The organism is Aliiroseovarius marinus, from assembly GCF_004360145.1.
Taxonomy (GTDB): Bacteria; Pseudomonadota; Alphaproteobacteria; order Rhodobacterales; family Rhodobacteraceae; genus Aliiroseovarius; species Aliiroseovarius marinus.
This window is the reverse complement of record NZ_SAIT01000003.1, coordinates 57672-115342: the sequence shown is the minus strand read 5'-3', so window position 1 is coordinate 115342 and position 57671 is coordinate 57672. Positions and strand designations below refer to the sequence as shown.

Below are 57671 nucleotides of genomic sequence, written 5' to 3'. Positions count from 1 at the left end.
CACGTGACCGTCGGACTGACCGATATCCAGAATATCTTCGCGCAAGCGCGACATGACCGGCGAGGCACCGATCAGCTTTTTCATGATGGTCGAACCATCCCCCAATTCGCGCCGCAGCGCGCGGGCGTCCATCGCCATACGCCGTTTGTGCGTCGCGCTTTTCACCAGCTTGGTCAGTTGATCCGGGTTGAAGGGTTTTTCAAGGAAATCATAGGCACCGACGCGCATCGCCTCGACCGCCATGGGCACGTCGCCGTGGCCGGTGATCATGATAACGGGAAGGCTGCTGTCCTGGCTCATCAGCTTCTTCAGAAAGCCCATCCCATCCAGACCCGGCATACGGATATCGGACACCACAATGCCCGGATAGTCCTGCCCGATGCTTTTCAAGGCCTCTTCGGCCGAGGGGAAGGTGTCGGTTTCAAACCCTGACAGGGACAGCCACTGAGAAATGGACTGTCGCATATCCTGTTCGTCATCGACGATTGCGACTTTAATTGCCTGTGCCATGGCGCCCTCCTGCGTGCGCTTCTTATCTGCTATTCCGCAGCTTCAATATCGGCGTCTTCCTCTTTCAAGATAGGAAGTTCGACCTCAAATACAGCCCCTCCGTCCTGACCATTGCGCGCAATCAACCGCCCGCCGAGGTCAGATACGATGCCTGACGAGATCGCCAGACCCAGCCCAACCCCGTCGCCCGGGGCCTTCGTGGTGTAGAAGGGTTCAAAAAGACTGTCCAAATCGTCCACGCCGTTTCCGTTGTCCCGCACCGTGATCAAGGCGTAGTCGCCAAGGCTGACAATGATGTCCACCTGCGGCAGCTCGACCGACTTGGTCGCGTCCAGTGCGTTGCGCAGCAAATTGATCAGGACTTGTTCCAAGCGCAAGCGATCGCCCATGACCATCACCGGATCGCGCGGAATATTGCGCGTGATGCGAACTTCGCGGCGTTTCAGCTGCGGTTCCATCATCGACAGGGCCGACGACACGCAGTCGCGCACGTCCATCGGTTCAAAGGAATCGCCGCCTTTGCGGGCATAGGATTTCAGCTGGCGGGTGATGGCGCCCATGCGACCGATCAGATCGTCGATCCGCTGGAAGCTCGACAGCGCCTCGTCAGGTCGTTTGCGCTGCAACAGCAGACGCGCCCCGGCCAGATAGGTCTTCATCGCGGCGAGCGGCTGGTTCAGCTCGTGACTCACCGCCGCCGACATCTCGCCCAACGCCGCCAGTTTCGAGCTTTGCGCCAGAGTTTGCTCGGCCACTTGCAGGTTTTCCTCGGCCCGTTTGCGTTCCGCAATCTCGCGCTGAAGGGCAAGGTTCAGCTGGCGCAGCTCGGCCGATTCTTGTGCGAATTCGGCGCTGCGCCATTGGGCGCGGCGACTGATCACGTAGAAAAGCAGCGACAGAAGCATGGCGAAGGTCATGATTTCCAAAGACAAAACCGTATTCACCTTCTCGCGCACAGACGCGTATGAGGTGAACGAGGTCATCCGCCAGCCTTGAAACGGTACGCGCGTTTCATGGCGCATCACCGCCTCGCCCAGATAGAGCACTTCGGCAGGCAGGCCGGACCAGTCAATCGCCTGACGGGCCGAGCGGCGGATCGCTTCGGGCGCGGACAAGGTTGCCAGCGCCTCGCCTTCAGGCTTGCCGCGCCAGCGCGATTCCGTTGCCAAAATCACGTTGCCTTCGCTGTCGGTCACCAAAACCGCGTCCGAGATCCCCGCCCAGCTGTCTTCAAACTTGCGTAGGTCGACGCCAACGACAATTACGCCCAGCAAATTGCCTGCCTGTTCGATCTTGCGCGAATAGGTGAAGGCGTATTGCCCCGCTTCGGTCTGGACCGTCGTAAATACGGTGTCATTGCTGCGCAGGGCGCTGACGAAATAGGGATCGGTGCGATGCTGGGACCCCAGCGTTTCGCGGTTGCTCGCCGCCACGGCGCGCCCGTCCCGGTCCAGCAGCAGAAGCGACGCGGCCTCGATCTCGTCCAGATACGAGATCAGGCGAGCAGTACTTTGCGAATAGTCCGACGTGTTCAGTGCAGAGATCAGCGCGGGATCGCGCGACAGCAGCAGCGGAACGACGGAATTTCGCTGTAACTCGCTGATCAGGTTACCAGAATACAGCGCGACCCGCAGTTCGGCCCGGTTGCGAGTCGTTTCCGTATAGCGTTCGGTCAGCAGTTGGTTCGAGATATAGACCACCGCCACGGCCAACGAGATCAGGGCGATCAGCACCAGCCGTGCGCGAATGCTGACCCCAGGGCGCGGTGGCCGCGGGTCAGGCAAGGTGTGTGTGGTCTCATCCCCCATAGGGGAAAGATAGGGCGCATCACGCCCCATCACAATCAGGCAGCCACCACGGTGTCTACGAGCGAGCGGAACATTGCCACTCCATCCGTGCCGCCATGCAGCGCGTCCACGCAGCGTTCCGGGTGCGGCATCATGCCAAGAACGCGACGGTTCTTGGAAATCACGCCTGCGATGTCACCGGTCGAGCCGTTGGGATTGTCGGTATAGGTAAAGGCAATCCGGCCCTCGTCGCGCAGTTGCGCCAGCTTTTCATCCGTGACGTTGTAGTTGCCGTCGTGGTGCGCCACCGGAACGGTGATTTCCTGACCTTGCGCGTAGCCCGATAGGAAGTCACATTCGGTGGTTTCCACTTTCAAACCAACGGGTTTGCAGATGAACTTGAGGTTCGCGTTGCGCATCAGGGCACCGGGCAGGATGCCGGTTTCGGTCAGCACTTGAAAGCCGTTGCAGATGCCGATGGCATAGCCGCCACGTTCCGTGTGCTTGATCAGCGAACGGGTGATCGGCGACTGGGCCGCGATCGCCCCGCAGCGCAGGTAATCCCCGAACGAGAACCCGCCGGGAACGCCGACGATGTCCAGATCGGTGGGCAGCTCGGTTTCCTTGTGCCAGATCATTTGGACCTGTGCACCCGCGCGCTCGAACGCGACCGCCAGATCGCGGTCACAGTTCGAACCCGGAAAGACAATGACACCGGCCTTCATCACAGCACCTGAATGGCGTAGTTTTCGATCACGGTGTTGGCCAGAAGCTTCTCGCACATATCCTTGATCTGCTCTTCCGACGTGCCTTCAGCCACGTCCAGCTCGATCACTTTGCCCTGACGGACTTTTTCGACGCCTTCGAAACCCAGGTTGCCAAGCGCGTGGCGCACGGCCTCGCCCTGAGGGTCCAGAACGCCGGTTTTCAGCATCACATCAACACGTACTTTCATCGGTACACTTCCTTAGTTGATCAGGGTCGGTTTGGTAGGGGCGTGGGTCACGTTCGAGGGCAGAACCCCCAGACGACGCGCGACCTCGGTATAAGCATCGTTCAGGTTGCCAAGGTCGTGACGGAACACGTCTTTGTCCAGCTTTTGGCCGGATTCGATGTCCCACAGGCGGCAGCTGTCGGGGCTGATTTCGTCGGCCACGATCAGACGCGGGAAATCGCCTTCGTAGACGCGGCCGAACTCGATCTTGAAATCGATCAGCTTGATGCCGACGCCGAACATGGTGCCGGACATGAAGTCGTTCACACGCAAGGCCATGGCAACGATATCATCCATATCCTGCTGCGAGGCCCAACCGAAAGCGATGATGTATTCTTCCGGCACCAGCGGATCGCCAAGTGCGTCGTCTTTGTACGAGAACTCGACAATCGGGCGCGGCAGGCGGGTGCCTTCCTCAAGACCCAGACGTTTCGCCATCGATCCGGCAGCGTAGTTGCGCACGATTACTTCCAGCGGCACGATCTCGGCCGCGCGGACCAGTTGCTCGCGCATGTTCAGGCGCTTGATGAAGTGGTTCGGAACGCCGATCTGCGTCAGGCCGGTCATAAAGAACTCGGACAGGCGGTTGTTCAGCACGCCTTTGCCGTCGATCACGTCCTTCTTTTCCGCGTTGAACGCGGTTGCGTCATCCTTGAAATACTGAACGATGGTTCCGGGCTCGGGGCCTTCATACAGAACCTTTGCCTTGCCTTCATAAAGCTTCTTGCGCCGTGCCATGGGTCCCTCGCATCAGGTGAGACGGGTCTGCGCGTCCCGGGCCCCCTGCCCGGTCGCGACTCCGTCGTTGCCCGCCCTATACGGTAAAGGCCCATGTGGGGCAAGAATATCACCCCCAAGAAACACCATGGAAACCATAAATACAGGAAATCACCCCTGTGAGAGCGCTAGCGGGGTTGCGATGCGCGCCCGTGATTGGCATATCAGACAGGAATGCGGACGCAGGCGCCTGACGCTTGCGCACGGTAAGACCAAGACCCCTCCAGGTGATAAGGGAACACAATGACCACATTTGACGATCGCGAAAACGCGTTTGAAAACAAGTTTGCGCATGACGAAGAAATGAAGTTCAAGGCTGAAGCCCGCGCGAATAAGAAACTTGGCCTGTGGGCAGCGGAAAAGCTGGGCAAGACCGGTGACGACGCCGAAGCCTATGCTCGCGAAGTGATCGTGTCGGACTTTGAAGAAGCTGGCCACGAAGACGTGGTGCGCAAAGTGACCGGCGACCTGAGCAGCGTCACCGCTGACGAGGTTCGCGCCAAACGCGCCGAACTGCTGATCGAAGCCAAAGAAGAGATCATGAACGAGGTCTAAACCTCTACTTCATGTCGAAATTTTGAAAGGCGCGTCCGCAAGACGCGCCTTTTTCTCAAGAGGCTCTTGCTCCGCTACCCAGAGTGGACGGATCGCAAAAGTGCTTAAAACTGGAGACATTAAGACTTCCTTCGTCGCAAATCTCCATGCTGCATCAAGGCATGTGGGATCAGATGGGGGCCTTGATTTATGAAACACGCCAAGGACACATCAGGTAGAACGGCCAATCGTGGGCTGTCAACTGCTCTATCCCGCAGCGCAGAGAACGGTCTGGACCTGCGCCGAGCCGTGCTGCGCCAGCTGTTGCCTGTTGGCCTGACCATCGGCCTTGTCGTTCTGTTGTGGCAGCGGGCGGGCGGATTGGATCTGCCCTATATTTATGCCTCGCTGAAAACGGTATCTCCCCTGCAATGGCTGGGTGCTGCACTATTTTCCGTGATCTCGTTCTGGGCTTTGGGCAAATATGATGGCGTCGTCCATCGTCTGATCGGCACTGATGTTTCATCCAAAGCGGCCGAACGGGCGGGGATCACCGCAATCGCCCTGTCGCAAACCGTCGGGCTGGGCGTGATCTCGTCGGCTTTCGTGCGCTGGCGCATGCTGCCGGACCTGTCCTTGATGCAATCAATGCGGATATCGGCCATCGTGGCCGCGTCGTTCCTGTCCGCTTGGGCCGTTGTTGCGTCTCTCATTGCCCTGACAGTCCCGATGACTTTGCCCTGGGCGGGCTGGATCGCCTGGGTTGTTCTGGCGGGCGCAGCGGTATTCGCAGCTTTGTCCGTACTGCGCCCTTCGATCATGGCAGCGCTGCACATCCCGCCCTTACGCGCTATGGGAGCCTTTCTGGCACTGGCTCTGATTGACACCGCGGCCGCAGGCGCCGCCCTCTGGATGGTCTTGCCCGAGGGGTGCGAGGTCGCCCTTCTGCCCTTGATCGCGGCCTATCTTCTGGCTTTGGGCGCAGGCCTGATCAGCAGCGCCCCCGGCGGCATGGGCGCGTTCGAAGTGACTTTGCTGGCCCTTCTGCCCGCGCTTGATGCCGAACCCCTTCTGGCCGCCATTCTGGCCTTCCGTGCCGTATATTATGCCCTGCCCGCGCTGATCGCCGCGGTCGTGACGATCCGGGGTCCCTTGACCAAATCGCAGGCCGAGGCAGACACCGCTGGCCCCGCCCTCGTTTCCCTGAAATCGGCTCCCAACCTGCCCGCGCATGTGGAACAGGTTATCGCCGAAGCCCCACGCGCTGAGGCCGGGCTGCTGCGCCAAGGCCGGCTGTCCTTGCTGACATCGGCGCACGGGGCACCTGCCGCGATGGCGGCAGCCTCGGGACAAAGCCTGCTTGTGTTGTCCGATCCCCTGTCAACGGCGACCGAACGACAAGCCCTGCTCGCCGATATCAGCAGTTTGGCAAAAAACAGCTTCCTGACACCGTTTCTCTACAAAGCCGGGGGCCGCTGGGCTGCCGCTGCGCGCCAAGCCGGATGGCAGGTCTTGCCGATCGCCCGCGAAGGCTGGATCAACCCGACGACGTTTTCGCTGAACGGATCGACCAAACGCCAATTGCGCCGAAAACTCCGACAAGCCGAGGCTGCAGGGCTCTCGTTAAACGAAGCCGGCGCGGACCTCCCGCTTGGCGAGATGCAGCAGATCGCTGACGATTGGCGCAAGGCGCGCGGCGGCGAGCGTGGCTTCTCGATGGGCAAATGGCATCCCGACCACCTGCCCCACGCGCGTGTCTATCTCGCGTGGCAGAACAATGCCCTTGTTGGCTTCCTGACCCTTCACGAGAACGCTGCCGAACAGGTACTGGACTTGATGCGCATGCGCCCCAATGCCCCTGACGGCACGATGCACGCGCTCTTGAATTACGCCATCGCACAGGCGGCATCCGAAGGCTGCACACGGCTGTCTTTGGCCGCCGTTCCGTTGGAGGAACAATCAGGCGAACCCTGGGCGTTTCACCATGCCCGACTAAAACTGGACAAGATCAGCGGTGCTGCAGGTCTGCGCCAGTTCAAGACGTCATTCGCGCCCAGTTGGGAAACACTTTATGCGGCAGCGCCGTCACGTCTGGCGCTGGCCTTCGGCGCCCTTGATGTCTCACGCGAAATCTGCCGAAAGTTTGAGATCGGACGCCTCAAGCGACGGCCATAGTCCAACTTACGCCTATGGTCGGCAGCCCGAACCTGCACCCACGCAACATGATGCGCATGTGAACGCCATTCAAATGCAACATGAGCGTATTGCATTTGCGCCGGGCGGCGTTACGTGGCAGGTAGCGCCAAGACCAGCGGTGAACGGAGACACCCATGACAGATGCCCTGACGAAACTGATGAACGAACGCGATTGGCTGATGGCGGATGGCGCCACCGGGACGACCCTGTTCAATATGGGCCTGACCTCGGGCGATGCGCCGGAACTGTGGAACGTCGACAAGCCGGACAACATCCGCGCGCTCTATCGTGGCCCGGTCGAGGCCGGGTCGGATATCTTCCTGACCAACACCTTCGGCGGCAATGCCTCGCGTCTGAAACTGCACGACGCACAGGACCGCGTGCGCGAGCTGAACCGCGTAGGCGCTGAGCTTGGCCGCGAAGTGGCTGATGCCTCGGGCCGGACCGTCATCGTGGCAGGCTCGGTCGGTCCAACCGGCGAAATCATGGAGCCGATGGGCTCGCTGACCTTCGACGGCGCGGTAGAGATGTTCCACGAGCAAGCCGAAGGCCTGAAAGAAGGCGGTGCAGATGTGCTCTGGGTCGAAACCATCTCGGCGCCTGAAGAATACAAAGCCGCTGCGCGTGCTGCCGAACTGGCCGGCATGCCGTGGTGTGGTACGATGAGCTTTGACACTGCCGGACGCACCATGATGGGCGTGACCTCGGCCGATCTGGCGAAGATGGTGGAAACCCTGCCGAACCCGCCGATCGCCTTCGGCGCCAACTGTGGCGTGGGCGCGGCTGACCTTCTGCGCACGGTGCTGGGCTTCGCCGCCCAAGGATCAGAGCGCCCGATTATTGCGAAAGGCAACGCAGGCATTCCTCAATATGTGGACGGCCATATCCACTATGATGGCACGCCCGAGCTGATGGCGGATTACGCCGTTCTGGCCCGCGACTGTGGCGCCAAAATTATCGGTGGTTGCTGTGGTACGACGCCCGAGCACCTGCGCGCCATGCGCGAAGCGCTCGAAACCCGCCCCGCAAGCGGCACGCGCCCCACATTGGACCAGATCTCGGACGCGATTGGCGGGTTCTCGTCTGCGTCGGACGGCACCGGTGACGATTCAAACCAGCCCGCGCGCCGGACCCGCCGCCGTCGCAGCTGATCGACACCAATTCCAAACAGACCGGGCGCGCGCGCAGCGCGCGCCCCCTGCCCGCCGCAGGCGCGGGTCCTTCTACGGACCCAAAGCGTTTCGGAATGAACTTGTGGCACAAGTCCATTTCGAAACGCCCGCAACGTCAGCTGCGTACACGCATATCGACTAATCTTCCCGCCTCAACCGTCTGTTGAAACCTTTTAAAACAGGCTTAGCTGATCCCCTTGCTGCAAGGGCGGTTCGAACAGATCACAGCGCATATCCGGCAGATCCTTGACCAGCTCAAGCCGCTGACAGGCTTTCTGAAATCGCTGCTTCAGAAGGTCCGCCACCACACCCCGCCCGACAAAACGCGCGCCAAACTCGGACGTGTAGTCCTTGCCATCACGCATCTCGCGGACGCGGTTCATGACGCGGGCGGCGCGGTCTGGATAGTGCTCGTCCAGCCAATCCTGAAACAAGGGTGCAACCTCACCGGGCAAACGCAGCAAGATATAGCTTGCGGCCACCGCACCCGCATCACGCCCAGCCTCGAGAATCGGTTCCAGCTCGTGATCCGTCAGTCCCGGCACGATGGGCGAGGCCATGACGCGCACCGGCACCCCGGCCTTGGACAGCGCCTCGATCATCCGCAACCTCCGCACCGGGCTTGGCACGCGGGGCTCCATCTTGCGGGACAGATCGGCTTGCAGCGACGTGACCGAGATCCCCACCTGCGCCAACCCCTTGGCCGCCATCCGCGACAGGATGTCCAGATCCCGCTCGATCAGCGTGCCTTTGGTGATGATCAGAACCGGATGCTGAAATGCCTCGAGCACCTCGAGCACCTGCCGCATGATCCGGTATTGCCCTTCGATCGGCTGATACGGATCTGTGTTCGTTCCTAGGGCCAGCGGGGCCACCTGATAGCTCTTCCGCCGCAATTCTTTTTCCAGCTGCGTGGCCGCATCGGGACGCGCAATCAGGCGGGTCTCAAAATCCAATCCAGCGGAATAGCCCAGCCACGCATGGGTCGGCCGCGCATAGCAATAGATACATCCATGCTCGCAGCCCCGATAGGGATTCAAGGAACGGTCAAAGGCCAGATCGGGCGAGCTGTTGCGGGTGATGACAGAGCGCGGACGCTCGATAGATACCTCGGTGCGGAACGGTGGCAAAGGTTCTTCGGTCCAGCCATCATCAACGCGTTCGCGCTGAAATTCCTCGAATCGACCCGTGGCATTAGTAGCCGCCCCTCTGCCGCGACGGCAATCTGCATCAATTCTGTCGGAACCCACCTTTTCCATGGGGTCAAAATAGGAACATTTGCAGAACAATCAAATGAAATTCACTATTATGGCGCAGAATATTCATTTGCCTTCAGGTCGGTGAAAGGGCACTCCATGTCGCAAATTGCCCAGACCCAAAGCGCCAAGATGTCGCATTAGGGGATATGAAATAGACCTCCAGCCAGGGAAAGACGCACATGTCTGATCAAGAAGAAGATATCATCCTGAGCGAACTCAACGATGAAGAGTTGGTGCAGCAGATGCATGACGACCTCTATGACGGTCTCGCTGAAGAGATCGAAGAAGGCGTCAACATTTTGCTGGAACGTGGCTGGCAGCCGTACAACGTTCTGACCGATGCGCTGGTCGGCGGCATGACCATCGTGGGCATCGACTTCCGTGACGGCATCCTGTTCGTTCCCGAAGTTCTGCTGGCCGCGAACGCGATGAAATCCGGCATGGCAATCCTGAAGCCGCTGCTGGCCGAAACCGGCGCGCCGCGCATGGGCAAGATGGTGATCGGCACCGTGAAGGGCGACATCCACGACATCGGCAAGAACCTTGTGTCGATGATGATGGAAGGCGCCGGGTTCGAGGTCGTGGACATCGGCATCAACAACGCGGTCGAAGCCTATCTGGAAGCTCTGGAAAAAGAAGAGCCCGATATCCTTGGCATGTCGGCCCTGCTGACCACCACCATGCCCTACATGAAAGTGGTGATCGACACGCTGGTCGAAAAAGGCATCCGCGACGATTACACTGTTCTGGTTGGCGGCGCACCGCTGAACGAAGAGTTCGGCAAGGCCATCGGCGCTGACAGCTATTGCCGTGATGCAGCTGTCGCCGTTGAAACCGCCAAGGAATACATGGCGAGCAAGCACAACCAGCTGGCCGCGCACTGATCCCGATGCGGGTTTAGTCCGAGATTTTGGGCCTCGCCATCTGGCGGGGCCTTTTCTTTTTCCCCGCCCACCCCCAGATTGATCCTATGAGCAAAACGCGTTTCATCTTTCTGATCTCGATGGTGATCACCGCTGGCGGCTTGACGGTTCTGGTTGCCGGGTGGGCAGCGGCTGCTGGGCAGTTAAATGGTCAAGTTGCGATGGCACTGCTGCCGCTTGTGATGCTGGCGTCGATCGCATGGCGGGCCTTGAATGCGGGACGGGACGACTGATGCTGAATGACGACGCACTGACCCATGACGGGCTTGATGTAACCCAAGGCTCGGGATCGGTTCTGATCTTGGCCTGTGGCGCGCTCGCCAATGAAATATTGGCTCTGATCCGCTTGAACAGCTGGGATCACATGAGCCTGACCTGCCTGCCCGCGATCCTGCACAATTCGCCGGAAAAGATCCCTGATGCAGTGCGCGCTGCCGTGGGCAAGCATCGCGACGACTATGACCACGTATTTCTAGCCTACGCCGATTGCGGCACTGGCGGGCAGCTTGACGCGCTGTGTGACGAACTGGGGATCCAGATGATCCGCGGCCCGCATTGCTATTCCTTTTTCGAGGGCAACGACGCGTTCTCCGCCCGCGCTGAAGGCGAGATTGACGTGTTCTATCTGACCGATTTCCTAGCGCGCGGCTTCGAAAGCTTCGTCATCAAGCCGCTGGGTTTGGACCGTCATCCCCAACTGCGCGACATGTATTTCGGCCATTACACCAAACTGATGTATCTGGCCCAGACCGACAATCCCGAGCTGGACAAAATGGCCGAGACCGCAGCTGAGCGTCTTGGGCTGGCGTATGAACGCCGCTTCACCGGGTATGGGGATCTGGCAACCGCACTGAGCGGGCTCACTGCGTGAGCCTGTGGGGGCTCTGCCCCCGCGCCTACGGCTTGGGCTCCGCCCGTTCTCAGGCGAAACTGTCCCCCGGACAGTTTCCAAGAAGCCTTCGAACCCCGGGATACTTGAGGCAAGAAAAAGAGGATCAGGCCGCTTCTGACGCGTATTGGCGAATCCGTTCGACCATGGCGCGCAGCCCGTTCGAGCGTTGCGAGGACAGGGCCTCGTTCAGGCCAAGGCGCGCGAGTTCGGCAGCAGCGTCGATCTTGGCGACCTCGGACACGGGCTGATCGGTATAGAGCGCGGACAGGACAGCGATCAGGCCCTTCACAATCATCGCATCACTGTCGCCCGAAAAGCTGAACTTTCCATCGGTGATTTCCGGGTGCAACCAGACTTGGCTGGCGCAGCCTTCGACCTTGGTGGCGGGCACTTTCAGGGCCGGATCCATATCGGGCAGCGATTTACCCATATCGATGACCGTCGCATAGCGATCTTCCCAGTCATCCAAGAAGGCGAAATCCTCGACAATCTCTTCAAATGCTGGGCTGGCCATGGGGGATCCTTTCGTGCTTTTGCCATCACCTAAGCCTTGCGCGGCCAAAGGTCCAGCCTTGGTGCGGATTGCTGTCTTTTCAAAGGCGCTGACATGGGCTAACCCTTTGGGCATAGATAAAGGAGCCGACATGAATTTCCGCCGATTTGCTGCCCCTACCTTGCTGACCGCATCATTGCTGGCACTGACGGCCTGCGGTGGAAGTGTGAACCTCAATCCGTTCAATTGGTTTAGTTCGGATGGCGTCGAGGAAGTCGCGCTGATCCCGGAAGGCGGCTTTTTGGATGATCAGGACACCCGCGGGCTTGTGGCCGAGGTTGTCGAGCTTGAGATTCTGCGCGCTCAGGGGGGCGCCATCATTCGCGCGAAAGGTTTGCCGCCGCGCCTTGGATATTGGGATGCCGAACTGGTGCCCGAGAACTTCGAGCGGGCTGAAAACGGTGTGCTGACCTATATGTTCCGGATCACCGAGCCCTATTATCGCACCCAGACCGGTCGACCGAAACAGCGCGAGGTCTATGTCGGGCACTTCGTGTCGGACATCAAGCTTCAGGGCGTTCGCACGATCCGCGTCGTGGGCGCCAATAGCAGCCGTTCGGCGCGCCGCTAAGGCTTACTTAGACTTCGAAAACCTCGACGCGTTGGCCCTTGGCGGCCAGCGCAAGCTTGCCTTCGCACAGGCGCAGGGCGTCGTCGCCGAAGACCTCGGCGCGCCACCCGGTCAAAGCCGCGACATCGCGTTTCCCGGCAGCCAAGGCGTCCAGATCCGCGGCTGAGGCGATCAGTTTCTGTGCGACTTTCTCTTGCTCGCAGCGCGCTTTCAGCAGCACGCGCAGCAGGTCGGCCAAGGCCGGGTTTACTTGCAGCTTTTCCTTCGAGCGATCGGGTGCCTTGGGCAGCTGATCTTGCGGCATCTCCAACCCTACTGCGATGGCGCGCAGGATTTCCTCGGCCACTTCCCCCTTGCGCGCCTCGCGCAGAAGCAGGCGCGAGCGGCCAAGCTCCTGCAGGGAACGCGGCTTGGTCGAGGCGAGTTCTAGCAGCGCATCGTCCTTCATCACCCGGTTGCGGGGAATGTTGCGCGACTGGGCATAGCCTTCGCGGAAGCGTGCAAGCTCTTTCGCGACGCCCAAGAAACGACCTGAATTCGTGCGTGTTTTCAAACGCTTCCACGCATCTTCCGGGTGAATGATATAGGTCTCGGGGCTGGTCAAACTGGTCAGTTCTTCTTGCACCCAATGGGCGCGGCCCGATTTGTCCAGCTCGTCCGACAGATATTCGTAGATACCACGCAGGTGGGTCACATCCCCCAGCGCGTATTTCTTCTGGGCGTCGGTCAGCGGGCGGCGCGACCAGTCGGTGAAGCGGCTGGATTTGTCCAGCTGGGCCCGTGCGATCTTGCGCACCAGCGTCTCATAGCCGACCTGATCGCCAAAGCCGCAGACCATCGCAGCGACCTGTGTGTCAAACAGCGGGCGTGGGAAGACGCCAGCCTCGACAAAGAAGATTTCCAGATCCTGACGGGCGGCGTGGAACACTTTGACGACGCGTTCATCGCGAAAGAGCTCATAGAGCGGTTCCAGCGACAGGCCATCGACCAGCGGATCGACCAGAACGGCGTCCTGTTCGTCATTGCCCGGCACAGCCAGCTGGATCAGGCACAGCTTGGAGTAGTAGGTCCGTTCGCGCAGGAACTCGGTATCAACGGTCACATAAGGGTGCGAGGTCGCGCGGATGCAAAATTCTTCCAGGGCCTCGGTGGTCGTGATCGTGATCATATAATTCTACCTGCTCTTTACCGTACCAGATACGGGTTTCGCCCGGGTTTAAGGGGAAACGCCTTGAAAGGGAAGCCTTGCGCCATGATGCCGAACGACTGCGACTTTAGGGCAGCAGGATCGGGGTTTTGTCCCCGTCCGCAAACCGGCGCAGCACGGCAGGGTACAGTTTGTGTTCCTGCACCAAAACCCGCGCGGCCAGCGTGTCTGCCGTGTCGCCCGGCGCGACCGGCACGCGGGCTTGTCCAAGGATCGGGCCACCATCCAGTTCGGCGGTAACCTCGTGGACGGAACACCCTGCTTCGGCATCGCCCGCATCCAGCGCACGCTGATGGGTGTGAAGACCCTTGTATTTCGGCAGAAGCGACGGGTGGATGTTCAGGCAGCGCCCAGCCCAGTGGCCGGTGAATCCTTCGGTCAGGATCCGCATGAAACCGGCCAGACAGATGATGTCGGGGTTAGCGTCTTCCAAAACGGCGTTCAAAGCGGCCTCGAACCCCTCGCGATCGCCTTTGAAGTCACGGTGATCGACGACAGCGGTGGGAATGCCCATCGCCTTTGCCTTGGCCAGCCCCCCGGCGTCGGGCACATTCGACAGCACAAGGCAAGGACGCCCGGGGTGATCCCCGGTCATCGACTCAGCCAGTGTCACCATGTTCGAGCCGCCGCCTGAGATCAGGATGGCGACCCGTTTCTTGGCGGTGTCGCTCACAGAAGCGATCCCAGATAGCTGACGCCTTCGCCCTTCTGAATGCGGCCCAGCTGGGTCACGGTCTCGCCCGCGTTGGTCAGCAGATCGGTCAGCGGTTGTGCGGCCTGCGCGTCAACCACCAGCACCATGCCTTGGCCGGCATTGAAGGTTTTCAGAATCTCGGCCTGATCCATGCCACCTGTTGCAGCCAGCCATTTGAAGACGGGCGGCAGCTCCCATTCGTCCAGATCGACCAAGGCACCCAGCCCTTCTGGCAGAACGCGTGGCAGGTTTTCGGTCAGGCCGCCGCCGGTGATATGGGCCAGCGCATGCACGCCCCCTGCCCGCACGGCTTCCAGCGCCTGACGCACGTACAAGCGTGTCGGGGCAAGCAGAGCCTCGCCCAGCGTGATGTTGGCGTCCCACGGGCAATCTGCGTCCCAGCCAAGGCCCGAGACCTCGACCAGTTTGCGCACCAGCGAATAGCCGTTCGAATGCACGCCGTCCGAGGCCAGACCCAGCAGCACATCGCCTTCTTTGACGCCTTTGGGCAGGTCGGTCCCACGCTCCATCGCGCCGACCGAGAAACCGGCGAGGTCAAAGTCACCATCTTCATACATGCCCGGCATTTCTGCGGTTTCGCCGCCGATCAGCGCGCAGGCCGACAGTTCACAGCCCTTGGCGATGCCTTCGATGATCCGCGCGGCTTTGTCGGTCTCAAGACGGCCCGTCGCAAAGTAGTCGAGGAAGAACAGAGGTTCCGCACCCTGACACACAAGGTCGTTCACGCACATGGCCACCAGATCAATGCCGATCGTGTCCACATTGCCGGTGTCAATCGCGATGCGCAGCTTGGTGCCCACGCCATCGGTGGCCGAGACCAGAACCGGATCCTTGAACCCCGCGCCCTTCAGATCAAACAGCGCGCCGAAGCCGCCAAGACCGGCCATCACGCCCGGACGGTTGGTGCGTTTTGCGGCTGGTTTGATGCGCTCAACCAGCGCGTTGCCCGCGTCGATATCCACGCCTGCGTCTGCGTATGTGATGCCCTTGGATGCGTCGCTCATGTCTGTCCCCCATGGTGGCTGTGGTCGCGCGGCAAAAATTCTGCGCCTGCGATAGCGTAAGGGGCAGAAAGAGTCTACGGCTTGCTTGACCCCACGGACCAGTTTGCTAGCAATAGCGCCACCAAGAGTAGCAGTGGGCCTGTAGCTCAACGGTTAGAGCAGAGCGCTCATAACGCTTTGGTTGCAGGTTCGAATCCTGCCGGGCCTACCATCATTCCCTTACTGGAACTGCGCAGAAAAAGCGGATTATCCGCTCGCACGGGCGTGCGTTCACGGCTAGCATCTTTGTCACAAAGACAGGAGCAACCCGTGCCACAAACCGCGACCAAAAACCGCCGCATCGTCCTGGCAGAACGCCCCGTGGGGCTTCCCGACGAAAATACTCTGCGCCTTGAAAGCGTCGACATTCCAACCCCGAAAGACGGCGAAATGCTGTTGCGGACCGAGTTCCTGTCGATCGACCCCTATATGCGTGGTCGCATGAATGACGCGAAATCCTATGCCGAGCCGGTGAAAATCGGCGGGGTGATGACCGGTCAGGTGGTTGCTGAGGTCATGGCCTCGAATCTTGACGGATTCGTCGTGGGGGACCGTGTGCTCGCGGGCAGCGGCTGGCAGGATTACGCAATCTCGGACGGGACCGAGGTCGTTAATTTGGGCGCAACCCCCAGCAATCCGTCGTGGGCATTGGGCATTCTGGGCATGCCGGGATACACCGCCTATGCCGGGCTTCTGAAGATCGGAGAGCCCAAGCCTGGTGAAACCGTCGTGGTCGCGGCAGCCTCAGGTCCGGTTGGGGCCACCGTAGGTCAGATCGCCAAGATCAAAGGGTGCCGAACCGTCGGCATCGCCGGAGGCGCCGAGAAATGCGCGCACGTTGTCGAGAACCTTGGGTTTGATGTCTGCATTGACCACAAAGCCGACGATTTTGCCGAACAGCTTAAGGCCGCCTGCCCCGACGGCATTGATGTCTATTTCGACAATGTGGGCGGAAAAGTCCTCTATGGCGTCCTGCCCTTGCTCAACCCGTTCGCACGTATGCCGGTTTGCGGCGTGGTGGCGTGGTACAACCTGACAGGTCTGCCGGACGGGCCGGATTTCGGCCCCATGATCATGAGCACGATCCTGCGGATGAAGGTCAAAGTGCAGGGTTTCATCATTTTCGACAGCTTCCCGATCAGCACGTATCAGGAGTTCGTGAAGGACATGACTGGCTGGCTGGCGGAAGGAAAAGTCCACTATAAAGAACAAGTTGTCGACGGCATCGAGAACGCGCCCCAAGCGCTGAACGATGTCTTGCTTGGCAACAGCTTCGGCAAAGTGGTCGTAAAGGTCGCCTGAGAAGGTCCTTCGTGATGCCGCATCCTGCGCATCACGAAGGCCATTTACCCTACGGTGCCTATGTGGCGTAGTTGCTGCCTTCTTCGTCCAAAATCGCCCGCAGCTCGGCCATGTGCCGATCCCCCTGCTCGGGGTACTCTTCCAGCTCCTGCGCGGTTTTCTCGGCGATCTCATCTGACAGCACACGCAAGGGCTGGCCGGTTTGCAGGGCACGGATATAGGTCTCGGCCGCGCGTTCGAAATAGTAGAGGCGGTTGAACGTGTCGGCGACGCTGTCTCCGATCACCAATACTCCGTGATTGCCCATGATCATGACCTTTACCTTGGGGTCGGTTAGCAAAGCGGCACAGCGTTCGCCCTCATCCTCGAACGCCAAGCCGCCATAGCCATCGTCGATCACATAGCGGTTGTAGAACGTCGCGCAGTTCTGGTCGATGGGCGGCAGATTGCTGTCCGCCAAGGACGCCAGAACCGTCGCGTGGATCGAGTGCACATGCATCACGCAGCGCGCGTGGGGACAGTGGCGGTGAACGCCCCCGTGCAGACCCCAGGCGGTCGGGTCCGGCGCGTCCGGGCGGTCCATCGTGCTGGGATCATCCGCGTCGATTTCCAGCAGATCCGAGGCCCGGATTCGCGCGAAATGCATCTGGTTGGGGTTCATCAGGAACTTGGTACCGCTGTCATTCACCGCGAGGCTGAAATGGTTCGCGACGCCCTCGTGCATGTTCAGACGCGCGGTCCAGCGAAAGGCCGCGGCCATATCAACACGTTCATTCCAGTGGGCAATATTGGGCATAGAGGCAGTGACGGCCATAGGCATTCCTTTCGATTTGGTCCAGAAGACAGGTCAAATTGCGCCGTGTCGAGCTTGTTTGCGACCACCTTACAGCGGCAGCACAAGTTCGACCTTCAAACCGCCCAGATCCGCGCTGTCCCCCAGCCGCAGATGCCCCCCGTGGCCGCGTGCAATGTCGCTGGCGATAGACAGACCCAGCCCAACGCCGGACCCCTTGTTCTGGTTGCGGGCTTTGTCCAGACGGGCGAAGGGTTTCAACGCCTCCTCGCGGTCTTCAACGGCAATGCCCGGTCCGTCGTCTTCGATCACGAACCGCAAATCGCCCCGCCCTTGGATCAAGGACAGGCGCGCGCGAGAGCCATAGCGTGTGGCATTGCCTAGCAGATTGTCCAACGCCCGTTCCAGAGAGGCGCGCCTTAGAGGACGTTCATCAAGATCCGCGACCTCGCCCAGCGTCACATTCATTCCGGCCCGCTGGGCGTTTTCAGCCAAGTGATGCACAAATTCGACCGGATCCACCTGCTCGGGCGCGTCTTCCAGCGCATCGGCCTGCGCGAATCCCAGAAATCCGTCGACCAGACGCTCCATTTCATCCACGTCGCGCTGAAGATCATCGCGCGCGTCATCCTCGAGCATCGACAACCCTAGACGCAACCGCGTCAAAGGCGTCCGTAAATCGTGGCTGACGCCCGACAGCATCAAGGTGCGCTGTTCAATCTGCCGATCAATGCGCGAGCGCATGTCCAAAAAGGCTTTGCCAGCCGCCCGGACCTCGGTCGCGCCCGCCAATCTGTACGGAAGCACCTGCCCCTTCCCGAAGGCCTCGGCCGCGCGGGCCAAACGGCGGATGGGACGCAGTTGGTTGCGTAAAAAAAGATAGGCAATCAAGGTCATCAGAAATCCCGTGACAACCATCAGGACCAGCAATTGATGCGGGTTGGTGGCCGAGACGCGGTCGCGATTCAGCACAACGCGCAGGATGCCATGGTCTGTAGAGATAGCCATGGTCACCAAAGCCCGATTGGTTTCCAGATCAACCCCGATCAGGTCAGAAAGCCCCTGCTCTAACGTGCTGACGACTCGAGTCCCGGTGAAATCAGAAAGTTGTCGTTGTGTGGTGACGGGATCGCTGGGCAAAGCGACCCGGGTGTCCAGCGGCGTGGCAATGCGTCGTGCAGCCTCAAGAGCTTGATCCACCGTCTTGGAGGCATTGGCCTGACTGACAATCAGCGACACTTCGGCGACCACAGCATCCGTCATCTGCACTGTAATCCGGTTGAAATGGCGTTGAATGAACACAACGGACACCACCAATTGCAGCGACACGATCGGCACAATCAGAATCAGCGCCGCTCGTCCGTACAGCCCGCGCGGCATGAACTGCTTTAGCCATGCGAAATCGCGCCAATTGGCGCCGTGGGGGCGGTTCGTCTGCGACATGGCCCGACCCTATGACGCGGCGACGCGCTTGCCAAGCGCAGGGTGCGGCGTCAGGAAGGTGGAAACACAGTGAAAGGACAGCTGATGGTATCCGAGCCGAAAGATCGCCCCGCCGCAGGTATCATGCAGCAGATGGAGCCCGGCATCCGCCGGATCATCGCCCACAACCCCTCGCCTATGACTTATTGGGGCACCAACACGTTTGTTATGGGCGAAGGCGATGTGGCGGTGATCGACCCCGGCCCTGCCGATCCCTCCCATATGCAGGCCATTCTGGATGGGCTGCAGCCCGGTGAACGGATCACCCAAATCCTTGTGACCCACGCGCATCTGGATCACTCGCCGCTGGCCCGCCCCTTGTCCGACGCCACAGGCGCCCCTGTTTTGGCCTTTGGCAATGCCATGGCTGGACGTAGCGCAGTCATGCACGATCTGGTCGCGCGTGGCCTGAAATCCGGCGGCGAAGGCGTGGATGCCAGTTTTACCTGTGACATCACCCTGTCTGATGGCGAGGTTTTCACGGCGGGCGGACTGAAGATCGAGACGATCTGGACCCCCGGCCACTTCGCCAACCACATCAGCTTTGCGACCCAAGGCGTTGTTTTTACGGGGGATCACATCATGGGCTGGGCCAGCTCTCTGGTTTCGCCGCCCGATGGTGACCTGACCGCATTCATGGCCTCATGTCGCAAGCTCCAAGCGCGTCAGGACCGCGTCTACTACCCTGCCCACGGCGACAGAATCGACACGCCCGCCGAGCGGCTAAGCTGGCTGATCAACCACCGCCTGACCCGCGAGGCCGAGATCCTGGCCACCCTATCCCGCCTGGAAGACGCCACTGTCCCCGCGCTGACCCGCGAAATCTATACCGAAACCCCCGACGCTCTGATCCCCGCTGCCGAGCGGAATGTCTTTGCCCACTTGATCGATCTGGCCACCCGGGAAATCGTCGCCGCCACGCCCCAATTAGAGGCCAACGCAATTTTTCGAATGAGGGGTGAAAAAAATTAATTTCGCCTCTTGCGGCCCGGAATCGCGCTGGCTATAAGCCCCCCATGTTCCGGCGTAGCTCAGCGGTAGAGCAGTTGACTGTTAATCAATTGGTCGTAGGTTCGATCCCTACCGCCGGAGCCAACCTTCCTCTAAGAGGTTGAAAAACAACAAAAGCGCTCCAGCTTGGGGCGCTTTTGTTGTTTTGGCCCAAGTTTCCACTTCCAGCGCACCGTGGTGCTGTTCGCGGCGCCCAAGGTCTTTTATATGGACACATCCTTCAGGGCTGTGCGACAAACGAGATCAGATCTTCTCCATTTTAGATAGATTTTAGATTTCGAGCGTTCGTGTTGGTCACCGTGCCCATCAATAAGCAACTGTTATCCCGTCGGTTTTTCGTCGTCGGCATCGGCGCACTGTGTCTTGTGCTGTTCTTTGCCGCCGGATTGTCCGATGGGGCGAGCGCAAGCTTCAACCACACTTGGGCCGCGGAGTTTGGCGCAACACTCACGCTTTCCAGCCCCTACCCAAAACACCTACCCGGTCTTTGGAGTTCTTTGGGTGGCCATGATTTCTTCTTCTATGGGCCATTGCCCTTCTGGACCGCCGGTGGATTGATCGCGCCGCTCTGCCCGGGATGCGCGACCAGTACCGAACTGCTTCTGACGGCAGCGTTCTTTTGGTTGTTCAGCGGCGCGACGTTCTTTCTGTTTGCTCGCCGCTATTTCAGCCCCAAAATGTCACTGCTGGGAAGCCTTGTGTATCTCGTCTTGCCGTATCACCTGTGGCTGGATTGGTTCATGCGTCAGGCCATTGGCGAATTTGCAGCATTTGCCTTCCTGCCCCTTATTGCGTTGGGCGTTGACTCGGTTCGGAGCGACGGCAGGCATGGCTGGATTGTCGCAATCGGGGTGGCAGGACTTGCGCTGTGCCATCTACCGACAACCCTGCTGGCCGCGCATGTTTTCTTGGCCGTTGCGCTGGTCAGCGCCGTTCGAAAATGGCGCACAAACGAGTCAATTAGGCCATTCTTGCTCTCGCTTTCGCTTTGGGGGCTTCTGGGCATGCTCATGTCCAGCTTCTATTGGGTTCCCGCACTTTCGTTACTAGACACAGTGTCCCCTCACATCCTGTTCTCGGGATTCTTCGAGGCAAATACGTGGCTATGGGGGGCCACTTCCAGCCCACAGCATTCCGAGACATCATGGATAATGCTTTGTGCGTTCCTGGCCACTGTTCCCGTGGTCGGGATCTCGTTGATCTATGCACGAGGCCCACTGCTGGTCTGGATTGTAGTCCCGGTGGCTCTGACAATGCTGATGAACTCGGTGGTCTCGGCACCCATTTGGGATGCCTGGATCATTCAGAAAGTACAGTTTCCGTGGCGTTTTCTGGTGTTCAATGACTTTGCAGCCAGCATTGCCGTGATGACCGTGTTGGCACGAACACCGGTTCACACCCGTTCGCGGCTGGTGATCATACTGACATTCATGGCTCTGGCCCCGTTCTACAAGATCCTTCAGCCATCGGCCGAGGCCATTATGACCGGGTATGACGAGGCAACGATGCCCAATGCCGCGATGGAGTATCTCAGCCCCGAAACAAGCAAAGCGATCGAACAGCGCTTTCATATCACGCTGTCCCACAAGAAATACGTATTGGTCGTCCCCGAGATCCTCGATCTTATGGCGAAAGACGTGAGCAAGCAGTTGCCCGATGGCGTTGTCATTGAAAGCGCGTCCCGGTCTTACATCATCAAGAATATGCCCGATCAGCAGAAGCTGGTGCTTCCGATCCAGTATTGGCAGTTCTGGACGGGGCAACTTGACGATGGAACCCCTCTTCACCTTTCTGCAAATCCCGATTTCGGCGTGATCGAAGTCCTTGCCCCGGAAGGTGGCTTCAACGGGCAGTCGATCCATCTGACCCTACCCTATCATATCAGCGAGAAGATCAGTTTGGTCCTGTCGTTTCTGTCCGTTGCCGCCTTTGCATATCTTATCGGCACGGCACGTAGACGGCGCAAACCGGATCAGCAGGACGCCTTACAACACGTCCAGTGAGCGCTTTACCCGATCCATGACGATTGACGTCTTGAACCGGCTGATGTTGGAGGCATCAAAGAAATGCTCCTGCGTAAAGGCCTCGTATTCCTTGATGTCGCGCACCGACAGGATCAGCAGGAAATCAGCCTCGCCGGTGGTGTAATAACACTGCTGCACTGATGGCGCGGTGCGCATCCTTTTCTTGAATTCTTCAAGTTGCTGGCGATTCTCCCGTTCGAGCAAAACCTCGACGATCACGGTCAGATCTCGGTCCAGCTTTTTTGGCGACAACACGGCGATCTCGCGCTCGATCACACCAGCTTCTCTTAGCTTTTTCAATCGCTTCTGAACGGCCGCGGGGGACAGCCCGACGCGCTCGCTGATCGTCTCTGCAGTCAGGCGGGCGTTTTCTTGCACCAGCCGTAGAATATGTAGGTCTTTGTCATCCATGTTCCGAAAATCATCGCAATCTGCACAATACGCAATCTATTTCGGAACGTTTTTGCAAAACTTAGACGTTCACAGTCCCACCTGACGCACTAGGATACACGTAAGAAGATCAGGAGGGTGGCGTGAATCATTTGACCGAGATGCGGCGACAATTTCACCGCCAGCCGGAATTGGGCTTTCAGGAAGAGCACACCAAAGCGCGGGTGGCAAAGCATCTGCGCAACCTCGGGATCGAGGTGCATGAGGGCGTGGGCGTCGTGGGTGTCTTGCGCAAGGGCACGGGCAACCGCGCGATCGGGCTGCGGGCGGACATGGATGCGCTCCCGATTTTGGAAAACACCACCCATGACTACGCGTCCGAGACACCTGGTGTGATGCATGCCTGCGGCCATGACGGGCACATGACCATGCTGCTGGGCGCGGCCGAAAAGCTGACGAAGGATGCCGATTTCGATGGAACCGTCGTCTTCCTGTTCCAACCGAACGAAGAACACGGCTTGGGCGCGCGGGCGATGATTGACGAAGGCGTGTTGGAGCGCTTCCCGGTCGACGAGGTCTATGCCATCCACAACCTGCCCGGTGCGCCGGTTGGTCAGGTCTCGACCCGTCCCGGGCTGATCTGCAGCAGCGAAAGCCTTTTTGAAATCACGGTGCACGGTCAGGGTGGACATGCCTCGATGCCGCAAGTCGGTGTGGATGCGATCACAGTCGGGGTAGAACTGGTCACGGCCCTTCAAACCATCGTAGCGCGCAAGCTGGCACCGGGAGCGGGCGTTGTGGTCTCGGTGACGGAATTCGTAACGGATGGGCAGCGCAATGTGTTGCCGGGTCAAGCGGTGCTAAAAGGCGATGTCCGCGCCCGCGCGCCCGAGGATCGTCTGGCTGTTGAACGCTTCATGCGTCAGATCACCGATGGCGTGGCGGCGGCGCACGGGGTGACTGCCACGGTGCAGTTCCAGACCGAGTTCATTGAAACCATCAATGCAGACGAACCGACACAGGCCGTCAGTCGCGCGGCCAAGGCCGCCGGGTGCGACGTGATCCCCGACCGCCAACCGATGAGCTTCTCGGAGGATTTCGCCCATTTTGCAGCGGCCGTCCCGGGCTGTTTCCTGCTTCTGGGCAACGGCACCGACGGCGCGCATGGCCAGCCCCTGCATGCCGCAGATTACGACTTCAACGACGCGCTTTTGCCCATCGGGGCCGCGTTCTGGACCCAGCTTGTGCAGGATCGCCTGCCCACCCGAAAGGACTGATCATGAAGGATATTTTCAGCACGGCGACCCTGCACCACACAGCAGGCTCCCCCGCCCCGGCGAAAGCCGCGTTCAGCGTTCTGTCCGAACAGGACTTCGCAAATGCCTGTAACGAGATCATGGCGTGGGAGGGCTACGCACCTACGCCTCTTGTGTCTTTGGCTGGGTTGGCCAAGCAGCTGGGCGTTGCGCGGATCGACTATAAACACGAAGGCCCGCGGTTCGGGCTGGGCAGCTTCAAGGCGCTTGGCGGCTCCTACGCGGCCCTGCGCGTGCTTCAACGCGAGCTAAGCGCGCTATTGGGCCGCGACGTGAGCCTAGAAGACATCCGCAATGGCAAACACCGCGATGCCTGCGCCAAAATCACACTGGTGTCGGCCACCGATGGCAACCACGGGCGGTCCTTGGCGTGGGGTTGTCAGCGGTTCGGCGCCCCCTGCCGCATCTATATCCACGCCGAGGTCAGCGAAGGCCGCGCCGAGGCGATGCGCGACTTGGGTGCCGATGTGATCCGCATTGAAGGTGACTATGACGAGTCCGTCGTTCTGGCGAAAACCGAGGCCGAGGAAAACGGCTGGTTCGTTGTGTCCGACACCTCGTGGGAAGGCTATACCGAGCCGCCCCGCGACGTGATGGCCGGTTATGGCGTGATGACGCGCGAGGTCTGTGAGACCCTTGCGGATGCCCCCACCCATGTCTTCCTGCAAGGCGGCGTGGGCGGTCTTGCGGCTTCGGTCGCGGCGGGACTGCGACAGTTCTACAAGGATAACGCCCCCCGCGTGGTCATCGTGGAACCAGACCTCGCGGCCTGCCTGTTTGACAGCGCGAAGGCAGGCAAGGCCACCACGTTCGCCATTGCTGAAGAAACCATCATGGCGGGGCTGTCCTGCGGTGAACCCTCTGAAATGGCGTGGGAAATCCTGTCCGAAGAGGCCTCAGACTTCCTGACCATTCCTGACAGCATCGTGGCCCCCACCGTGCGCCTTCTGGCCAACGCGGAAACCGGCGACGACGAGGTCGAAGCTGGCGAAAGCGCTGTCGCTGGGCTGGCCGCCGTGATCGCGGCCCGTCAGGATCCGGCGCTCTCCGACACACTGGGGCTGGACGAAACCTCGCGTGTGTTGCTGATCGGATCCGAAGGTGTGACCGACCCCGCGATCTACGAGGCGATTATGGCCGGAGCCGACCATGTCTAAGGCACCACTTGCCCCTGCGCGGGGCTTTCCCGTGGCCGAGTTCGCCACCCGTACCGCAAAGGCGCAAGGATTGATGGCGCAGCAAGGTCTGGACGGGATGCTGTTGTTGACTGAACCCGAAGTCCGCTATTTCAGCGGCTTTCATACGCTGTTCTGGCAAAGCCCGACGAGACCGTGGTTTCTGTTCGTTCCAGCCCAAGGCAAACCTATCGCGATCATCCCGGAGATCGGCGCGGAGCTGATGCGACAGACATGGATCGACGACATCCGCACCTGGAGCGCCCCTGCCCCGGCGGATGACGGGATCAGCCTGCTGACCGAGCTTCTGTCTCCGCTGGCCGCGACCGGGGCCCATCTGGGCGTGATGAAAGGCCATGAGACCAGCCTGCGTATGCCCTTGGGCGACTATGAACGTCTGATGGCCGCCCTTCCCGGCCTTCAGATCGCGGACGCAACCGGCCTGATCCGCGCCCTGCGCATGGTCAAATCCGAGGCCGAGATCGAGAAGCTGTCACATATCTGCGCCATCGGCTCACGCACTTTCGACGCGGTCCCGCAGATCGCGCGGGAAGGTATGGCGTTCGAAGACCTGTTTCGCCAGTTCCGCCGCGAGGCGCTGTCTCAAGGGGCAGACGACGTGCCCTACTTGGTCGGCGGTGCCGATCAAGGGGGCTATCATGACGTGATCTCACCGCCCTCGCCCCGGCCTCTTCAGCGCGGCGACATCTTCATGCTGGACACTGGTGCCACGTGGGATGGGTACTACTGTGACTTCGACCGGAACTGGGCCGTGGGTCAGGCCGACGATGCCTCGCGCCGTGCCTATGACGTACTATGGCGCGCGACCGAAGCCGGGATCGCCACTGCCCGCCCCGGCACCACCTGCCGCGAGCTGTTCAACGCCATGCAGTCCGTGATCGCCGAACTGGACGATCAGGGCGGAGATGTCGGGCGGCTGGGACACGGGCTGGGCATGCAACTGACCGAATGGCCATCGCATGCCGCGTTTGACGACACGGTGATCGAGGAAAACATGGTGCTGACGCTGGAGCCCTCGCTTTCCTACGGCGATGGGCGCATCATGGTGCACGAGGAAAACATCGTCGTGCGGGCAGATGGGGCGCAGCTTTTGACCATCCGCGCCGCACCCGAATTGCCGGTGATCTGAGGGCCACATGCTGAAGCTTGAGTTTGACACGGACGAAGGGATCGGAACGCGCGCCAATCTGGGCATGATCGTTCTGGAAACCGACGAAACGCTGGAAAGCGAATTCGCCCGCATGGCGGATTTGGATGGTGTTGCCCGCTATCACAGCCGCATCCCGATGGTCAGCGAGATACGTGCAGACACTCTGGCGCGGATGCTGGATGACATGCCGGCCTCGGCGAAATTGTTTCCGTCCTCGCTTTCGTTCGACGTGATCGGCTATGGTTGCACCTCGGCCTCGACCGTGATCGGATCCGACAATGTCGCGGCGGCGATCCAAAGCGTGCGCCCTGAGGCGAAAGTGACAGATCCGCTCGCTGCAATGATCGCGGCGGGTCGATCCTTGGGCGTGAATAATCTCGGTTTCATAACGCCTTATATCCCGGACGTGTCGCTTAAGATGCGCGAAAAGCTTGAACATGCAGGCTTCACCATCACCGCGGGCGGATCGTTCGAGGAAGGCGATGACCGCGTGGTCGCGCGGATCTCTGAGCGCGCCATTCACGACGCGGCCCTGCGGGTCGCCAAGACCGCCGAGACCCCATGCGATGCGCTTGTGATTGCCTGCACCAATCTGCGTTGCCTGAATGTCATTCCCCTGCTCGAGGCCGAGCTGGGCATCCCGGTTCTATCCAGCAACACCGCCCTTGTGTGGCACATACTGCGTCTGGCCGGGATCACCGACGAAAGGCCCGAGATCTGCCGCCTGTTCGGCACGCAACTGTCCACCTGACGCCCGCACAGCGGAAAGCTGCCGACCCGGTGTTTCCGGTGGTGCTTAGCCCAGCGACGGGCTAGGCTTTGGCCATTGGGGATGATTGTGCTGCTCACAAGGAATCTGGGTTTGAGAATGCTGAGTTTCGTGCCGCTGTGGCGACGGATGTGCGTGCCCGTTGCGCTGGCCTTTTTCGGGCAATCTGCGTGGGCGCTCGACACTGTCCAAATCACGGTTCTGGGGACTGACGGCGGCCTGGAAAACGCGATCAAAGCCGCATCGCTTGTGCAGACCGCCAAAGACGATGGCGAGACGGATCCCCGCGACGTGATGGCCGCCGCGCTGGCCGAATATGGCCGCCTGACGGAAGTGCTCTATGCCAACGGCTATTACGGCGGTGTGATCCGCATCCGTGTGGACGGGCGCGAGGCCGGACGCATCCCCGTGTTCAACCTGCCCGCCCAGATCAACACGATCGAGATCACTGTGGACCCCGGCGCGCCCTTCACCTTTGGCACCGCGCGCGTGGCCCCTTTAGCCCCGGGAACCAAACTGCCAGATGGGTTTCGCACCGGGGAACGCGCGGAAAGCACACAAATTCAGGCGGCTGCGGATGCCGCCCATCTGGCATGGCGGCAGGCGGGCCACCCCAAGGCCGATCTGACCCGTCAAAGCATCACGGCAGACCACAGGGACCACACCCTGTCGGCGGATCTGCAATTTTCGCCCGGTCCGAAGGCTCGGTTTGGCCAAATGACCCAGACGACAAACAGCGCCGTGCGGGCTGAACGGATCGCCCGGATCGCAGGCTTTCCAACTGGTGAAACCTACGCGCCCGAGGCGCTGGACAAGGTGGTGAACCGTCTGCGCCGTACAGGTGCGTTTTCCTCGGTCTCGGTGACCGAGGCCAAGACGCTTAATCCAGATGACACGTTGGACGTCGGGCTTGCCTTGGCCGATGAAAAGCCGCGTCGCTTTGGCGTGGGGGCAGAGCTTTCCTCGCTCGAAGGCATCGGCCTGTCCGCCTATTGGCTGCATCGGAACTTTCTGGGCGGGGCGGAACGCTTCCGTGTCGAAGGCGAGATCACAGGGATTGGCGGCCAGCATGGTGGCGTCGACTATCGCCTAGGTGCGCGGCTGGAACAGCCCGCCACGTTCGGCCCCGACACAACCGCCTTCGGCTATGCCAATGCCGCTTATGAAGACGAACCCGCCTATATCTCGCGCAGCGTTGATCTGGGGGCGGGGATGACGCGGATTTTCTCGGACACCCTGTCAGGCGAGATTGCGTTGGGGCTGCATTATTCCAACATCAGCGACGTGTTTGGCGATCGGAATTTCTTCCAGCTGACCCTGCCGATTGGGCTGACCTGGGACCGGCGCAATGACCTGCTGGACGCCACATCCGGCACCTTCCTGCGCGCCGAGGTCACGCCGTTCCTGTCCCTGAATGGCGGTGGCAGCGGGGCCCGCGCCTTTGCCGACGCGCGCGCCTATCGCGGGCTGGGTACGGGCGACCGTTTCGTAGTGGCGGGCCGGGTGCAAGCCGGTACAGTCTATTCCGATGATGTGCAGGACATTCCGCCGGAATACCTGTTCTTCTCGGGCGGTGGGAACTCGGTCCGTGGGCAGCCCTATCAGTCCTTAGGCATTCCTGAAGGCATAAGCGGTCTGCGCGGCGGGCGGTCTTATCTGGCCGTCTCGACCGAGCTCCGCGCGACGATCACCGACACTATCGGACTGGTGGCCTTTGCCGATGCCGGACATATCAGCGATGACAGCCTGTTTGGAGGTGACGGCGGTTGGCACGCAGGCGCCGGGTTGGGGCTGCGCTACAAGACGCCCATCGGGCCGCTGCGTTTGGATGTGGCCGGACCGATTTCCGGAGACACCGGCGACGGTGTGCAAATCTATCTTGGGATTGGGCAGGCGTTCTGATGACCCAGCGTTTTCTTCTGCTTCTGATCGCCCTAATTGCCCTCCCCCTCGCGGCGGTGTCACAAGACGCGTCTCAGGATGACCGCGGCTATCTTCAGGCCTTCCTAGAGGACACTCTGTCGGACACAGGGCGCGAGATCAAAATCATCGGATTTCAGGGTGCGTTCAGCTCGGAAGCCACCGTCGACGAGATCACCATCGCGGATGGCGAGGGGGTTTGGCTGTCCCTACGCGGCCTGACCCTGACATGGACCCGCAGCGCGCTGTTGACCGGGAACGTGAAGATCGACGCGTTGGAGGCCGAGGAGATCGCCCTTTACCGTCGCCCGATCCCGGATCCCTCTTTGCCCGCCCCAGAGGCAACCGGCTTTGCCCTGCCCGAGCTGCCCGTGTCCCTGAACATCGGCACGATCCGCGCGGCACGGGTCCACCTTGGCGAAGACGTGATCGGGCAAGCCTCCGAGATTTCGCTTCAAGGGTCTGCCGCGCTGGAAGCGGGTGCCGGAAAGGCTGATTTGACCATCACCCGGCTGGATGGGCCGACCGGCGCGTTGGCGCTGAAGGGCAGCTATGACAACACCGACCGGATCCTGTCGCTGCTTCTGTCGCTTCAAGAAAATGCAGGCGGCATGGCAGCCACACTGCTGGGCATTCCCGGCCAACCTGCCCTTGATCTGAAGCTCGACGGGACCGGCCCTCTGTCAGATTTCGACGCGCAGATCGCGCTGGCAACGGACGGCGCACCGCGGCTGGCGGGCCATGTCCGCCTGATCGAAAGCCCTGTCACCTCTACGCAGCCGGACACACCCGAATTCGACCGCACATATGCCTTGGAGCTGTCCGGAGACATATCGCCTCTTCTCCATCCCGATTTCAAAACCTTCTTCGGGGACAATGTCGACGTCAGCGCGCGGGCGTCTCAGCTGTCTGATGGCGCGACACGGATTGATACGCTGTCGATGCAATCTGAGGCTCTGAACGTCACCGGAAATGTGCAGCTGGCCCCAAATGGCTGGCCCACGCGCATTGCGCTGAACGGGCGTATCGCGGCGCCAGACGGTTCGCCCGTCCGCCTGCCCCTGTCTGGTCCACGCACGCTGGTGTCCTCTGCCGACCTGACCATTGCCTATGATGCCGCCACCGGAGACCTCTGGACCGCACGCGCAAATCTTGCCGGCCTCACGCAGAGCGACCTGAACATCGACGCCGCTACCTTGTCCGGGTCGGGGCAATTGCGCGCCGGTGTGGAGGGGTCTGCGCCGCTGATCGACGGCGCCGTGCGTCTCGATGCCAAAAACATCCTGCCCACACGCCCCGAGCTGGCTGCAGCCATCGGCACGGATCTGACCGGCGCGCTGCAGTTCAACTGGCAAAGCGATGACGTTCTGGCGATCTCAAACCTGACACTGGCAGGTGAGGACTACGACCTGACGGGCGACGTAACCCTGTCGGACTTCGCCAACGGCGTGGTCGCACGTAGCGATACGCTACGCCTAAGCGCGGGTGATCTATCGCGTTTTTCGGGCCTTGCAGGTGCTCCATTGTCAGGGCGCGTGACGCTTAATATGACCGGGGAAAGCAACCTTCTGGGCGGTGCGTTTGATCTGCGTCTGGATGGGCGCGGTGCTGGGCTGGGCGTAAACCAACCGCAACTGGACGCAGTGATCGGCGGGGAAAGCACTCTGGCGCTGCGCGCGGTGCGTAACACAACTGGCACCCGGATTGAAGGCTTGGAACTAAAGACCGAGAAGGCGCTGCTGACGGCCTCGGCGGATCTGACGAGCCGTGAATCGGTTGCGGACATCTCGCTGTTTCTGCCCGATGCCAGCGCCGTCGATTCACAGCTTCGCGGCCCTGCCCATTTGACCGCATCTGTGCTGCAAATTGGGACGGATATGCGGGTTCAGACGGACTTCACTGGCCCGGGTGAGGCGACGTTGAACGGCACGACCCATGTGCGCTTTGCGGACGGTGTCGCGGAGCAAATCGACGGCACATTGCGCGGAGACATCGCGCAGCTGGCCCCCTATAGCGGCTTAGCGCAGCGCGCCCTGTCTGGCGGACTGCAGTTTGACGTGGGCGGCCAAATCCGCCCCGAAAGCGGGGATTTCACAATTGAACTGGATGCGACCGGCGCGTCCCTTGGCATCGGGATTGCACAAGTCGATGCGCTTCTACGCGGGGACAGCTCTCTGAGCGTGGCGGCCCGGCGCGACGGCGACACGCCGGTGCAACTGGATCACCTGACCCTGCGCAGCGACGCGCTGACCCTGACAGCCGAGGGCACGCCGTCGGATCAGGGAACCCGCGTCACGTTCCAGTCGCGCCTGACGGATCTTGGCCTGATTGCCGACGGCATATCCGGCCCGGCCGAGGCACAAGGCAGTGCGGAACTGACAGGGGATCACTGGCGCGTTGCGATGAACGCGATCGGCCCCGCAGGCGTGAATGGGCGCGTGGACGGCACTCTCAGCGTGGATGGCACAGAGGCCGATCTGACCCTGTCTGGCACCGCGCCGCTTGCACTGGCCAATCCGATGATCCGGCCCCGGCTGGCCACGGGCACCGCCAGCTATGACCTCGCCCTGCGCGGCCCACTGGACCTTGCGTCGCTCTCGGGCACGCTGACCACACAGGACGCACGCGTGGCCCTGCCGCGTTTGAAACAAGCCATCGACATCGACAGCGGACAGGTCACGTTGGCGGGCGGGACCGCAACCCTGGACATCCAAAGCTCGGTCGCGGCGGGCGGTCAAATCAGCACGCGTGGGACAATTGGGTTGGCGGCGCCGATGCAGGCCGATCTGTCAATTCTGTTGGATCAGTTGCGCCTGACAGACGGTGCGCTGTTTGAGACCACCGTGAATGGCACTGCCGATCTGCGCGGACCGCTACAGGGCGGCGCCACTTTGCGCGCCGAGATCGACCTAGGACGCACGGAACTGCGCGTGCCAGAAACCGCCCCCGGTACCCTGCCCGTCATGGAGGGCCTGAAACATGTGGGCGAACCGGCAGCCGTGCGCCAGACGCGGCGGTTCGCGGGACTTATCGTTGAGGCGAGCCCCACGACCACCGGACGCCCCTATCCGCTGGACATTACGCTGAATGCACCGGGGCAAGTCTTTGTCCGCGGACGGGGGCTGGATGCAGAACTGGGCGGATCCCTGCGCGTCACGGGCACCAGTGCAAACGTCATTCCGCAAGGCGAGTTTACCCTGATCCGCGGGCGACTGGACATGCTGGGCAAGCGCCTAACCCTGACCGAGGGCGATGTAAGCCTGCAGGGTGATTTCAACGCCTATCTGCGCTTCTTGGCTGAAGCCCGCGCCGAAGATACGGACATCAGGATCGGCGTGACCGGCCCGGTCTCGGAGCCAGAGATCAGCTTTACCTCGTCCCCCGAATTACCCGAGGACGAAGTGCTGGCGCGCCTGCTGTTCGGAAAAGACATCACCCAGATCTCGGCCATTCAGGCGCTCAGGCTGGCCGCTGCGGTCCGCACGCTGGCCGGCAAAGGCGGCGAAGGTGTGTTGGGCCGTCTGCGCGGCAGCTTCGCGCTGGATGATCTGGACGTGACGACGGATGAAACGGGCGCGGCCTCGGTTCGGGCAGGGAAATACATCTCTGAGAACATCTATACCGACGTCACGGTCGGCGCGGATGGCACAGCCGAGGTGAATTTGAACCTAACCCTGTCTCCATCCCTGACCGCACGTGGCACGTTGGGGTCGGATGGCGAAACGGGCGTGGGTGTCTACTTCGAGCGCGACTACTAACCGATATTTTCACGTATTTTCTGTGGGTTGCGACGCCACCTTGCGCTCCACTCCACGGCTGCGCCGTGTTTTTCGCCCGCCGTGCACATGTCGCGCCTCAGCCACACCTTTTCACTTTGGAAACAATTTGTGTTCAAATTTTTACGATTATTGCGCGGCGATATGTTAACATGTGAAGGCCGAAAGGCTCCTGTGGGGAACTTGTGCGTCCATTTCGTGGCGCGTCTAATGAGTAGCGGAGCAAGGATATGGCTAGGGAAAAAACCGAAGAAAAGCATAAACCACCGTCTGGCGGCACGCGTTACGTGCATGTCAAGGCACCGCCCAAGCGGGATCGCACCCGCACGGACGAGCCGAAAGAGCCGACGGTTCTATTTACCGATTGGGCCAGCATCTAAAGCGTTTCTGGTTCACATAGTTTATTGAGCATCGATTTTCGCGTTCGACCGAAGGGAGAGGCAGCGAAGAAGCGATCCAATATGAACTGGAAACGATTGACTGTCAGGAATGACACAGATCTGAACGCGATACGGGTTTAAGAATTTTTCTGTACCGATTAACTTCGGCACATGAGCGATCCTGTATCATCCATTCGCAATCTCGGAGAAGCCTCAGACGCGGTCTATGCCCGCGCAGGCATCCATACAGCCGAAGAGCTGCGTACCCTCGGCCCGGACGAGGCCTATCGTCGCCTGCTGGCCACAGGCTCGCGCCCCCATTTCATCGCTTATTACGCCATGGTCATGGGCCTTCAGGGTCGCCCGTGGAATGACTGCAAAGGCAAGGAAAAAGACACCCTGCGCGCGCGGTTTGACGCGTTGAGGGCCGAGGCGACAGCGAACAAGCCCCCCGAAGACAAAATGGAAGCGATCTTGGACGAGATTGGCATTCGCCAATCATCATAGCTGTTTTTGGTGGCTCACGGTGTGAGCCTGGGGGGCTCTGCCCCTCGGCCTGCGGCCTCACCCCGAGGTATTTTTCGCAAGAGGAAAATAAAAAAAGCCGCCCGAGTTTCCCCGAACGGCCTTTTTGTCTTATAGAAACGTGGCTTAGCCAACCAGTTCCAGACCCGAGAAGAAGAACGCGATTTCTTCTGCTGCGGTTTCCGGAGCGTCCGAACCGTGAACCGAGTTTTCGCCGATCGACAGCGCGAACTCTTTACGGATGGTGCCTTCGGCAGCTTCTGCCGGGTTGGTTGCGCCCATAACTTCGCGGTTTTTCGCGATGGCGTCTTCGCCTTCCAGAACCTGAACAACGATCGGCTCGGAGATCATGAACTCGCACAGTTCGCCAAAGAAGGGGCGTTCAGCGTGTACACCGTAGAACTGCTGAGCTTGGGCCAGGGTCAGTTGGATACGCTTCGACGCAACGATGCGCAGGCCAGCTTCTTCGAACTTGGCGATGATTTGGCCAGTCAGGTTACGCTTGGTGGCGTCGGGTTTGATGATCGAGAAAGTGCGTTGGATAGCCATGATGGTCTCTCTTTTTCGGTTGGGCGCGCGGAACGCTACCGGGCGCGATGTGATTTGCGGCCCCCGTAGCATGGCGCGCGTGTTTTGAAAAGCCGCGATTGACGGGCGCGGATGGGTGAGGCACATGGAACCATGCTGAGGATTTCTGACATCACCTATGCCGTTGAAGGCCGCCCGCTTTTTGAAGGGGCATCCGCCACCATTCCGGACGGCCATAAGATTGGCCTTGTTGGGCGCAACGGCACCGGCAAGACCACGTTGTTTCGCCTGATCCGGGGCGAGTTGTCGCTGGAATCAGGTGACATTTCCGTGCCCAAAGGCGCGCGGATTGGCGGGGTGGCACAGGAGGTTCCGGCCTCGCAAACATCCTTGCTGGACACGGTGTTGGAGGCGGACACCGAACGCGCGGCCTTGTTGGCCGAGGCCGACACCGCAACCGACCCCATCCGCATCGCCGAAATCCAGACCCGGCTGGCCGATATTGATGCGTGGAGCGCGGAGGCGCGCGCCGCCTCGATCCTGAAGGGCTTGGGGTTTGATGATCACCAGCACGCCCTGCCCTGCGCTGATTTCTCGGGCGGCTGGCGGATGCGCGTGGCACTGGCGGCCGTGCTGTTTGCCCAGCCTGATCTTCTGCTGCTCGACGAACCGACCAACTATCTGGACTTGGAAGGTGCGCTCTGGCTTGAGCAATATCTGACAAAGTATCCGCACACCGTGATCGTGATCAGCCACGATCGTGGGCTTCTGAATCGCTCGGTCAGTGGCATTCTGCATTTGGAAGACCGCAAGCTGACGCTCTATCAGGGTCCGTATGACACGTTCGCAGAAACGCGCGCGGCCCGTCTGGCGGTGGCCGAGGCGGAAAACCGCAAGGTCGAAGCCCGCCGCGCCCATCTGCAAAGCTTCGTGGATCGGTTCCGATACAAAGAATCGAAGGCGAAGCAGGCGCAATCGCGCTTGAAGATGATTGATCGCTTGAAAACGATCACGACCCCGCAGGAAGCCGCACTGAAAGCGTTCTCGTTCCCCGTACCCGAGGAACTGTCGCCGCCAATCATCAACATGGAAGGCGCCGCCACCGGCTATGGCGAGACCGAGATCCTGTCGCGCATGACCCTGCGCATCGATCAGGATGACCGCATTGCGCTTCTGGGCAAGAACGGTCAGGGAAAGTCTACGCTTTCCAAGCTGTTATCGGACAGACTTGAACTGATGTCTGGCCGCATGACCAAGTCATCTAAACTGCGGATCGGCTATTTCGCGCAGCACCAGATGGATGAGCTGTACCCTGATGAGACCCCGATTGATCACCTGCGACGCCTGCGCCCGGATGAGCTTCCGGGCAAACACCGCGCGCGGCTCTCGGGCTTTGGGCTCGGCGCAGATCAGGCAGAGACCGAGGTTCGGCGCCTGTCTGGTGGCCAAAAGGCACGTCTGACGCTGTTGCTGGCGACGCTCGACGCCCCCCACCTGTTGATCCTCGACGAACCCACCAACCACTTGGACATCGAAAGCCGCGAAGCGCTGGTTGAGGCGCTGACTGCCTATACTGGCGCGGTTATTTTGGTCAGCCACGACATGCATTTGCTGAGCCTTGTGGCGGATCGCCTGTGGCTGGTGAAAGACGGGCGCGTCGCCCCGTTTGACGGCGACTTGGAAGACTACCGCAAGCTGCTGCTGACTGATGAACGCGCCGAACAGGCCGCGAAAAAGCAAGAAGCGCGCAAGGAAAACGCCAAGGCCAAACGCGCAGATCGCGACACGATTTTGGCCCTGCGGTCCGAGCTGCGCAAAGCCGAAGCACGGGTCGAAAAACTGGAAGACATGCGCGAGAAGCTGGATGCGAAGCTCGCCGATCCTGCCTTGTACGAAGCGGGAAAATCGGATGATATTGCAGTCTGGCAGAAGAAACATGCCGAGGTGATGGAGGCCATTGAGCGGGCCGAGAACTTGTGGATGGAAGCGCAAGATAACCTCGAAAAAGCTGAGGCTTAAAGATGGACTTTGATCTATTCGTTCCGTCCTTCGTGACCCTGTTCGTCGTGATGGATCCCATCGGCATTTCGCCGTTGTTCATGGCGTTGACACAAGGGATGAGTGCTGCCAAACGCCGGGCCGTCGCGATCCGTGCCTGCCTGATCGCGGGTGTGCTTCTGACCCTCTTCGCCTTCCTTGGCGAGGGCGTACTGGGCTTTCTTGGCATCTCGATGCCCGCCTTCCGAATTGCGGGCGGGATCCTGCTTTTGCTGACTGCGTTGGACATGCTGTTTGAACGGCGGACACAGCGCCGCAAGGATCAGTCGGAAGAGACCGAGAGCGACGATGACCCGTCCGTCTTTCCGCTGGCCATGCCGCTGATTGCCGGTCCCGGCTCGATCGCCACGGTAATCCTGCTGGCAGGCCAAGGGGACGGGTTGGAAGGTGTTGGATTGGCACTGGTCGTTATGTCACTGGTGCTGGTCATCGCCTTTGTCCTGTTCAACGCTGCCCCCCTGCTGGAACGCCTGCTGCGCGAGACCGGGATCAAGGTGGTCACCCGCCTTCTGGGCATGTTGCTGGCCGCGTTGGCGGTGCAGTTCGTGCTCGAAGGTCTGCGTGATTTCGGGCTGATGGGATAACACGCGGCATGCTGACCCGGTGACATTCCCGCCCGGCGTTCCTATATCGGACCTATGACCGGAGACGATTTCGCCAGACTTGCCTATCTTGCCCTGCTGCTGACATTTGTAGGCGGCTATTTCGTTGCAAATAGCCGCGCCAATCTGGGGCAGAACCTACGCTATGCGCTGATCTGGGCGTTGATTTTTGCAGGTGTGCTTGCGGGCGTTGGTGTGTGGCATGACATTCGCGACGACATCTCTCCGAAGCAATCTGTCATTCAAGACACGGGCCAGATCGTATTGCCGCGCGCCTTTGACGGGCATTTCTACGCGACGCTCAGGATGAATGGACAACCCGTTGATTTTTTAGTGGATACCGGGGCCAGCAATATCGTCCTAACGAAAGAGGACGCAGCCCGTATTGGCGTCGAGATGAACGCCCTGCGCTTCTATGGCCGCGCGATGAGCGCCAATGGCGAGGTCCGCACGGCGCCCGCCCGCATCGCTAAGGTCGAGCTTCTGGGCGTTCAGGATTTCGGGGTTGAGGTCTGGGTGAATGAAGGCGAGATGCCGCGGTCTCTTCTGGGCAACGACTATCTGCAACGGTTTGAGAAGATCGAGATCAGCCGCAATCAACTGGTCCTGACGCGCTGACAGCAGACATAGGCAATGCTTACGGCGGCTCACGGGGTGAGCCTAAGGGGCGCTGCCCCTCGGCCTGCGGCCTCACCCCGAGGTATTTTGGGCAAGAGGAAGAGGTATGGTTACGCGTCCTCGGGCGCGGTTGAGGCTTTCATCTCCCACCGGCCGCTTTCCTGGCTCCAGTATTTCGCTGTGACGCCCGCGTTTTTCACCGCCATCCACTGCGTGCGCGCATGGGCCACTGCGTCGGGATCGTTGCCATCGAACACGACGAACACGCGCGTATGCCCGCGCATATCGTCCTCGGAAATCTCGGCCCCGTCGATGGCCATCAGCGCCTGGGCGCCGTTTGGAGCGTCGGGTGTCGTCGTCAACAGGATCGGCTGATGCGCATCCTGCGGTCCGCCCGCCAGCCCGTGCGGTAGAAACCCGTCTTCCGGGTGCAGCCACAGCCGTTCATCCAGCCAGTTCAGCCGCGCTGCATTGGGGCCGCGCACGCAGACGCGCCAACCCGCTTGCAGGCTGCGCTCCAACAGCATGGGCAGGGCAGCTTCAAGCGGGGACCGTGTCAGGTGATAGAAGAAGACCTCGCCTTGCGCGGCGCCTTCTGCCACTTTGTCTCCGGTCCCTGCAGTCTCACTCATGCGCTTAGCCTTCGAACTGGTCTTTCACCAGACGGTTTAGGGCCAGCACTCCCCAGCCGGTCGCGCCTTTGGGCGCCAGCGGGCTTTCGCCGGACAGCTGGGCGGTGCCTGCGATGTCCAGATGGATCCATGGCTGGTCGTCTTTCACGAAACGTCCCAAGAACTGCGCTGCGGTCACCGACCCAGCCGCGCGTCCACCGACATTCTTGATGTCCGCCTTATGTGACTTGATCAGCTTGTCATAGCCCGGCCCCATCGGCATGCGCCACGCGCCTTCGCCCTCGGCCTCGGCGGCTTTCAGGAAGTTGTTGCAGAACGTGTCGTCGTTCGAGAACACGCCTGTGTTTTCATGGCCCAAGCCGATAATGATCGCGCCGGTCAAGGTGGCCAGATCCACCATTGCTGCGGGTTTGTATTCTTCCTGCGCGTGCCACATCACATCACACAGGACCAAGCGGCCCTCGGCGTCGGTGTTGATCACCTCGATCGTGGTGCCTTTCATCGACGTTACGATATCGCCCGGGCGTTGCGCACGGCCATCCGGCATGTTCTCGACCAGCCCGACCAGCCCGACCACATTGGCCTTGGCGCCTCGTAAGGCCAGCGTTTTCATCACGCCCGAGACGGTGCCTGCCCCGCCCATATCCATCGTCATGTCTTCCATACCCGCGCCGGGCTTTAGGCTGATGCCACCAGTGTCAAAGACGACGCCCTTGCCGACCAGTGCCAGAGGAGCTGCGCCTTTTTCCCCCTTGAGCCATTCCATGATGACGACTTTCGAGGGGCTTTCCGACCCCTGTCCCACGCCCAGAAGCGCGCGCATTCCGAGGGCTTCCAGGTCGGGTTCGTCCAGCACCTTCACGGTGACGCCCAGATCTTTCAGGGCTTCCAGCCGCGCCGCAAATTCCGTTGTGGTCAGGACGTTTGCGGGCTCGTTCACCAGATCGCGGGTGAAGAACACACCTTCGGCCAGTGCTTTGACGCTGTCAGCCGACGCCGCAAAGCTTTCGGGTTTCGAGACCATCACCGACAGGCTGCCGCCCTCGGGCGCATCGTCATTGGTCTGGTGATCGTCAAACGCATAGGCGCGCAGGCTGGCCCCAAGTGCCAGTGCGTCTGCATGTTTCAGCGATCCGGCCAGAACCAGAACATCCTTGCCCAGCAGGGCTTTGCCAATTTTCCCACCGGCTTTGCGGGCGGTGGTTTCATCGGCGCGCTGCGACAGGCGCAGCACTTGAACGGCCTCTGCCTCCATCCCGACGGGCCACGCTAGATCCTGAGCGTCGCCATCCTTCATCTTCTCAAACGCCTCGCTTTCCGCAAAACGCGCCAGCGCCCCGCGCATCAGCTTGTTCACGCGGCGCGCAGCCGGATGCAGCTTGCCGGGTTCGGACAGAACCACGGTGACGCGGCCCTTATGGGTGCCGATCGCATCAAGGTTGATCTCGGTGAAACTTGGAAGGATCGGAGAGGTCATGACGGGTCCTTTGTTTGGCAGGTTTCTGCCATTGGTAGCCGCCCCGTACAGGTTTGACCAGATAGCAGTTTTCCCCGCCGGTCGGATGGTTTAGAAACCTGACCACAAGATGTTGCGCTCACAGGGGGGAACGTGGCCAGATTCGACCGGTATATGCTGTCGCAGCTTGTGGTGCTGTTCGGCTTCTACGGGCTTGTCCTGGTGTTGCTCTTTTGGGTCAACCGGGCGGTACGGCTGTTTGATCAGCTGATCGCCAATGGCCAGACCGCGCTGGTTTTTCTGGAATTCTCGGCGATGATCCTGCCCGGTGTGATCGTGTTCATCATCCCAATTGCGTCCTTCGCGGCAGCGGTGTCTGTCACCAACCGGCTGAATTCGGAAAGCGAGTTGGTGGTGGCGCAGGCGGCGGGCTATGGCCCGTTTCGCTTGGCCCGCCCGGTCTTGGTCTTTGGCCTGCTGACCGCGCTGTTTATGCTGGTCTTGACCCACATCCTTGTGCCGATGAGCCAGTTGCGCTTTGCCGAACGTCAGGCCGAAATTGCCGAGAATGTGACCGCGCGTTTCCTGACCGAAGGCAGCTTTGTTCACACGGCAGATGGCATTACGCTGTATATCCGTGAAATCAGCCCTGCGGGCGAGCTGTTCGATATCTTCCTGTCAGACGAACGGGATGACGAACAGCACTATACCTACACCGCCCGTCGCGCCCTGATCGTGAAGACCGATCTTGGCCCCCGCCTTGTGATGTTTGACGGGTTGGCGCAGGTGATCAACACCGAAAGCCAACGCCTGACCACCACCGGGTTCGAGGACTTCACCTACAACATCGCCACGCTTCTGACCGGAGCCGAGGAAGGTGTGCGCACAGTGACGCAGATCTATACGCCCGAGCTGTTGAACCCACCGATCGCAACCATGGTCGAGACCGGCGAAACCCGCGCGGCCCTGCGTGCCGAAGGGCATTTCCGCAATGCCCAAGCGCTCTATTCCATCGTGACGGCGATGGCAGGCTATTCCATGCTGATCGTGGCAGGCTTCAGCCGGTTTGGTCTCTGGCGACAGGTTGTCATTGCACTTGCGGCCGTGGCCCTGCTGCAATCGTTCGACAATACCATGCTTGATCTGGCGCGCCGCACCGAGGGCGGCGTCTGGCTGGTCTATCTGGCGACGCTTGTGGGGGTCGTCTTCAACATCGTCGTCCTCTACATGGCCACCCGGCCCTCGTTTTCGGACCTGCGCCGCCGTCGACGCACGATGCGCGAGCGCAGCCGTCAAATGTCCGAGGTGGGCGCATGAGACTGCATCTATATATCGCCCGCCGCTTCCTGCGCGCCTTCTTCAGCATGCTCGTCGTGCTGGCGATCATCTTTGTGCTGCTGGATATGGTCGAGAGTATGCGCAAATTTGATGCCGCATCCGTCGGGTTTTCGAACGTGCTGGGGCTGACGCTGCTGAATGCACCGGTCTGGATGTACCGCATCCTGCCCTTGATCGTGATCCTGTCCACGTTGTGGATGTTCCTGAGCCTTGCGCGCAGCTCGGAAATGGTGGTGACACGGGCAGCGGGCCGCTCGGCCCTGATGACGCTTATCTCGCCTGTGGTTACGGTATTCCTGTTTGGCATTCTGGCCGTCGCCATCGGCAATCCGATCACCGCGGGCACGACCAAGAAATACGAACGGATCGCAGCGCAATACGAGGGCGGCGGCGCTTCTGTTCTGTCCATTGCCTCTGATGGCGTCTGGCTGCGTCAGGGCAACGAAACAGGCCAGACCGTGATCCGGGCAGATCGCTCTAATCTTGAAGGGACCGAACTTTTTGACGTCACCTTCTTTTCCTTCGCACCGGAAGGTCCGCCCACGCTGCGCATCGAAGCGGCAAGCGCCAAGCTGGAACCCGGTCATTGGGCCATTCGTGGCGCGAAGGTCTGGGATCTGATCAGCGACGCCAATCCCGAAGACACCGCCATTGAATATCCGATGTTCACACTGGCCTCGAACCTGACGCAAGAACAGATCCGCGACAGCTTTGGCAAACCCAGCTCGATCTCGATCTGGGATCTGCCGCGCTTCATTGGGCAACTCGAGGCCGCAGGCTTTTCGGCCCGTGCCCACCGCGTATGGCTGCATATGGAGCTGGCCATGCCGATCTTCTTGGTCGCGATGGTCCTGATTGGCGCGGGCTTTACCATGCGCCATACCCGGTTTGGGCGCACTGGGATCATGGTTCTTTTTGCCCTGATGATGGGCTTTGGCGCCTATTTCATTCGTAACTTCGCACAGATCCTCGGAGAGAACGGGCAAATCCCGATCCTTCTGGCCGCGTGGGCGCCCCCGATCGCCGCGATCCTTTTGCCACTGGGCATTCTATTGCATCTGGAGGACGGCTGATGGGCCTGTCACAGCACCTGCGCGCCGGACGTTTGGCGCTGGCCCTGCTTGCAGGGTCTGTCAGCACCATCGCACTGACAGCAGCCCCGGTCGCGGCCCAGACCGCCAGCTTGATCGCGGACCATGTGCGCGTTGTGGGCAATGGGGGCCTGGTGGCCGACGGCAATGTCGTGGTGTTGTTCGAAGGCACGCGTCTGACCGCAACCAAGGTCAGCTATGATAAGGCCACGAATACACTGTCCATCATAGGCCCGATCACCATCACCCGCCCCGACGGCACGGTTTTGGTGGCGGACGAGGCGACCCTGTCCGCAGACCTCCGCAATGGCATCCTGACCAGCGCGCGTCTGGTGCTGGACCAGCAGTTGCAGATCGCCGCCGCCCAGATCAATCGCGTGCAGGACCGCTATACTCAGCTGTCGCGTGTCGCGGCGTCCTCGTGTCATGTCTGCGCGAAGAACCCGGTGCCGCTGTGGCAGATCCGTGCCGAGCGTGTGGTCCACGATGAAAAAGAGCGCCAGCTTTACTTCCACCACGCTCAACTGCGCGTGGCGGATGTGCCGATCTTCTACCTGCCCCGCCTGCGCCTGCCTGACCCGACGCTGGATCGCGCGACCGGCTTTCTGACGCCGAAGATCCGCACCAACACGACCCTTGGCTTCGGGATCTCGGTTCCCTATTTCGTCAAGCTTGGAGATCACGCCGACATCACGGTCTCGCCCTATATCGCTGACAAAACCCGCACATTGGAGCTGCGCTATCGGCAGGCCTTCCGCGCTGGGGACATCCAGATTGACGGCGCCGTCAGCCGCGACAGCATTCTGGAAGACGAAACACGTTTCTATGTATTCGGGGAAGGTGAGTTCCAGCTACCGCACGACTTCACCCTGTCCTTCCAGCTGCAAGAGGTCTCGGACCCCGGATATCTGCTGGATTACGGCTATTCCGATCAGGACCGGTTGCGCAACGCGATCGAGGTAATGCGCGCGCGCCGGGACGAGTTCGCCTTCGCGGGCATCACCCGCTACGACACGCTGCGTGCCTCAGAGCTGCCGATCTCGGACCAACTTCCTTTTGCGCAGATTGATGCGTTCTATGAGCGCCGCTTCCATCCCGGTGGCTTTATCGGTGGCGAGCTGCGCACGACCCTGTCGTGGCAGGCCCATTTCCGCGAAAGCCAGTTGGACATTCTGGGCCGCGACGTGGCGCGCATCGGCGCCGGGCTGGACTGGCGGCGCGATTGGATCGGTCCAGCGGGACTGGTCATCGAAGGTCAGGCCGCTTTGGACGCGGATATCTATTGGATCGAACAGGACAGCCGCTATCAGACCGAGCAAAGCTTTGCCACGCCGTCGGCTGGCGTCACCCTGCGCTGGCCGCTGTCGCGTGTGGGCGGCAACGGAACGGTCGACGTGCTGGAACCCGTTGCCGCTCTGGCATGGTCCGAACAGGTGGGGGCGGATATTCCCAATGAAGACAGCCAGTTCGTCGAGTTTGACCAAGGCAACCTGTTTGACCTGAACCGCTTCCCGGGCAGCGACCGACGCGAGGAAGGACTGCGGGCCGCCGTAGGCCTCAGCTGGACACGGCACACACCATCGGGCTGGGGGTTCACCTTGGCTGCAGGCCGCGTCTTCCGTGAAGTCGACCTTGGCCAGTTCACCGACGCCTCGGGCCTTGCGGGCCAGAACTCTGACTGGCTCTTGGGGGCTGCGGTCAATTTTGGTGGCCATGTCTCGGTTCAGGGGCGTGCGCTTTTGGATGATGATTTCGGGCTGACCAAATCTGAAACCCGTGCTGCCTGGCTGACCGACGAGTTCCAGATCGCAGCGGCGCATATCTGGGTGATCGAGGATGCCGCCGAAAACCGCTCCACCCCCACCCACGAGCTGCGGCTGGACAGCGCGTGGAAGGTCGGGGATTTCTGGACAATTACGGCCGATGGCAGCTTTGACGTCGAGGAAAAACAAGCGACCCGCGCCAGTTTCGGGTTGGAATACCGAAATGAATGTCTTTCGGTTGATCTTTCCCTCTCGCGTCGTTTCACAACCTCTATTAATGTAGAGCCAACAACTGATTTTGGTCTGCAATTCGAATTGATCGGATTTGGAAGCGGCCGCGGGGCAGCGGTGAATAAATGCAACGGCTAAGGCCCGCGAAATTGGACCGCCAGGGATCGAGATCAGAAATTACGAGCGTTATGCGATACAGGAAAATACCGATGGGATTTCATAGCCAATCTAAAGCGCAAACTTCACAGCGCAAAGCGACCGCTTCGGCATGGACTTGCGCGACGTCCGGTCTGGTATTCGGTCTGGTGTCTCTGGTCGGACTGGGCGCGGCACCTGCGCAGGCACAAAACATTTTCGAACCTGTCGCCAAGATCAACGACAGCGTGATCACCTCGTACGAGCTGTCGCAGCGCATGGCGTTTCTGACCGTTCTGCGCGCGCCGGGGAACCTGCGTGAACTGGCGTTGAAACAGCTGATGGACGAAGCCTTGCAGCAGCAGGCCGCCAAAGCCGAGGATGTATCGGTGACCGCCGAAGATGTCTTGGCGGGCATGTCCGAGTTTACCGGGCGTTTCAACCTGAAGGTCGAAGAGTTCAACAAGATCATCGCGCAGGCGGGTGTCGCCCCGGAAACCTTCCGTGATTTCGTGTCCAACGGCATGGCCTGGCGCGCTGTGGTCAGCAAACGCTGGCAGGGCCGCATCAACGTGACCGAGGACGAGATTGACCGCCAGCTGTCTCTGACCGCGCCGGGACAGAACGCCCGCGTGTTGCTGTCCGAAATCGTTCTGGCAGCCGAAAACCCCGAAGCCATGCAAGAGGCCAACGCACGTGCCTCGCAGTTCTCGGAAATCACCACATTGGGCGCCTTCGCGGCCGAGGCCCGTCGCTCTTCTGTCTCTGCCTCTAGCGGCCGTTCCGGGCGTCTGAACTGGACCGACCTGTCAGATCTGCCGCCCGCCGTTGCCGCGCAGGTCGTGGCTTTGGAGCCCGGCCACGTGACCGACCCGGTGCCGGTTCAGAACGGTGTCGCCGTCTTCCAGCTGCGGGCCATCGAAGAAGTTGACCGCCCCACACCGGCAGATGTCACTGTCGAATACGCCGCAATGATGATCCCGGGGGGGCGTAGCGCCGAAGCCCTTGCGCAAGCCGCTGAGATCCGCGCCAAAACAGACAGCTGCAACGATCTGTTCGGCCTGTTCCCCGGTTCGACCGAAGCGCAAATCGCAAAAGAAGCTGTGCCCGTGGGCGAGCTGCCGACCCGCTATGCGGTAGAGCTGGCGCAGCTGGATGAAGGCGAGGCATCGACCGCGCTGACATCGGCCAATGGACAGAACCTTGTCTATCTGATGCTGTGTTCGCGCAGCCGCGAATTGCCCGAGGATGTCAGCCGCGATCAGCTGAAACTGCGCCTGCAGAACCAGCGCTTGCAGGCTTTCTCGACCGCCTATCTGGAAGAGCTTCGCTCCGCCGCGTTTATCGAGGAATTTGACGCGCAATGACCGCTGACAGCAGCGCGTCCGCCCCTGTCCCGCCCGTGGCTTTGACCATGGGCGAACCAGCAGGGGTCGGCCCCGAGATCGCCGCCAAGGCCTTTGCGGTTTTGAAGGAAGAGGTGCCGTTCTTTCTGATCGGCGACCCGCGCCACCTGCCCGAAGGTATCGCGTTCACGCAGATCGACCATCCCACCGAAGCGCATAGCGCCGAGGCGTTGCCGGTATTGCCGCATGACTTTCACACCCCACGCGTTCCCGGCGTGGCGCAATCTGAACAAGCGCAAGCCGTGATCGACGTGATCGCCCGTGCAGTGGAGCTGACGCAGACAGGAGAGGCGCTTGCCGTCTGCACCAACCCGATCAACAAGAAAGCGCTGAAGGACGGGGCGGGGTTTCCGTTTCCCGGCCACACCGAATACCTGTCGCATCTGGCAGGCGACGCCGATGTCGTGATGATGCTGGCCTGCGACGAACTGCGCGTCGTGCCCGCCACGATCCACATCGCCCTGTCCGAGGTGCCCGCTGCACTGACCCGCGAAACGCTGGAACAGGTCATCCGCACCACCCACGCCGCGTTGATCCGCGATTTCGGCCACACCGCTCCGCGCATCGCCGTTGCTGGCCTGAACCCGCACGCGGGCGAAGGCGGCGCGATGGGGATGGAGGAGATCGACATGATCACCCCCCTGCTCGACGATCTGCGCGCTCAGGGGCTGGACCTGCTGGGTCCCCTGCCCGCCGACACGATGTTCCACGCCAGCGCGCGCGCAGGCTATGACGCGGCGGTCTGCATGTATCACGACCAGGCGCTGATCCCGATCAAGACGATCGACTTTGCGGGCGGTGTCAACGTCACCTTGGGCCTGCCCTTCGTCCGCACCTCGCCCGATCATGGCACAGCCTATGACATCGCGGGCACCGGCGCTGCGGATGCCACATCCTTGATCAACGCCCTGCGCATGGCCCACCAAATGGGCCTTGCCCGCCGACAGGAGAGCACCACATGAGCCAGATCGACGGGCTGCCCCCCCTGCGCGAGGTGATTAACACCCACGGGCTGGTCGCCAAGAAATCTCTGGGCCAGAACTTTCTGCTGGACCTGAACTTGACCGCCAAAATCGCCCGCATGGCCGGGGATCTATCGGGCTGCGACGTGTTGGAGGTCGGACCCGGCCCCGGTGGCCTGACCCGTGGGCTTCTGGTCGAAGGCGCGCGCAAGGTGCTCGCGGTCGAGAAAGACAGCCGTGCGATGGCGCCGTTGGCCGAGATTGCCGACGCCTATCCGGGACGGCTCGAGGTCGTGAATGCGGATGCGTTAGAGCTGGACCCGCTTGAACACCTGACGCCCCCCATCCGCATCGTCGCCAACCTGCCATACAATGTAGGCACCGAGCTCTTGGTGCGGTGGTTGACGCCGCCAAGCTGGCCGCCTGCCTGGTCCAGCCTGACCCTGATGTTCCAAAAGGAAGTGGCCGAGCGCATTGTTGCGCAGCCGGGATCGAAGAAATATGGGCGCTTGGCAGTACTGGCCCAGTGGCGCACCACGCCTCGTGTCGTGATGGAACTGCCCCCCGAAGCCTTTACACCCCCGCCGAAAATCCACTCGGCCGTGGTGCATCTTGAGGCTCTGCCCGAACCCCGTTTCGAGGCGGATGCGGGCAAACTGCAAGCGGTGGTCGCCAAGGCCTTCGGGCAGCGGCGCAAAATGCTGCGAGCGTCCTTGAAGGGCATGCATCCCGAGATCGAGGACGTACTGACCTCGGTCGGGATCAAGCCCACATCACGCGCCGAAGAGATTGACGTGGAAGCGTTCTGCGCCTTGTCGCGGGCGTTGGGATAAAGGCGTTCGGTGGCTCACGTCGTGAGCCTATGAGGGGCGCTGCCCCTCTGCGCGTTGCGCATTCACCCCGGGATACTTGAGGCAAGAAAATGCGAGATTTGCGGTCAGGAGTGCTCTTCTGCTGCCGTGTCCGCAAGCGCGCGATTGAAGGCTTTTAGCGCATCCACATGGAAGATCGCGCCCCACAGCTCGGGCGGGTCGCCTTCGCCGCCCAACGTAACGACCGGGATATAGCGTTCGCCCGTGGCTTCGAACATCGGCATGACGACTTCCAGTGTGGTGTTGCCATCCACATAGACGCCATCCTCGATCAGTTCCCAGCAGTGTTCTTCACCTGCTTTGCGCGCGTGTTCGCGATCCCGCATAACCTGCGCCACGCGGACCGTGGACAGCAGATAGGCCTGTGGGCCTGCCGCAAGGTGAATGTTGCGACGCTCAAGCTGGGTCAGGAAGAAACTGCGGTCGACCAGTTGGCTGGCAAGTGCCGTCGACAAGGATACAGCGGACATCACCGCGATCCCGGTCTGCCAGTCCCCTGTTAGTTCGAACACAATCATCGTGGTCGAGATCGGTGCGCCTAACACGGCAGCGGCGACCGCACCCATGCCGGCAAGGGCATAGAGGGTTTCGGACCCCGACACATCCGGGAAGATGGCCGTGGCAATGATCCCGAAGGCGAGCCCGGTCAACGCGCCAACCATCAGCGCGGGAGAGAAGACGCCACCGCCCATGCGGCCAGCCATGGTGATGGCCACCGCTGCGACTTTCACCGCGACGAATAGAATGGCGACCCCAGCGGTCAGGCTTCCCGTCAGCGCTGCCGAGGTGGTTTCGTAGCCCACGCCAATGATGTGCGGGAAGAAGATCGCGATGGCGCCCAGCAGGAACCCAGACAGTGCGGGACGCAGAATGCGTGGCAAGCGCAGTCGATTTTGCACCGTGTCACCTAAGTCTTCCGCCCAGAAGATCGAGCGCATCAGGATCACCGCGACGATGCCCGACACCAGTCCAAGGATCAGGAAGGCGGGGAGCTCGATATAAAAGGCCAGCGTACCTTCTGCGGGCAAGACGAATTCGGTCACGCCGCCATATTCCAAACGGTTGATCACGGTGCCCGAGACCGCCGCAATGGCGATGGGGGCAAAAGCGTGGACGGCGAAGTGGCGCAACACGACCTCGAGCGCAAAGAGCGCGCCGGCAATGGGGGCGTTGAAGCTGGCCGAGACTGCGCCCGCCACCGCGCAGCCCAGAAGGTCACGCCCGGTGATGCCATTGGCGTTGATCCGCGCCGAGATCCAGCTTGAGATCACGGCGGCCAAGTGAACCACGGGACCTTCTCGACCCGACGATCCGCCGGTCGACAGTGTGATGAGCGAGGCGAGCGCCGACCCAATACCCGCGCGCTTTTCCACACGGCCTTCCCAAAGGGCCGCGCCTTCGATCACGTCTGCCACCGCACGCACACGGCCATCATGCGTGAACCAATTTAGGATCAGCCCGACCACCAAACCGCCAAAAGTAGGCAGCAGCAAAATCCAGTACCACGGCAGCGTTTCCGCAAAGCTATGCAGATGGGTCAGATCATCGGTGCCATAAAGCGTCGCTTGCAGGATCTCGATCCCTTTGCGGAAGCCAAGTGCCGCCGCCCCCGAGGCCACCCCAATGATCAGCGCGATCAGCCAGAACTGCATCTGGCTGGGGCCCTTCTCGACCATCACGCGCCACGCCTCGCGCGTTTTCGCAGCGAGAATTTGGATGCGCTTACCCAATATGAATTTTATCTGTTTTATCATTGCGCTGCGCGTGTAGAACCCTTCCCAAGGTTCGTCATTTACCATAAGTTGTTCCGGTTTCTCAGGGGAGGATGGGATGGCCATCGACACCGCGTTCACCGAGCTTTCGTCATTTCTAGGCGATCGTATCAGCCGGTCCAAGCCTGTTCTGGATCAACATGGTGGATCAGAGACTCATTTTCGCCCTGCTCCGCCCGATATTGTGGTCTGGCCCGAGAACACCAATGAAGTCAGCAAGATCCTGAAAATTTGCAACCACGCGGGATTGCCGGTGATCCCGTTCGGCGCGGGAACGTCTTTGGAAGGGCATACAAGTGCGGCTAAGGGCGGCGTTTGTCTGGATATGACGCGCATGAACCGGGTGCTATCGCAAGATCCAGGCGACATGATTGCAGTGGTTCAGGCGGGGTTAACGCGCGAAGAGCTTAACCATGAGTTACGCGGTCTTGGCGTATTCTTTCCCGTGGACCCGGGTGCGAATGCCACGCTTGGGGGCATGGCGGCCACGCGCGCGTCTGGCACCACGACGGTGCGCTATGGATCGATGCGCCAGAACGTATTGGGCATGACGGTAGTGCTGGCCGATGGGCGGGTGATCCGCACGGGATCACGCGCAGCTAAATCCTCGTCCGGCTATGACCTGACGGCGTTGTTTCTGGGCTCGGAAGGCACTTTGGGAATTATCACCGAGCTGACCCTTCGCCTGCATGGCCAGCCCGAAGAAATCCGCGCGGGGATCTGCCCATTTCCCAACATGGCCTCAGCCGTGGGGGCAGTGCAGCAGGTGATCCAGATGGGGCTTGCCGTGGCGAGGATCGAGTTCGTCGACGAAGCCACCGCCCGTGCGTTCAACCACTATGCTGGGACCGAAATGGACGAATGCCCGCATCTGCTGGTGGAGTTTCACGGCAGCGTCAACGCGGTCAAGGAAGGCAGTGACATTTTCCGCGAGATCGCACGCGACTTCGGCGCGACGGGCTATGAGCACGCAACCAAGACCGAGGATCGCAACGCACTGTGGAAGATCCGTCATCACGCCTTTTACGCGGTGCAAAGCCTGCGTCCCGGCGCACGGACGCTGGTCACAGATATCTGCGTGCCGATTTCTCAGCTGGCACAGGCGGTCGAGGAAACGCGCGCGGACATCGCCGCCTCGATCCTGCCCGGTCCCATTCTGGGTCATGTGGGCGATGGCAATTTTCACGCCATCCTGTTGATCGACCCGTCCTGCCCCATCGAGATGGCCGAGGCTAAGACCATCGCCGCACGGATGAGCCGCCGGGCGTTGAAGTACGAGGGCACCATCACAGGGGAACATGGGGTCGGTATGGGAAAGCTGCACCTGATGGCCGAGGAACATGGGGACGGCTGGGCGCTGATGGGGGACATCAAGGCGACGCTCGATCCGGGCAACATCCTGAACCCCGGCAAGTTGGTTCCGCAAGCCGGATAGGATCAGCCCGCCAGAAGCTCTTTCGCGGCGGCCTTGGCGGCGTCGGTGATCGTATCGCCCGAGATCATCCGCGCGATCTCGTCCACGCGCTGATCTGATGACAAGGGCGATACGGTGGACAGAGTGACCCCATCCAACACCGCTTTGCTAACACGCCAATGATGCCCACCAAGGGCAGCGACTTGCGGGCTGTGGGTCACGACCAGCACCTGCCCGGCACTGGCGAGATCGGCCAGACGGCGGCCAACGGCATCTGCTGTCGCGCCACCGACCCCACGGTCAATCTCGTCAAAGATCATGGTCAGTCCCGTCGCATCGCGCGTCAGGCAGACCTTCAAAGCCAACAGGAAGCGGCTGAGTTCCCCACCCGAGGCGATTTTGTTCAACGGTCCCGAGGGCGCACCGGGGTTGGTGGCGACGGTGAAGGTGACCGCATCCACACCATCCGGGCCGGGCTCGGCTGGCGTGATGTCCGTCGTAAACACCGCACGCTCCATCTTGAGCGGCGCAAGTTCCGCCCCCATCGCCTGATCCAGCCGAGTGGCAGCGTCATGGCGCGCCGTAGACAGCGCTTGCGCCGCAGCATCATACCGCGCGCGGGCATCGGCTAAAGCCGCTTCAAGCCCCGCAATTTCGTCCGCGCCTGCGTCCAAAGCAGCCAACCGCCCGCGCAGATCTTCGGCAAACACGCCCAGCTCGTCAGGAGTTGTGTGGTGCTTGCGGGCCATCGCACGAATGGCGAACAGGCGCTCCTCCGCCTGCTCCAATTCGTGCGGATTGAAAGACAGGCTGTCCATCGCGGCTTCCACGCCCGACACGGCCTCGCCCAGTTCATCCAACGCACGGCTTAACGCGGCAATTGGGGCGTCCAACACGTCGCCTGCTTGCTCTGCCGCGCCTTCCAGCCAACGCAACGCATCGCCAAGCCGCGCCTCGGCCCCCTCGCCCACGCCAAGCGCCTGATGCGCACGCGAGATGTCTTCGCCGATCCGTTCGGCCCCTTGCATCAGACGGCGGCGCGCGTCCAGCTCGGCATCTTCTCCGGGCTGCGGGTCCAGAGTGTCCAACTCGTCCACCGCATGACGCAGAAACTCTTCCTCGGCCTTCGCAGCGTCAATCCGCGCCCGCGCCTCGTCCAACGCCTTCGACGCCTGAGCAACGCCTCGCCACGTAGTTTTCGTCGCGTCGACCGAGCCGCCCAGCCCGGCAAATTCGTCCAGCAATTGCCGGTGCACACGCGGGTTCAAAAGCCCCTTGTCGTCCTGCTGTCCGTGCAGTTCCACCAGCGTATCGGACAAGGCGCGCAGCACCTCGCCACTGGCACGGCGGTCATTCACCCACGCGGTCTTGCGCCCGTCCGAGCGGTTGATCCGGCGCAGCACAAGCTCGTCTTCTACGGGGATCCCAGCCTCGTCCAACACGGCACGGGCGGGATGTGCGTCAGGCAGGTCAAACACCGCGACAACCTCGCCCTGTTCGGCGCCTGCGCGGACCAAATCGGCGCGGCCGCGCCAGCCCAACACAAATCCCAGACTGTCTAGAAGGATGGATTTACCGGCCCCCGTTTCACCGGTCAGCACGTTCAGGCCCGGCTGGAACTCAAGCTCCAACCGGTCGATGATCAGCATATCCCGAATGTCCAGAGACCGTAGCATCCTAAGCCCCGTCAGCGCTTGGCCCAAAAGCCGTCAGGCGGGCCATGTGGCCCCACCCGATCAGAGCCATTCGCCCTTGATCATCTGGCGATAGACCTGACGCAGCCAGCTGTTGCCCTTGGCTTCCGGCTTCAACCCGCGACTGGTCAGCAGACGATAACTGTCTTCATACCAATCGGTCGATTGGAAGTTGTGACCCAAAATTGCGCCGGCCGTTTGGGCTTCGCTCTCCAGCCCCAGCGACAGATAGGCTTCGACCAAGCGGTGCAAGGCTTCGGCCACATGTGTGGTGGTCTGGAACTGCTCGACCACGACGCGGAAGCGGTTGATTGAGGCCGCATAGTGCTTGCGTTTCAGATAGTAGCGCCCGATCTCCATTTCCTTGGCCGCCAGATGGTCGAAGGCCAGGTCAAATTTCAAGATCGCGGATTTGGCGTATTCCGTGTCGGGGTACCGCTCGATCACGGTGCGCAAGGCCTGCAGCGCTTGATAGGTCAGACCCTGGTCGCGCCCGATCAGATCGATCTGGTCGTAATAGCTGATGGCCAGAATATACTGTGCATAGGCCGCGTCTTCGTCACCCGGATAGGTGTCGATATAGCGCTGTGCCGTCGAGCGGGCCAGTTCGTATTCCCGGTCTTTGTGATGCGAGAACGCCTGCATGATCAGCGCGCGCTTCGCCCATTCCGAATAGGGATAGAGGCGCTCGACCTCGCCAAACCATTTGGCTGCTTCGGACGGATCGCCCGCTTCAAGATCGTATTCACCGCGCTTGAAGATTTCTTCGGCGCTCCACTGATCGATCGGGCGTTTTTCGATGCGAGAGCCAAAAATGCCGCCGCCGGTCCCGTCGCCGCCGAATCCCAAGCTTCCGAATCCCAAGCTGCCCGAGCCACCGCCACAGCCTGTCAAAACCAAGCCGGATACCAGTGCAATACTAACGGATTTGCCCAATTTCACGCGGATCATAACCGGTGCTACCCCAACTGTTTTCTGTCGATAGAATAATTCCGACATCTTCCAGCGAGTCCTAGCACAGAAATTTTGTAGGCAAAATGGTTTGCACAGCAAAATTCAGCGATGTTGGAAGAGTTTATCTGAAAGCGACGGCTTTCCGCTGATGATCTATGACCACAGCCGTTGGCGTCGCCAGTTCGCGAGGTCACCAAGGGGGCCGATCAGGCCGTCATCGGCAGGTCGGAGCGGCACACGCCAACACCGGGCAGCTTGCGCGCATCCTGACCATAGCATTCCACCAGACGCCACGCGCCGGGGGTGTCGAACAGGGTGCGCAGCAGCTTGTTGGTCATGGCATGTCCGGCACGATGGCCGACATAGCGGGCGCGCAGCGGGGCGCCTGCAAGGGCCAGATCGCCCAGAGCATCCAGCATCTTGTGACGTACAGCTTCGTCGTCGCGGCGCAGACCACCGGGCGACAGAACCTGATCGCCATCGACAACGACCGCGTTCTCATAGGTGCCACCAAGGGCCAGTCCAGCCTTGTGCATCGCGTCTACATCCGCCTGACGGCAGAAGGTCCGGCAATCCGAAAGCTCACGCACGAAATTGCCGTTGGACATGTCCAAGCTCATCTCTTGCGTGCCGATGGCGGCGTCGGGAAATGAAATATGGAAGTCGATCTGGAACCCATCCGACGGCTCCAGCCGTGCCCAGGCCTCGCCATCGCGGTATTCCACAGGCTTCAGCACCTCGATCACACGCACCGGCGCCGCCAGTTCGCGCTGACCGGCCTTGATCAGCCCATCTACAAACCGGGCCGAGCTTCCGTCCATAATCGGCACTTCGGGGCCGTCGATCTCGATCAACGCGTTGTGGATACCACAGCCTGCGAGGGCCGCCATGATGTGCTCGATGGTGCGCACTTCAACGCCAGCCTCGTTCCGGATCACGGTGCATAGGGGCGACGGCACGCCCGAGGCCCAGTGGACCGAAATCAGGTTGTCCCGATCTTCCACGTCTGTGCGCTTGAACCAGATGCCATATTCAGCCGAGGCAGGTTGAACCTTCATGCGAACCGGGCGGCCGGAGTGCAATCCGGTACCATTGAAACTGACTGTGCTGGCTACAGTGGTCTGCACGTGACGCCTCTTTCGTTGCCTCGGTTCGGGTGCGGTGCCCTGCCCGTTTGTCTGGCGGCCCCGCGAAAGTGTTTTGGCGCATCCCTGATCAGGTGCCTCGTCTGGTTGGGTCGTCCGCCCCCGTGTGGAGTAATCACGGGGCCGGCCCAACCATTCTGCCCTGACCACCATTCTGGCGGTGCTTGGACAAGATCAAACCTCTCATTCGCGGCTTGTTGCGATCTTGCCCGGAACGGGTGCGCACCAGTCGCGTTGACTGGTGGCACTGTGGGTAATCCCCTGAGGGGTTAATCACAATTCAAACATCTGTAACGGTTTGTAACATGATCTGTAACCTGCGCGAAAAACCGCGCACACAGCGAAATCGCCCCACAAGATGATGATTTTAAAGTCATATTTCAGCCTCGAAACGCGCCACCATAGGGATCACGTCCCCCGCCAAACCCGGCGGTATTTCGCAAATGTAACATAAGTGAAGGTTAACAGGACGCCCGCACTCTGCCGTGTCCGCACCATCGGCACCAAAAAACCGCCGCGCATTGCTGCGCAGCGGTCTGTTTTTCCAAAGGTTTTACCCGGGTCTTAGTTGGCCTGACGGCGCAGGAACGCAGGGATCTCGACCTTGTCTTGCTCGGGATCAGCGGCGGGGGCCTGATGCTGAACCGGCTGTTCGCTTTGTACCGGAGGCTGCGAGCGGGCTGTGCCATCTGCAGCGCCCGAACCGGTCATGCGGTTGATCAGCGAGTTGATGCCAAAGCGGGCTTTTTCCTGCGGCGCGGCAGCGGGCTGTGCGGGCGCGGCCGGTTGGGCCGGTTGACCCGCGCGCGGCTGGTTCTGCACGGCAGCTTGCAAGCGCGCCATCGCCTCGGGCGATGGGGTGCCGGGTGCGGCCGGTTTGGGTGCCACGAACTGAGCCACAGCGGGTTCCTCGACAAAGCGGGGATCCACGGCCTCTTCTTCGCGCGGCTGATAGACCGGCGGTGGCACATCGCCACCAGCGGTTTCAGCTGGGAAGCTATTGTCGAACTCAGGTTCAGTCGGAGCAGCGGCTTCCGCCGGTTGTTCCATATCGCCGAAAAGCGACGGTTCAGCAGGAGCTTCTGCAACTTCTTCTGTCATCGGCGCGGGTGCTTCAGCTTGCACAGGCGCGGCGTCGATCTCGGCTGCGGCAGCAACAGCAGCGGGTGCTTCCGCTTCCATCTTCTGCTCAACTTCGATCGGCGACTGCAGCGGCTGGGCCAGCGTGCGACGCGGTACCGGGATGTCCAGCGGAACTTCCGAGGCATCGATGCCGGTGGCTACAACGGACACGCGCATGGCGCCATCCAGGCTGTCATCCAGCGTCGAACCAACGATGATGTTGGCCTCGGGATCGACTTCCTCGCGGATACGGTTTGCGGCTTCGTCCAGTTCGAACAGGGTCAGGTCGTAGCCACCGGTGATGTTGATCAACACACCTTTCGCGCCACGCAGGCTGATTTCGTCCAGAAGCGGGTTGGCGATGGCTTTCTCGGCCGCTTGAACCGCGCGATCTTCGCCGGTGCTTTCGCCGGTGCCCATCATCGCCTTGCCCATCTCGTCCATTACGGCACGCACGTCCGCGAAGTCGAGGTTGATCAGGCCGGGACGAACCATCAGGTCCGTTACACCCTTAACACCTTGATACAGAACGTCATCTGCCATCGAGAACGCCTCGGTGAAGGTCGTCTTCTCGTTCGCCAGACGGAACAGGTTCTGGTTCGGAATAATGATCAGCGTATCGACCATTTTCTGCAGGGCTTCGACACCGTCTTCCGCCTGCTTCATGCGCTTGGCGCCTTCGAACTGGAAGGGTTTGGTGACAACACCCACAGTCAGCACGCCCAGCTCACGGGCGGCCTGTGCGATGATCGGGGCTGCACCGGTGCCGGTGCCGCCGCCCATACCAGCGGTGATGAAGCACATATGTGCGCCCGCCAGATGGTCTACGATCTGTTCAATGCTTTCTTCCGCCGCGGCTGCGCCTACCGTGGCACGGGCACCTGCGCCCAGACCTTCGGTGACCTTCACACCCATCTGGATGCGGTCCGCTGCGCGCGAGTGCTGAAGCGCCTGCGCGTCGGTGTTTGCTACGACAAATTCTACGCCCTCGAGTTCTTTCTCGATCATGTTGTTGACGGCGTTGCCTCCAGCACCGCCTACGCCAAACACTGTGATACGAGGTTTCAACTCTTCCTGACCGGGCATGGTAAGGTTCAAAGTCATGGTTTTTCCGCCTGTATAGGTCTGCGCCGCTTCGATGTGCCCCGAAGGCGGCTGGTATGTTGTTATCCCGACTGAATCGTCGGTGACTGCCTCTTTTTTTCCATATTACCTCAAAACTGCAGGGTTCGTCACGCCCTAAAGGCGCGATTCACCGCAAAATATTGAGGAAATATGAAGGATTTAAGCAGGATTTCGCCGAAGACACAGCATGTTGCGGTGCGGCGCGAGACTCACCAATTGTCCTTGAACCACTTGAACGCCCGGCGGAAACTGCGCGCCGGATAGGTCTCGGCTGGCATTTCGAAATCCCACCATTCGTCCTGCGGGTGGGCTGCAAAGAGGCACAGCCCCACGGCCGAGGCAAAGCCCGGTCCGGTCGCCGCCTGCGGCAAGCCCTGCACCCGAAGCGGGCGTCCAAGGCGCACATTCTGACCCAGAATTTTCGGGGCTAAGCTGTCCAATCCCGGGATCTGACTGCCGCCGCCGGTCAACACGATGGACTGGCTTGGCAGATGGTCAAACCCGGCCGCATCAAGGCGCATCCGCACCTCTTCCAGAATTTCTTCGACGCGCGGACGCATGATGCCGATCAGCTCGGCCCGGCTGACGGTGCGGCGGTCATGTTCCCAGTCGCCGGTGTCGCCACCGATCTCGATCATTTCGCGATCATCCATGCCAGTGGCAATGACGCCGCCATAGAAGGATTTGATCCGCTCGGCGGTCGACAGGGGGACATGAAGCCCTTTTGAGATGTCCGAGGTCACATGATCCCCGCCCAGACGTACGCTGTCAGCATAAATCATGTGCTTTTTCATGAAGATAGAGATGCCAGTTGAACCACCACCTAAATCGATACAGGCCGCGCCAAGTTCCTGTTCATCCTCGACCAGCGCCGAAATCCCGGACACATAGGCCGAGCTTGCCAGCCCTGCGACCTCGAGATCACAGCGCTTGATACAATAGAGCAAGTTCTGAATGACCGCTGAATCGACGGTCAGCACATGCAAATCCACCGCCAGACGGTTGCCGATCTGCCCCCGCGGATCCGCAAGGCCCGAACGGTGATCAAGCGCAAAGTTCACCGGCTGCGCGTGCAGCACTTCGCGCCCGTCGCCAATGTCGGGCATGTCACAGGCCGCCAACACGCGGGCCACATCGTCTTCGGCTACGGCACGCCCATCAATGTCCACCGCCCCGTCCAGCCCATAACTGCGCGGGTTGGCGCCCGAGAAACAGGCAATCACATGGTCCACCCGCAGGTTGGCCATCTTCTGCGCCGCTTGCACGGCGGTACGAATGGCGCGCTCGGTCTCGGCCATGGCGTCGATTTCGCCAAAGCGCACCCCGCGCGAGCGGGTCGTCGCGGCGCCGATCACGCGAAAGGCGCTCTGCCCTGCCAAGGACCCTACCCCATCGCTATCACGGAACTGCTCGGGCCCATCAAAGCGCAGGACCAGACAGCCCACTTTTGCGCTGCCGATATCCAGAATGGCAATCACGCCGCGTTGCATGGCGGCTTCGCGCATGGCCCGCATGGCACGTTGCTGGCTGTAAATATCGGTCATTGGGAAACCTCTTCAATCTGAACCCCTTTCAGGCGGCGCAGC

General features: G+C 60.9%; 51 protein-coding genes and 2 tRNA genes (2 of these 53 cut by a window edge). 30 read left to right on the top strand and 23 right to left on the bottom strand.

Features of this window, described 5'->3' with window-relative positions; genetic code table 11:
* The 5 genes in view from EOL43_RS10270 to purC are tightly spaced (at most 35 nt apart) and all read right to left on the bottom strand, a layout consistent with a single transcriptional unit that may run on beyond the window.
* A protein-coding gene (locus EOL43_RS10270; RefSeq protein WP_133488208.1) for a sigma-54-dependent transcriptional regulator crosses the window boundary here: on the bottom strand, positions 1–510 show its beginning. 825 nt of this gene lie to the left of the window's left edge; only the first 510 of its 1335 coding nucleotides appear in the window; its start codon is at positions 508–510; its stop codon lies beyond the left edge, outside the window.
* A 29-nt stretch (positions 511–539) separates the two neighbouring features.
* Entirely contained in the window at positions 540–2318 is a 1779-nt protein-coding gene (locus tag EOL43_RS10265) for a sensor histidine kinase (RefSeq protein WP_133488206.1), read from the bottom strand.
* Between the two features lie 35 nt (positions 2319–2353).
* Positions 2354–3022 (bottom strand): phosphoribosylformylglycinamidine synthase subunit PurQ, encoded by a 669-nt coding sequence (purQ, locus tag EOL43_RS10260; RefSeq protein WP_133488204.1) that lies wholly within the window; start codon positions 3020–3022, stop codon positions 2354–2356.
* Complete coding sequence (gene purS, locus EOL43_RS10255; RefSeq protein WP_133488201.1) at positions 3022–3252, bottom strand: phosphoribosylformylglycinamidine synthase subunit PurS; 231 nt, start codon at positions 3250–3252, stop codon at positions 3022–3024. The genes purQ and purS overlap by 1 nt, the downstream gene beginning before the upstream one ends.
* 12 nt (positions 3253–3264) lie before the next feature.
* Entirely contained in the window at positions 3265–4029 is a 765-nt protein-coding gene (gene purC / locus EOL43_RS10250; protein WP_133488199.1) for a phosphoribosylaminoimidazolesuccinocarboxamide synthase, read from the bottom strand.
* 282 nt (positions 4030–4311) lie between these two features.
* On the opposite strand from purC, the gene EOL43_RS10245 reads away from it, so the two are divergent.
* The 3 genes from EOL43_RS10245 (at position 4312) to bmt (ending at position 7949) form a co-directional block, all read left to right on the top strand.
* Positions 4312–4623: a DUF1476 domain-containing protein gene (locus EOL43_RS10245; RefSeq protein WP_133488197.1), complete on the top strand. Its 312-nt coding sequence runs from the start codon at positions 4312–4314 to the stop codon at positions 4621–4623.
* 189 nt (positions 4624–4812) lie between these two features.
* Positions 4813–6777 (top strand): phosphatidylglycerol lysyltransferase domain-containing protein, encoded by a 1965-nt coding sequence (locus EOL43_RS10240; protein ID WP_133488195.1) that lies wholly within the window; start codon positions 4813–4815, stop codon positions 6775–6777.
* 155 nt (positions 6778–6932) lie between these two features.
* On the top strand, positions 6933–7949 hold the full coding sequence (gene bmt, locus EOL43_RS10235; protein ID WP_133488193.1) for a betaine--homocysteine S-methyltransferase: 1017 nt from the start codon (positions 6933–6935) through the stop codon (positions 7947–7949).
* 194 nt (positions 7950–8143) lie between these two features.
* Here bmt and EOL43_RS10230 read toward each other — a convergent pair whose 3' ends face one another.
* Positions 8144–9229 (bottom strand): PA0069 family radical SAM protein, encoded by a 1086-nt coding sequence (locus tag EOL43_RS10230; RefSeq protein WP_133488191.1) that lies wholly within the window; start codon positions 9227–9229, stop codon positions 8144–8146.
* 179 nt (positions 9230–9408) lie between these two features.
* Between EOL43_RS10230 and EOL43_RS10225 the strand changes: the two genes are divergently transcribed.
* The 3 genes from EOL43_RS10225 to EOL43_RS10215 all read left to right on the top strand — a co-directional run bounded on the left by EOL43_RS10225 (position 9409) and on the right by EOL43_RS10215 (position 11023).
* On the top strand, positions 9409–10113 hold the full coding sequence (locus EOL43_RS10225) for a corrinoid protein (protein ID WP_133488189.1): 705 nt from the start codon (positions 9409–9411) through the stop codon (positions 10111–10113).
* Positions 10114–10199: 86 nt separating this feature from the next.
* Complete coding sequence (locus EOL43_RS10220) at positions 10200–10385, top strand: hypothetical protein (RefSeq protein WP_133488187.1); 186 nt, start codon at positions 10200–10202, stop codon at positions 10383–10385.
* The gene (locus EOL43_RS10215; RefSeq protein WP_133488185.1) at positions 10385–11023 is read left to right on the top strand and encodes a DUF1638 domain-containing protein; all 639 of its coding nucleotides are present in this window, start codon (positions 10385–10387) and stop codon (positions 11021–11023) included. The genes EOL43_RS10220 and EOL43_RS10215 overlap by 1 nt, the downstream gene beginning before the upstream one ends.
* A 124-nt stretch (positions 11024–11147) precedes the next feature.
* Here the strand turns inward: EOL43_RS10215 and EOL43_RS10210 are convergent, their stop codons facing one another.
* Positions 11148–11558: a SufE family protein gene (locus EOL43_RS10210; RefSeq protein ID WP_133488184.1), complete on the bottom strand. Its 411-nt coding sequence runs from the start codon at positions 11556–11558 to the stop codon at positions 11148–11150.
* A gap of 130 nt (positions 11559–11688) precedes the next feature.
* On the opposite strand from EOL43_RS10210, the gene EOL43_RS10205 reads away from it, so the two are divergent.
* Positions 11689–12168, top strand: coding sequence for a hypothetical protein (locus EOL43_RS10205; protein WP_133488182.1), 480 nt, complete (start codon positions 11689–11691; stop codon positions 12166–12168).
* A gap of 7 nt (positions 12169–12175) precedes the next feature.
* On the opposite strand, the gene rnd is transcribed toward EOL43_RS10205, so the two are convergent.
* The 3 genes from rnd to purM form a co-directional block, all read right to left on the bottom strand.
* Positions 12176–13336 (bottom strand): ribonuclease D, encoded by a 1161-nt coding sequence (rnd, locus tag EOL43_RS10200; RefSeq protein ID WP_133488180.1) that lies wholly within the window; start codon positions 13334–13336, stop codon positions 12176–12178.
* A gap of 106 nt (positions 13337–13442) precedes the next feature.
* Entirely contained in the window at positions 13443–14048 is a 606-nt protein-coding gene (gene purN / locus EOL43_RS10195; protein ID WP_133488178.1) for a phosphoribosylglycinamide formyltransferase, read from the bottom strand.
* Complete coding sequence (purM, locus tag EOL43_RS10190) at positions 14045–15094, bottom strand: phosphoribosylformylglycinamidine cyclo-ligase (protein ID WP_133488176.1); 1050 nt, start codon at positions 15092–15094, stop codon at positions 14045–14047. Before purM ends, purN begins: the two co-directional genes overlap by 4 nt.
* A 135-nt stretch (positions 15095–15229) precedes the next feature.
* Between purM and EOL43_RS10185 the strand changes: the two genes are divergently transcribed.
* Positions 15230–15305, top strand: a tRNA-Ile gene (locus tag EOL43_RS10185).
* 98 nt (positions 15306–15403) lie between these two features.
* The gene (locus tag EOL43_RS10180) at positions 15404–16435 is read left to right on the top strand and encodes an NADP-dependent oxidoreductase (protein ID WP_166636233.1); all 1032 of its coding nucleotides are present in this window, start codon (positions 15404–15406) and stop codon (positions 16433–16435) included.
* Between the two features lie 58 nt (positions 16436–16493).
* Here the strand turns inward: EOL43_RS10180 and EOL43_RS10175 are convergent, their stop codons facing one another.
* Both EOL43_RS10175 and EOL43_RS10170 read right to left on the bottom strand, forming a co-directional pair.
* A complete protein-coding gene (locus EOL43_RS10175) occupies positions 16494–17249 on the bottom strand; it encodes a class II aldolase and adducin N-terminal domain-containing protein (protein WP_133488172.1) in 756 nt (251 codons plus the stop codon).
* A gap of 69 nt (positions 17250–17318) precedes the next feature.
* Complete coding sequence (locus EOL43_RS10170; protein ID WP_240686525.1) at positions 17319–18671, bottom strand: ATP-binding protein; 1353 nt, start codon at positions 18669–18671, stop codon at positions 17319–17321.
* 84 nt (positions 18672–18755) lie between these two features.
* On the opposite strand from EOL43_RS10170, the gene EOL43_RS10165 reads away from it, so the two are divergent.
* The 3 genes from EOL43_RS10165 (at position 18756) to EOL43_RS10155 (ending at position 21724) form a co-directional block, all read left to right on the top strand.
* Complete coding sequence (locus EOL43_RS10165) at positions 18756–19682, top strand: MBL fold metallo-hydrolase (RefSeq protein WP_133488842.1); 927 nt, start codon at positions 18756–18758, stop codon at positions 19680–19682.
* A gap of 48 nt (positions 19683–19730) precedes the next feature.
* Positions 19731–19805 (top strand) — tRNA-Asn (locus EOL43_RS10160).
* A 203-nt stretch (positions 19806–20008) separates the two neighbouring features.
* On the top strand, positions 20009–21724 hold the full coding sequence (locus EOL43_RS10155) for a glycosyltransferase family protein (RefSeq protein ID WP_133488169.1): 1716 nt from the start codon (positions 20009–20011) through the stop codon (positions 21722–21724).
* Here EOL43_RS10155 and EOL43_RS10150 read toward each other — a convergent pair.
* Positions 21707–22156, bottom strand: a complete 450-nt coding sequence (locus EOL43_RS10150; protein ID WP_133488167.1) for an Lrp/AsnC family transcriptional regulator — start codon at positions 22154–22156, stop codon at positions 21707–21709. The two genes, EOL43_RS10155 and EOL43_RS10150, sit on opposite strands and share 18 nt — an antisense overlap.
* A 140-nt stretch (positions 22157–22296) precedes the next feature.
* Between EOL43_RS10150 and EOL43_RS10145 the strand changes: the two genes are divergently transcribed.
* From EOL43_RS10145 to EOL43_RS10115, 8 genes are all read left to right on the top strand, one after another.
* The gene (locus EOL43_RS10145) at positions 22297–23412 is read left to right on the top strand and encodes an amidohydrolase (RefSeq protein WP_133488840.1); all 1116 of its coding nucleotides are present in this window, start codon (positions 22297–22299) and stop codon (positions 23410–23412) included.
* Between the two features lie 2 nt (positions 23413–23414).
* The gene (locus EOL43_RS10140; protein ID WP_133488165.1) at positions 23415–24608 is read left to right on the top strand and encodes a diaminopropionate ammonia-lyase; all 1194 of its coding nucleotides are present in this window, start codon (positions 23415–23417) and stop codon (positions 24606–24608) included.
* Positions 24601–25776 carry a M24 family metallopeptidase gene (locus EOL43_RS10135; RefSeq protein ID WP_133488163.1) on the top strand — a complete coding sequence of 392 codons (1176 nt, stop codon included), beginning with the start codon at positions 24601–24603 and terminating at the stop codon, positions 25774–25776. Before EOL43_RS10140 ends, EOL43_RS10135 begins: the two co-directional genes overlap by 8 nt.
* A 7-nt stretch (positions 25777–25783) precedes the next feature.
* Entirely contained in the window at positions 25784–26548 is a 765-nt protein-coding gene (locus tag EOL43_RS10130) for a maleate cis-trans isomerase family protein (RefSeq protein WP_240686524.1), read from the top strand.
* Between the two features lie 117 nt (positions 26549–26665).
* On the top strand, positions 26666–28468 hold the full coding sequence (locus EOL43_RS10125; protein ID WP_166636232.1) for an autotransporter assembly complex protein TamA: 1803 nt from the start codon (positions 26666–26668) through the stop codon (positions 28466–28468).
* A complete protein-coding gene (locus EOL43_RS10120; protein WP_166636231.1) occupies positions 28468–32244 on the top strand; it encodes a translocation/assembly module TamB domain-containing protein in 3777 nt (1258 codons plus the stop codon). Before EOL43_RS10125 ends, EOL43_RS10120 begins: the two co-directional genes overlap by 1 nt.
* 248 nt (positions 32245–32492) lie before the next feature.
* Positions 32493–32642 carry a hypothetical protein gene (locus EOL43_RS15355; RefSeq protein ID WP_166636230.1) on the top strand — a complete coding sequence of 50 codons (150 nt, stop codon included), beginning with the start codon at positions 32493–32495 and terminating at the stop codon, positions 32640–32642.
* Between the two features lie 171 nt (positions 32643–32813).
* Positions 32814–33149 carry a TfoX/Sxy family DNA transformation protein gene (locus tag EOL43_RS10115; protein ID WP_133488157.1) on the top strand — a complete coding sequence of 112 codons (336 nt, stop codon included), beginning with the start codon at positions 32814–32816 and terminating at the stop codon, positions 33147–33149.
* Between the two features lie 144 nt (positions 33150–33293).
* Here the strand turns inward: EOL43_RS10115 and ndk are convergent, their stop codons facing one another.
* Positions 33294–33716 (bottom strand): nucleoside-diphosphate kinase, encoded by a 423-nt coding sequence (gene ndk, locus EOL43_RS10110; protein WP_133488155.1) that lies wholly within the window; start codon positions 33714–33716, stop codon positions 33294–33296.
* Between the two features lie 132 nt (positions 33717–33848).
* Between ndk and EOL43_RS10105 the strand changes: the two genes are divergently transcribed.
* From EOL43_RS10105 to EOL43_RS10095, 3 genes are read left to right on the top strand one after another with little or no spacing between them, the layout of a single operon-like run.
* Positions 33849–35714, top strand: coding sequence for an ABC-F family ATP-binding cassette domain-containing protein (locus EOL43_RS10105; protein WP_133488152.1), 1866 nt, complete (start codon positions 33849–33851; stop codon positions 35712–35714).
* Positions 35715–35716: 2 nt separating this feature from the next.
* Positions 35717–36337: a MarC family protein gene (locus tag EOL43_RS10100; RefSeq protein ID WP_133488150.1), complete on the top strand. Its 621-nt coding sequence runs from the start codon at positions 35717–35719 to the stop codon at positions 36335–36337.
* Between the two features lie 54 nt (positions 36338–36391).
* On the top strand, positions 36392–36973 hold the full coding sequence (locus tag EOL43_RS10095) for a retropepsin-like aspartic protease family protein (protein ID WP_133488148.1): 582 nt from the start codon (positions 36392–36394) through the stop codon (positions 36971–36973).
* Positions 36974–37083: 110 nt separating this feature from the next.
* Here the strand turns inward: EOL43_RS10095 and EOL43_RS10090 are convergent, their stop codons facing one another.
* Positions 37084–37605 (bottom strand): DNA polymerase III subunit chi, encoded by a 522-nt coding sequence (locus EOL43_RS10090; protein WP_133488145.1) that lies wholly within the window; start codon positions 37603–37605, stop codon positions 37084–37086.
* Between the two features lie 4 nt (positions 37606–37609).
* Positions 37610–39082 carry a leucyl aminopeptidase gene (locus tag EOL43_RS10085; RefSeq protein ID WP_133488143.1) on the bottom strand — a complete coding sequence of 491 codons (1473 nt, stop codon included), beginning with the start codon at positions 39080–39082 and terminating at the stop codon, positions 37610–37612.
* Between the two features lie 132 nt (positions 39083–39214).
* Between EOL43_RS10085 and EOL43_RS10080 the strand changes: the two genes are divergently transcribed.
* The 6 genes from EOL43_RS10080 to rsmA all read left to right on the top strand — a co-directional run bounded on the left by EOL43_RS10080 (position 39215) and on the right by rsmA (position 46820).
* Positions 39215–40378 carry an LptF/LptG family permease gene (locus tag EOL43_RS10080; protein ID WP_240686523.1) on the top strand — a complete coding sequence of 388 codons (1164 nt, stop codon included), beginning with the start codon at positions 39215–39217 and terminating at the stop codon, positions 40376–40378.
* Positions 40375–41472 (top strand): LPS export ABC transporter permease LptG, encoded by a 1098-nt coding sequence (gene lptG / locus EOL43_RS10075; protein WP_133488141.1) that lies wholly within the window; start codon positions 40375–40377, stop codon positions 41470–41472. Before EOL43_RS10080 ends, lptG begins: the two co-directional genes overlap by 4 nt.
* On the top strand, positions 41472–43622 hold the full coding sequence (locus EOL43_RS10070; RefSeq protein WP_133488139.1) for an LPS-assembly protein LptD: 2151 nt from the start codon (positions 41472–41474) through the stop codon (positions 43620–43622). The genes lptG and EOL43_RS10070 overlap by 1 nt, the downstream gene beginning before the upstream one ends.
* A 71-nt stretch (positions 43623–43693) precedes the next feature.
* A complete protein-coding gene (locus tag EOL43_RS10065) occupies positions 43694–44986 on the top strand; it encodes a peptidylprolyl isomerase (RefSeq protein ID WP_166636229.1) in 1293 nt (430 codons plus the stop codon).
* Positions 44983–45987 (top strand): 4-hydroxythreonine-4-phosphate dehydrogenase PdxA, encoded by a 1005-nt coding sequence (pdxA, locus tag EOL43_RS10060; protein ID WP_133488135.1) that lies wholly within the window; start codon positions 44983–44985, stop codon positions 45985–45987. Before EOL43_RS10065 ends, pdxA begins: the two co-directional genes overlap by 4 nt.
* Complete coding sequence (rsmA, locus tag EOL43_RS10055) at positions 45984–46820, top strand: 16S rRNA (adenine(1518)-N(6)/adenine(1519)-N(6))-dimethyltransferase RsmA (RefSeq protein WP_133488133.1); 837 nt, start codon at positions 45984–45986, stop codon at positions 46818–46820. The genes pdxA and rsmA overlap by 4 nt, the downstream gene beginning before the upstream one ends.
* Positions 46821–46924: 104 nt before the next feature.
* Here the strand turns inward: rsmA and EOL43_RS10050 are convergent, their stop codons facing one another.
* A complete protein-coding gene (locus EOL43_RS10050; RefSeq protein WP_133488131.1) occupies positions 46925–48613 on the bottom strand; it encodes a chloride channel protein in 1689 nt (562 codons plus the stop codon).
* 76 nt (positions 48614–48689) lie between these two features.
* Here EOL43_RS10050 and EOL43_RS10045 point away from each other — a divergent pair, with 76 nt between their 5' ends.
* Positions 48690–50066, top strand: coding sequence for an FAD-binding oxidoreductase (locus EOL43_RS10045; RefSeq protein ID WP_133488129.1), 1377 nt, complete (start codon positions 48690–48692; stop codon positions 50064–50066).
* Between the two features lie 2 nt (positions 50067–50068).
* On the opposite strand, the gene recN is transcribed toward EOL43_RS10045, so the two are convergent.
* The 6 genes from recN to EOL43_RS10015 form a co-directional block, all read right to left on the bottom strand.
* Positions 50069–51721, bottom strand: coding sequence for a DNA repair protein RecN (gene recN, locus EOL43_RS10040; RefSeq protein WP_133488127.1), 1653 nt, complete (start codon positions 51719–51721; stop codon positions 50069–50071).
* A gap of 60 nt (positions 51722–51781) precedes the next feature.
* Complete coding sequence (locus EOL43_RS10035) at positions 51782–52690, bottom strand: outer membrane protein assembly factor BamD (protein WP_133488125.1); 909 nt, start codon at positions 52688–52690, stop codon at positions 51782–51784.
* Between the two features lie 209 nt (positions 52691–52899).
* A complete protein-coding gene (lpxC, locus tag EOL43_RS10030) occupies positions 52900–53820 on the bottom strand; it encodes a UDP-3-O-acyl-N-acetylglucosamine deacetylase (RefSeq protein WP_133488123.1) in 921 nt (306 codons plus the stop codon).
* 582 nt (positions 53821–54402) lie between these two features.
* Positions 54403–56064, bottom strand: a complete 1662-nt coding sequence (gene ftsZ, locus EOL43_RS10025) for a cell division protein FtsZ (protein WP_133488121.1) — start codon at positions 56062–56064, stop codon at positions 54403–54405.
* A 230-nt stretch (positions 56065–56294) separates the two neighbouring features.
* Entirely contained in the window at positions 56295–57629 is a 1335-nt protein-coding gene (gene ftsA, locus EOL43_RS10020) for a cell division protein FtsA (protein WP_133488119.1), read from the bottom strand.
* Positions 57626–57671, bottom strand: partial view of a cell division protein FtsQ/DivIB gene (locus tag EOL43_RS10015; RefSeq protein ID WP_133488117.1) — the 3' end only. Its footprint extends 848 nt past the window's final position; 46 of the gene's 894 nt are visible here — the last part of the coding sequence; the start codon falls outside the window, past its right edge; it ends in the stop codon at positions 57626–57628. The genes ftsA and EOL43_RS10015 overlap by 4 nt, the downstream gene beginning before the upstream one ends.

Bases quoted from the DNA above. Each gene is read 5' to 3' on its own strand.
- EOL43_RS10265 (WP_133488206.1), bottom strand. From the start codon at position 2,318: ATGGGGGATGAGACCACACACACCTTGCCTGACCCGCGGCCACCGCGC.
- purQ (WP_133488204.1), bottom strand. From the start codon at position 3,022: ATGAAGGCCGGTGTCATTGTCTTTCCGGGTTCGAACTGTGACCGCGAT.
- purS (WP_133488201.1), bottom strand. From the start codon at position 3,252: ATGAAAGTACGTGTTGATGTGATGCTGAAAACCGGCGTTCTGGACCCT.
- purC (WP_133488199.1), bottom strand. From the start codon at position 4,029: ATGGCACGGCGCAAGAAGCTTTATGAAGGCAAGGCAAAGGTTCTGTAT.
- EOL43_RS10245 (WP_133488197.1), top strand. From the start codon at position 4,312: ATGACCACATTTGACGATCGCGAAAACGCGTTTGAAAACAAGTTTGCG.
- EOL43_RS10240 (WP_133488195.1), top strand. From the start codon at position 4,813: ATGAAACACGCCAAGGACACATCAGGTAGAACGGCCAATCGTGGGCTG.
- bmt (WP_133488193.1), top strand. From the start codon at position 6,933: ATGACAGATGCCCTGACGAAACTGATGAACGAACGCGATTGGCTGATG.
- EOL43_RS10230 (WP_133488191.1), bottom strand. From the start codon at position 9,229: ATGGAAAAGGTGGGTTCCGACAGAATTGATGCAGATTGCCGTCGCGGC.
- EOL43_RS10225 (WP_133488189.1), top strand. From the start codon at position 9,409: ATGTCTGATCAAGAAGAAGATATCATCCTGAGCGAACTCAACGATGAA.
- EOL43_RS10220 (WP_133488187.1), top strand. From the start codon at position 10,200: ATGAGCAAAACGCGTTTCATCTTTCTGATCTCGATGGTGATCACCGCT.
- EOL43_RS10215 (WP_133488185.1), top strand. From the start codon at position 10,385: ATGCTGAATGACGACGCACTGACCCATGACGGGCTTGATGTAACCCAA.
- EOL43_RS10210 (WP_133488184.1), bottom strand. From the start codon at position 11,558: ATGGCCAGCCCAGCATTTGAAGAGATTGTCGAGGATTTCGCCTTCTTG.
- EOL43_RS10205 (WP_133488182.1), top strand. From the start codon at position 11,689: ATGAATTTCCGCCGATTTGCTGCCCCTACCTTGCTGACCGCATCATTG.
- rnd (WP_133488180.1), bottom strand. From the start codon at position 13,336: ATGATCACGATCACGACCACCGAGGCCCTGGAAGAATTTTGCATCCGC.
- purM (WP_133488176.1), bottom strand. From the start codon at position 15,094: ATGAGCGACGCATCCAAGGGCATCACATACGCAGACGCAGGCGTGGAT.
- EOL43_RS10175 (WP_133488172.1), bottom strand. From the start codon at position 17,249: ATGGCCGTCACTGCCTCTATGCCCAATATTGCCCACTGGAATGAACGT.
- EOL43_RS10170 (WP_240686525.1), bottom strand. From the start codon at position 18,671: ATGTCGCAGACGAACCGCCCCCACGGCGCCAATTGGCGCGATTTCGCA.
- EOL43_RS10165 (WP_133488842.1), top strand. From the start codon at position 18,756: ATGGTATCCGAGCCGAAAGATCGCCCCGCCGCAGGTATCATGCAGCAG.
- EOL43_RS10150 (WP_133488167.1), bottom strand. From the start codon at position 22,156: ATGGATGACAAAGACCTACATATTCTACGGCTGGTGCAAGAAAACGCC.
- EOL43_RS10145 (WP_133488840.1), top strand. From the start codon at position 22,297: ATGCGGCGACAATTTCACCGCCAGCCGGAATTGGGCTTTCAGGAAGAG.
- EOL43_RS10140 (WP_133488165.1), top strand. From the start codon at position 23,415: ATGAAGGATATTTTCAGCACGGCGACCCTGCACCACACAGCAGGCTCC.
- EOL43_RS10135 (WP_133488163.1), top strand. From the start codon at position 24,601: ATGTCTAAGGCACCACTTGCCCCTGCGCGGGGCTTTCCCGTGGCCGAG.
- EOL43_RS10130 (WP_240686524.1), top strand. From the start codon at position 25,784: ATGCTGAAGCTTGAGTTTGACACGGACGAAGGGATCGGAACGCGCGCC.
- EOL43_RS10125 (WP_166636232.1), top strand. From the start codon at position 26,666: ATGCTGAGTTTCGTGCCGCTGTGGCGACGGATGTGCGTGCCCGTTGCG.
- EOL43_RS10120 (WP_166636231.1), top strand. From the start codon at position 28,468: ATGACCCAGCGTTTTCTTCTGCTTCTGATCGCCCTAATTGCCCTCCCC.
- EOL43_RS15355 (WP_166636230.1), top strand. From the start codon at position 32,493: ATGGCTAGGGAAAAAACCGAAGAAAAGCATAAACCACCGTCTGGCGGC.
- EOL43_RS10115 (WP_133488157.1), top strand. From the start codon at position 32,814: ATGAGCGATCCTGTATCATCCATTCGCAATCTCGGAGAAGCCTCAGAC.
- ndk (WP_133488155.1), bottom strand. From the start codon at position 33,716: ATGGCTATCCAACGCACTTTCTCGATCATCAAACCCGACGCCACCAAG.
- EOL43_RS10105 (WP_133488152.1), top strand. From the start codon at position 33,849: ATGCTGAGGATTTCTGACATCACCTATGCCGTTGAAGGCCGCCCGCTT.
- EOL43_RS10100 (WP_133488150.1), top strand. From the start codon at position 35,717: ATGGACTTTGATCTATTCGTTCCGTCCTTCGTGACCCTGTTCGTCGTG.
- EOL43_RS10095 (WP_133488148.1), top strand. From the start codon at position 36,392: ATGACCGGAGACGATTTCGCCAGACTTGCCTATCTTGCCCTGCTGCTG.
- EOL43_RS10090 (WP_133488145.1), bottom strand. From the start codon at position 37,605: ATGAGTGAGACTGCAGGGACCGGAGACAAAGTGGCAGAAGGCGCCGCG.
- EOL43_RS10085 (WP_133488143.1), bottom strand. From the start codon at position 39,082: ATGACCTCTCCGATCCTTCCAAGTTTCACCGAGATCAACCTTGATGCG.
- lptG (WP_133488141.1), top strand. From the start codon at position 40,375: ATGAGACTGCATCTATATATCGCCCGCCGCTTCCTGCGCGCCTTCTTC.
- EOL43_RS10070 (WP_133488139.1), top strand. From the start codon at position 41,472: ATGGGCCTGTCACAGCACCTGCGCGCCGGACGTTTGGCGCTGGCCCTG.
- EOL43_RS10065 (WP_166636229.1), top strand. From the start codon at position 43,694: ATGGGATTTCATAGCCAATCTAAAGCGCAAACTTCACAGCGCAAAGCG.
- pdxA (WP_133488135.1), top strand. From the start codon at position 44,983: ATGACCGCTGACAGCAGCGCGTCCGCCCCTGTCCCGCCCGTGGCTTTG.
- rsmA (WP_133488133.1), top strand. From the start codon at position 45,984: ATGAGCCAGATCGACGGGCTGCCCCCCCTGCGCGAGGTGATTAACACC.
- EOL43_RS10050 (WP_133488131.1), bottom strand. From the start codon at position 48,613: ATGATAAAACAGATAAAATTCATATTGGGTAAGCGCATCCAAATTCTC.
- EOL43_RS10045 (WP_133488129.1), top strand. From the start codon at position 48,690: ATGGCCATCGACACCGCGTTCACCGAGCTTTCGTCATTTCTAGGCGAT.
- recN (WP_133488127.1), bottom strand. From the start codon at position 51,721: ATGCTACGGTCTCTGGACATTCGGGATATGCTGATCATCGACCGGTTG.
- EOL43_RS10035 (WP_133488125.1), bottom strand. From the start codon at position 52,690: ATGATCCGCGTGAAATTGGGCAAATCCGTTAGTATTGCACTGGTATCC.
- ftsZ (WP_133488121.1), bottom strand. From the start codon at position 56,064: ATGACTTTGAACCTTACCATGCCCGGTCAGGAAGAGTTGAAACCTCGT.
- ftsA (WP_133488119.1), bottom strand. From the start codon at position 57,629: ATGACCGATATTTACAGCCAGCAACGTGCCATGCGGGCCATGCGCGAA.